Source organism: Nocardia sp. NPDC050435 (assembly GCF_040655395.1).
In the GTDB taxonomy this organism is placed as follows: Bacteria; Actinomycetota; Actinomycetes; order Mycobacteriales; family Mycobacteriaceae; genus Nocardia.
The window spans coordinates 165,960-222,065 of sequence record NZ_JBFAJW010000012.1; the positions used below are offsets into that span (position 1 = coordinate 165,960).

The following is a 56,106-nucleotide window of genomic DNA, read 5'->3' on the forward strand; positions in this document are numbered from 1 at the left end:
GGTGTGCCCGCTGTGGTGCAGGAAGACGCCCGGGGCACGGCGGTAGAGCTGTTGCAGCGCAGCGGCATTCGATCGGCGCAGCACGAAACTCGGCCCGTGCGAGTTGCTCACCGCCGCGTGCGTGGTGACCGGGTGGTGGCCGAAGACGAGGGTCGGCCGGTGCGGATCCGCGCGCAGCAGCGCGGCCAGGTGGTCCAGCTGGGCCGGGTCCAGGACGCCGCCCGCGCCGTGCGGGCGGGTGGTGTCCAGGGCGATCAGCCGTAAGCCGCCGAGCGAGTGCTCGATCAGGCGTTGCCGGGGGTGGAACACCGAACCCCACGGATCGGTGTGCGCCGCTCCGGCCTGATCGTGGTTGCCGCGGCAGACGAAGTAGTCGCGGCCCAGGCGACCCCAGGCGTCCAGGTGGTCCCTGATACCCCGCGACTGCGCGAGCGTGCCGGAGTCGGTCAGATCGCCCGCGAGAACGAGTTCGTCGGCGGCCCGGTCGGGTGCGCGCAGATCCTCGAGCAGCGCCGCCAGCATCAGGCGCGGATAATCCTCGTCGTGCCGGACTCCGCCGGGGAGTCCGGGCAGCAGCAGCCCGCTCTGCCGCTCGCCGTAGTGAATGTCGTTGGCCAGGGCGATAGTTCGGAGCAGCCGGCCCGGAGGCGGGGTGGCGGTGGTGAACACGCCCGTGGTCTCGGGGGCGTCGGCACTGCGGGTGACCAGCGTGCGGGCGGGATGAGCGCGCACACCGTCGGAGTACGCCTCGAATCGGTAGCCGCGGCCCGGTTCGAGGCCGGTGATCTCCGCATAGTGATAGGCTGAGAGCCGGGGAGCGCCGAAGCGGACCGGCAGCGGGCCGACGTGGTCGACCGGCCCGAGCCGGACCTCGGTGTCGGCGGGCACGGGTTGTGCGCGACCCGCCGCGTCCCGGCTCCGGGAGGTCCAGGTGAGAACGGCCGAACTGTCGGTGACGGTGACGACCTCCAGATCGGAGGCGATGACCGAATGCCGCTGTCGCCGAGTCGATGTCGAGCGGGGGACAGTCGATCGCACCGGTGCCCGCACGGTGAGCGCGGCCGCTCCGGCGGCGACGTTCGCCAGCCAGACGGCGCGCAGTCCTGGATTCGCCATGGTGCCCTCCACCGGCTCTGCTGCGTCCTGCCCCGAACGCTACGGCGGCTGGTTGAACGTGCCGGAGCCCGCATGTGGCCGGTCGAATCTCTCGGATCGAACTCTGCGCGACGCGGCATGCGCCGTGCCCCCGCCCGACCCGAGTTGTTCGGCTATTCGTTGCCGAAAAGGTATCCCGGGCCCGTGATCGATACGGCTCGGGTGAGACCGGACGAGAGTAGGGTCCCCAACATCTGGTGACGTTCGGGTGACACGCTCGAACCAGGTGCGTGAGCGATGGGAATCTCGAGTCGGATGAGTATGCCGCACAGCCTTTTCGGAAGCGTCGCAGGACCGGTATGACAGAGAACGCGGATGCCGCGCAAGCTCGTGTCTTCCTGACCGAGCTGGAAATCCACACCCGGAAACTGGTTCGGCGGCGCGCCGCCGCCGGCCCCCGGGAGCAGCAGGCGGTCAACGCCGAGCTGGACCACGTGCGCCGTCAGATCGCGGGCCTGCGGCACCGGTTCCCGGAACTGGGGTAGCCGGGGCCCGGATTCCGGGTCAGCGCCGCTGCTTGCGCGGCCAGGCGCCGTCACGGGGGTGCTGGGCGAGTCCGTCGGCGCGGGCCTCGGGGTCCGCCCGTGGCCGGTTGCGCCAGCTCTTGGTGGGATTCGGATCCCAGGTCATGGCGATCGCCGCGGTCGTCAGCAAGGTTGCGACGATGGCCACCACGACCAACTCGGTCAGCATGCCGTCCCACTTTCCGTCGTCCCGGCGGGGCCGGGGAGTGCTCGTGCAGCGGAAAGTTACCGTTGTGCAGTGGATTTCCGGGCGCGGCTGGAAATTTCACACCCGCGGTGCCGGGCTGTCGTGACAACGCACATCGGCGGGTTGGGGAGTGTGCCGGAAGCAGCGCGCCGGAATTGGTAACCGCCACAGGATCGGCAGAAAAGCGGGCGCGGGCAGACCCGAGTGTATTGACTCCGAATCGGAGCTGTCTCACCGAAGTTGGAGTCGACATGTCGGCACGGTCGCGGCGCACCGGCACAGTGCTGCTGGTCGCTTGGCTATTTCTCGGGTGCGTATCCGCCACCGCGCGCGCCGACCTCGAACCATCGGAATCGTCGAAAATCGTCGAGGCCCGCGACACCGCGAGCCGGCGAATAGCGGTGGGCGTGTATTCGGCCGCGATGGAACGCACCGTGCGCATGACGGTGCTGCGTGCCGCGAATCCGGAAGAACCGGCGCCGACGCTGTATCTGCTCAACGGTTCCAGCGGCGGCACGGACGGTAACTGGCTGGATCGCACCGACGCCGCGGAATTCTTCGCCGGTAAACAGGTGAATGTCGTGGTGCTGCTCGACGGTGCGGGCAGCTATTTCACCGATTGGCGCGCGGAGGATCCGGTGCTCGGCAAACAACGCTGGGCCACCTTCCTCACCGAGGAATTGCCGCCGATTCTGGACCGTGAATTCGGCGGCAGCGGCGCGAACGCGATCGCCGGCATCTCGATGGCGGGCACCTCGGTGTTCCAGCTGGCGCTGGCCGCGCCCGGCTTCTACCGCGCGATCGGCTCCTACAGCGGCTGCGTCCGCACCAGCGACCCCGCGGGCCAGGCCATCGTGCAGGCGGTGGTGTCGACGCAGCGCGGCACGGCCGCCAATATGTGGGGCCCGCCCGGCGATCCGGCGTGGCGCGAGCACGACCCGTACCTGCAGGCCGACCGGCTGCTCGGCACCGCCGTCTACGTCGCGACCGGCACCGGTCTGCCCGGCCCGAAGGAGACGCTCGTGGGCGCGCACGGCGACGCCATCCAACTGCTCTACCAGCTCATGTTCGGCGCGCCGATGGAGGCGATCGCGAATCTGTGCACGCGACAGCTGCGGGACCGGTTGCAGGCCAAGGGGATTCCCGCGACCTTCGATCTGCGGCCCACCGGCACCCACTCCTGGGGCTACTGGCAGGACGACCTGCACAAGTCCTGGCCGATGTTCGAGGAGGCCCTGCGATGACCCGTGGCGAGGCGGCCGTGGCGCTCGGCTCCTTCGGAGCCTGCCTGATCTCGGTGTTCATGCAGATGATCGACGTCACGATCGTCACCACCGCGCTGCCGGTGATCACCGGCGAACTGGGCGCGTCCCAGACCCAGCAGTTGTGGCTGGTGGCCGGCTACTCGCTGGCCTTCGCCTGCGCGCTGCTCACCGCGGCCCGGCTCGGCGCGATCCTCGGTCGTCGCCGGATGTTCCTGTGGTCGGCGGCGGCCTTCACGCTGGCCTCGCTGTGGTGCGGAACCTGCACCGGCGCGGCCGAACTGGTGGCCGCGCGGATCGTGCAGGGCGTGGCCGGGGCAGGGATGGCCGCCCAGACCATCGCGGTGATCACCGCGTCGTTCCGGCGGGATCACCAGCCGTACGCGTTCGCCGTCTACGGCGCGACGGCCGGGTTCGCGGGCATGCTCGGGCCGATCCTGGGCGGTGCGCTGGTGACGCTGAATCCGTTCGGGCTGGGCTGGCACGTCATCTTCCTGATGAATCTCCCGCTGGGCGTGCTCTCCCTCGCCCTGGCCGCGAAGTACCTGAAGTTCGGGCCCGCGCCGGAGCGACCGCCGCTGGACCTGCGTGGCTCCGCGATCGCGACGGCCGCGCTGTTCCTGCTGCTGTTCGCGCTCGCGGACAGCCAGCACGCGGGCTGGCGGCCGATCCACGGCGGCTTTGTCGTCGCCGCTCTCCTACTCGGCGGACTGTTCGTCGCCTACGAACGCGCGACCAGGCGGCGCGGCGGACTCGCGCTGGTGCGCCTGGACCTGTTCGCCGAGCGCGGCTTCGCCGTCGGCTCGCTGCTGGTGACCATCTTCTTCGGACTCTTCACGGCCTTCGTGTTCACCGTCTCGATCCTGCTGCAGGACGTGCTCCGGTTCTCGGTGCTGCGCACCGGGATCGCCATGACGCCCTTCGCCATCGGGGCGGGTATCGGCGCGCTGGTCTCGCCGATCCTGGTGAACCGCTTCGGCATTCGCGTGCTCGCCGCCGGCATCGCGTGGTTCGGTTTCTGGGTCGCCGTCGGCGTCGGGTACCTGTACGTGGGTTCGGGCGCGGTGAACCTGGCGCTGGTCACCGGGCCGGTGCTGCTGGCGGGGTTCGGGGTCGGGGTGTTCGGGATCCCGCTGCAACCGATCATGCTCGCGGGGCTCGACGATCGCGACATGGGTGAGGCGTCCGGGCTGCTGCCCACCGTCGAGCAGATCGGGAACTCGGTCGGGCTGGCGGTGCTGAGCGCGTTGTTCTTCCGTGCCCACACCCTCGGCGGCAGCATGACGATGCTGGGGGCGATCGCCCTGACGTCGGTGGCCCTCGGCGTGCTCACCTTGGCGCTGCCCGACCGTCGCGCCACCCTCGGCGCGACGCCCTGGGTCCGGGCCGCCGCGGACTGAGGCGCTATCGGCGCGCCGGCTCCGCCAATTCCTCCGGCAGCGCGGGGAATTCGTCGTCGCGCGGCTCCCGCGCCCGGGACCCGCCCCGGCCGGGTGACCACCAGTAGAGCCCGCCGAGCAGCCGCATGGTCGCGGGCACCAGCAGCATGCGCAGGATCACGGCGTCGATCACCAGCGCCGTGACCATGCCGATCGCGATGTACTGCATCATCACCAGCTCCGAGAGCGCGAACGCGCCGCACACCACCGCCAGGATGAGGGCGGCGGCGGTGATGATCCACCCGGTGCGCGCGATTCCGGTGCGCACCGCCTCGGTGTCGGTCGCGCCCGCGGCGCGCGCCTCGTGGATCCGGGCCAGCAGGAACACCTGATAGTCGGTGGACAGGCCGTAGATCACCGAAATGATCAGCACCAGCACGAGAGCCATGATCGGCTGCGGAGTGAAGCCGAGCAGTCCGGCGCCGTGGCCGTCGACGAAGATCCAGGTGAGCACGCCCAGGGTGGATCCGAGGCCGAGCAGGTTCAGCAGCCCGGCCTGCAACGGCAGCACCACCGAGCGGAACGCCAGCACCATCAGCGCCGTGGTGAGCAGGAACGCCAGCACCACGACCCAGGGCATGCGCGCGCGCAGCGCCAGCAGGCTGTCCCGCTCGATCGCCGATTGGCCGCCCACCAGCGCGATCGTGCCGTTCGGCAGCGGCATCGCCCGCAGATAGTCGATGGTGCGCTCGGCGGCGTGCGCGTCCTGCAGGACCGTCGAGGTGGTGAAGACGCCGAGCTGGGAGGGCGCGTGCAGCGGTTCTGGGAACGGCGCTTTCAGCCCCGGCGCCCGGTTCGCGGTGTCCAGCACCGCCGCCATGTCGGCGTCGGCGCGGGTGATCACCACGAGTTCGATCGGGTTGATCTGGCGCAGCGGGAAGAGTTCGTCGAAATGCTGCTGCGCGACGCGCGTCGGATGCTCGGGCGGCAGAAAGCGCTCGGAGATGCCGCCGAAGGCGACACCGCCCACCGGGGCGATCAGGACCAGCAGGATCGCCACCACCGGAACCGCGACCAGGATCGGCTTGCGCATCACCCACGCCGCCACCCGGCCCCACGGATTGTCGCGCTGATCGCTGTCCGCGCGGCGGGTGTGGAAGCGGTTGAAGCCCAGCCAGTCCACGCGCCGGCCGAGGACGGCCAGGGCGGCGGGCAACACGGTCACCGAGATCGCGGCCGCCAGCGCGACCGTCACCATGGCGCCGAGCGCGAACGAGCGCAGAAACCCGTGCGGCAGCACCAGAATCGCCCCGGCGGCGGCGACCACGATGGTCGCGGAGAAGACGACAGTGCGCCCGGCCGTCGCCACCGCGCCGCGCACCGCGTCCGGCACGTCGCGGCCCGCGGCGAGTTCCTCGCGGAACCGGCTGACGATGAACAGCCCGTAATCGATGGCCAGGCCCAGCCCGATCATCGACACCACCGGCGAGACGAAGGAATTCACCTCCAGGAAGGAGGTCAGGAAACGGACGACGCCCCAGGCCGCCAGCACGGTCAACCCGCCGACCGCCAGCGGCAGCGCCGCGGCGACCACCCCGCCGAACAGCAGGAACAGCAGCACCGCGACCGCGGGGATGGCCACCAGCTCCATGCGGCGCTGGTCCTGGGCCATGGTGTCGTTGAGCGCGAGGGCGACCGGCTGCCCGCCCGCGATCTCCAGCTCGACGCCCGGCAGCGCGAGCCGGTCGGCGATCTCGCGGTAGTTGTTCAGCACCGTGGTGTCGTCGTCGCCGCGAATGGCGATCGAGGCGAAGGCGTGATCGCGCGCCGCGGTGCCGAAGATCTCGGGCACGGCCAGGCCGGATTCGGTTTCCCAGTAGGCGCCGTTGATCTCGGCGATCTGGTCCGGGAAGCGGTGCGGCAGGCTGTCCAGATGCGCGACCACGGTGCGCGCGAAATCCTGATCGTCGACGGTGCGTCCGGCGGGCGCGTGGAACAGCAGCAGCACGTCGGCGACGTGATCGTTGCCGAAGGCGTCGTCGCGTAGTCGCGCGGCGCGCGCCGACTCCGAGCCCGGGTCGTCCCAGCCGCTGACGCTGAGGTGGTCGTGCAGGCCCAGACCGTAGAAGCCCAGCGTCAGCAGGCCGCCGACCACCACGACCAGGACGGTGAATCGCCGCCGGACGATCAGATCTATCCAGTGGCCGAACACCCCGACCATCGCAGCCTCCCGAGAGCGAATTCCGTGCCCGGCGCAGGTCGCCGGTGTTCGTAACATATGCCGCCGAATGTACTGGCGCGGGCATACTTCCGGCGTATTCGAGATGCCACAATTCGGTCGTGGCCATATTGTGAGGTGTCCCTGAAGCCGCGAACGCCCGGGTGCCGGAGGTTACTGTGACTCCGATGCCGGTCTGCCCATTCTCGGGCGCCGGAAAGCATTGGTGCTGTGCAGGATCCGGCCCGGGAGGATGTTCATGTCGGATATCGCAATTGTCGGGATCGGATGCCGTTTCGCCGGCGGGATCGACTCGCCGGATACATTCTGGGAATTCGTCCTGGATAAGCGCGACGGTGTCATCGAATGGCCTGGCGACCGGTGGGACTACCGTCGCTATTACGACCCGGAACCGCGCACGCCGGGGCGCAGTTATACCAAGCGCGGCGCATTCATGACGACGGATCCGTGGGAATTCGATCCGGATTTCTTCGGCATTTCCCCGCGTGAGGCCACCGTGCTCGATCCGCAGCAGCGGCTGCTGCTCGAGGTGACCTGGGAGGCCCTCGACGACGCGGGTATCGCCCGGCACGCGGCCGGCAACCAGGTCGGCGTCTATGTCGGCGGTTTCGTGGTCGACCAGTCGGTGATCGGCGTGGTCGGCCCCGCGCTGTTCCACACCGACATGCACACGCCCGCCAGCGCCTCCTACACCATGCTGTCGAACCGGATCGCCTACGCGCTGAACCTGATCGGGCCCGCGGTGACCGTGGACACGGCGTGCTCCTCGTCGCTGGTGGCGTTCCATCTGGCCTGTCAGGCGCTGGCCAGCGGGGATTGTTCGGTGGCGCTGGCGGGCGGTGTCAACGTGATGCTGCAGCCGGAGACGTTCGTGCTGATGTGCAAGGGCGGCTTCCTCGCCGCCGACGGGCGCTGCAAGTCCTTCGACGCCTCCGCCGACGGGTACGGCCGCGGCGAGGGCGCGGGCATGGTGGCGCTGAAGAAGCTCGACGACGCGGTGCGCGACGGCGACCGGATCTATGCCGTGGTCAAGGCCACCGGCGCCAATCAGGACGGCCGCACCACCGCGATCACGGTGCCCAACGCCGACTCCCAGGAGTCGCTGGCCCGCTCGGTGTGCACGCGCGCGGGATTGGCTCCGGAGTCGATCACCTACGTCGAGGCGCACGGCACCGGCACCCTGGTCGGTGACCCGGTCGAATTGCGCGCGCTGGGCAAGGTTTTCGGCGTCCCGGACAAGCGGACCCGATCGCTGGGCGTGGGCTCGGTGAAATCCACGCTCGGGCACACCGAGGCCGCGGCCGGGGTCGCCAGCGTGATCAAGGCGGCGCTGGCCATCCGGCACCGCACGATCCCGCCGCAGGGCTGGCTGGACAAGCCCAACCCGGACATCCCCTTCGACGAGCTGGGCCTGCACGTGCAGACCGAGACCGAACCGCTGCCCGCGGACGCGCCGCCGATGACGGTGGCGGTCAACGGTTTCGGCTACGGCGGCACCAACGCACACGCCATCCTCAGCGAATACCGGCCCGCCACCGTCGTCGAGGCCGCACCGGAGCCGCGCCACTACGGTGTGCTGCCGATCTCGGCGCGCAGCACCGGCGCGGCGCGGGCGCTGGCCGGGCGCTTCGCCGAACTGATCACCGCCGGCGCGGAGCCCGGGCGGCTGGCCGAGGCCGCGTGGACGCGCATGGCGCACCACCAGTTCCGCACCGGCATGCTGCTCGGCGACACCGACGAGCTGGTGCACGAGCTGCGGTCCTTCGCCGGCGGCGCGGGCCGCGAGGCGGTGCGCACGCTCGTGCCGCGCTCCTCCGAGCCGGTGTTCGTGTTCTCCGGGATGGGCCCGCAGTGGTGGGGCATGGCCCGCGGACTGCTCACCGCCGGAGGCGTTTTCGCGGAGACCGCGGCGGAGATCGACGCCGAGTTCCGCGCGATCGCGGGCTGGTCGATCGTCGAGGAGCTGCTGAAGCCCGAAGACGAATCGCGCGTCACCGACACCGAGGTCGCTCAGCCGGCCAACTTCCTGGTGCAGGTGGCGCTCGTGCGCGAACTCGCCCGGTACGGCATCGAGCCCGCGGCCATCCTCGGCCACAGCGTGGGCGAGGTGTCGGCGGCCTATGTCAGCGGCATGCTCACGCTGTCCGAGGCCGTGCTGGTCGCCTACCATCGGGCCCGGCTGCAAGCCACCACGGCCGGCTCGGGCGGCATGCTCGCGGTCGGCATGTCCTACGAGCAGGCCCTCGAACTCATCGGCGACGATCCCCGCGTCGATGTCGCCGCGATCAACAGCGCCACCGCGCTGACCCTGTCCGGCGAGGTCGACCGGCTCGAGGAAATCGGTGAAAAGCTCACCGATGACGGCGTTTTCGCGCGCTGGCTGCGCGTCGAGGTGCCCTATCACAGCCGCCTGATGGACCCGATCCTGGACGAGCTGCGCACGGTGCTGGCCGGGCTCGCCCCGAAAGCGCCCACCATCCCGCTGATCTCCTCGGTCACCGGCGCGGAGGTGACCGGACCGGACTGGGACGCCGACTACTGGGTGGCCAATGTGCGCGAACCGGTGCGCTTCGCCGACGCCGTCACCGCACTCATCGCCGAGCGCCGGGTCTTCCTCGAGGTGGGTCCGCACCCCGTCGTGTCCGGCAATATCCGGGAGACGCTGCTCGGCGCGGACGTCAACGGCACCACGGTGCCCACGCTGGACCGCAAGCAGCCCGACGCGGACAGCCTGCGCCGCACCCTGATCGGCCTCTACGGCGCGGGCGTGCTGGACCTCGAGCGGCTGTTCCCCGCCGACCGCCCGGCCACCCGGCACGTGCCGCTGCCGCGCTACCCGTGGCAGCGGACCCGGCTGCACGCCGCACTGCCGCTGTTCGAGCAGGCCCGGCTGGGCAGCCCCGGCAGCTACGCCATGCTCGGCGATCCGGATGTCGAGGGGCGGCCGGACTGGCTGCTGCAGGTCGGCACCGAGTTGCTGCCGTGGCTGGCCGATCACGTGGTCAACGGCATCAAGATCATGCCCGGCGCGGCGTATCTGGACGCGGCCCTGAGCGCCACGGCGAAACGGCTCGGCGTGGAACGCGTCGCGCTGGAACAGGTCCGGTTCGTCGCGCCGCTGATCATGGGCGCACCGGACGTCCCGCTGGTCGCGCTGACGGTGGAGGAGGCCAGCGGCCGCTTCCTGATCCGGTCGCGCTCGGCCACCGGCACCGCGTGGACGCTGCACGCCTCGGGTCGCATGCTCACCGGCAGTCACCGTCAGACCACGGTGCCGGTGCCCGAGATCGAGGTCGGCGTGGACGTCGATCCGAAGCTGTTCTACAGCGGACTGGCGGCGGCCGGGCTGCAATACGGCCCGTCCTTCCAGCGCGTGCTGACCGCGCGGGTCGGATCGGACACCGTGACGGCCACCGTGGACGGCAGCATCGCCGCGGACTCGGGACATTTCGCGCATCCCGCGGTGGTCGACGCCGCGATGCAGACCGCGGCGCTGCTGTTCGCCGAATCCCGGGTCGACGAGGGCACCCTGGTGCCGGTCGGCGTCGCGGCCGTGCGGATGGTCGCGCCGCTGCCCGAGCGGATCACCGTGATCGCGCGGCGCGATCCCCGTGCGCGCCTGCGGGCCGACGTGGATCTGCTCGACGACGACCACAACCTCGTGATGCGGTTGAGCGGCCTGCAGATCGGCGCGCTCACCCCGGGCCAGGATCCGTTGCGCCGCATGGCCGACTTCTTCTACACCGAGACCATGCAGGCCCGGGACCCGCTGGATCCGACGGCGCTGCCGCAGGATTCGGTGCGCACCGTGATCGTGGCGCTCGGCGGCGGCGACCGCGCGCAGGCCCTGACCGAGGCGCTGCCGGACGCCCGGCTGCACCGCGCCGGCCTGCCCGGCGACGAGGCGGAATCCGGTCTGACCGAACTGCTTTCGGCCGCCCGGGACGCGGCGGCCGACCGGCTGCACGTCGTCGTGGTGGCCGGGACCGGCGACGACGACCTGGCCGCGCTGTGGACACTGCAGCGGGTCGCGGTCGCCGTGCACGCTTTCGCCTATCCGCCGGACACCGAGCCCGGCGCGCAGCGCATGGCGGACGGGAGCTGCCATGTCACCCTGGTGACCGAGCGCGCGTTCGCGGTCCCCGACGACCCCGCGCTCGCCGACCCGGAACAGGCCGCGCTGGCGGGCGCGCACCGGGTGCTGCTCAACGAGCAGACCGCGCTGCGCTGGCGGTTGATCGACGTCGCGCCGGACACCGAGATCGCCGACCTGGTCACCGAACTGGCGGTGCCCGGGGCGTTCTGGAGCGACAACACCGACGAGGTGGCCCTGCGCGGCGGCACCCGCTGGACGCCGCTGGTGACCAAGCCGCTGCCGGATCGGCTGGCGGAGCTGGACACCGCGGCGCCGCTGACCGACGACGAGGCCAACTTCGCGCTGGAACTGCCGCGCACCCGCGTCCTGTCCGCGCTGGCCTGGCGGCAGTGCCCGCGTCCCGAGCCGGGGCCCGGGCAGCTCGAGGTCCGGATGAAGGTCATCGGCCTGAACTACAAGGACCCGCTCAAGGTGATCGGCCTGCTCGGCGAACGCGAGCTCGCCCCGACCTACTTCGGCACCGTGCCCGGCATGGAGGGCGTCGGCGAGGTGGTGCGGGTCGGGCCCGAGGTGACCGATCTCGCGCCGGGTGATCTGGTCGCGGTCGCGGCCAAGGGCATGATGCAGCGCTACGTGGTGGTGGAGCGGGCGCGCGCCATCGTGCTGCCGCCCGACGCCGACCCCGGATACTGCACCAGCACCATCGCTTTCGGCACCGCCGAGTACGCGCTCCTCGATCTGGCCCGGCTGGAACCGGGGGAGACCGTGCTGATCCACGGCGCCGCCGGCGGTGTCGGCACCGCCGCGATCCAGGTCGCCAAGGATCGCGGGGCGCGCATCATCGGCACCGCGAGCACCGATGAGCGCCGGGCGCACGTGCTGTCGCTGGGCGCCGACCACGCGCTCGACTCGCGCTCGCTGAACTTCGTCGACGATGTGCTCGCCCTGACCGGCGGCCACGGCGTCCAGGTGGTGCTGAGCAGCGCGCCGGGGGAGATCCTGCGCCAGAACTTCAACGCCCTGGCCGAATTCGGCCGCATCGTCGAGGTCGGCAAGGCCGACATCTACACCGGCGGGCTGCTGGAGCTGGCCAACTTCGACAAGAACGTGGCCTACTTCTCGATGGACCTGGACCGCCTGGTCGCGGCGGACGCGCACCGGCTGATCGCGCTGCTGCAGCGGGTCTACGAGAAGGTGCTCGCCGGGACCTACACCCCGCTGTCCTACCGGCTGTTCGAGACCGACGAGGTGGCCGTCGCCTTCGAGGAGACCATCCGCTCGACCGGACTGAACCGGATCGCGCTGCGCATGGATTCCCCGACCCCGGCCGTGCGGCCGCACCTGCCCGGCATCGAGATCGACCCGGCGGCAACCTATCTCGTCACCGGAGGGTTCGGCGGCTTCGGCATGGCCATCGGCCGCTGGCTCACCCTGCGCGGCGCACGGCGGCTGGTGCTGGTCGGGCGCGGCGGCGCGCGCACCGAGGAGGCGCGGCGGCAGCTCGAGGTGTGGGACGCGGCCGGAGTGGAGGTGATCCAGGAAAAGGCCGATGTCACCGACGCGGCCGCGATCGTCGCGATCGTGGACCGGGCGCACAGCGCCGGGCGGCCCCTGCGCGGTGTGTTCCACGCGGCCGGGTCGGTCGCCGACAATCGCCTGGACGCCATGACCTTCGAGCAGCTCGACATCGTCTACCGGCCCAAGGTGCATGGCGCGCGGGTGCTGCACGAGGCGGTCGCCGCGGCCGGGATCGACCTGGACATGTTCGTGCTGTGCTCCTCCGGTGGGTCCATGTACGGGATCTACGGCCAGTACAACTACTGCGCGGCCAATGTCGCGGTCGAGACCATGGCCCAGGAGTGGGCGCGGGCCGGCGAGCCCGCGCTGTGCGTGGGCTGGGGGCACCTCTCCGGCGCCACCGGCGGCATGGCCGCCGACGAGACCGCGGTGAAGTACCTCGACCTGGTCGGCTTCGACCCCATCGATATGGCCGACGCCACCGCGTACCTGGAACAAACACTGCGCCTGGGCATTTCGCGCGCGGGCATCATCCCGACCGACTGGGCCAAACTGACCGGCACCTTCCCGCAGCTGACCCGGACCGGCCGCACGATCGCGCTCGCGCAGGTCTCGGCCAAGGACACCTCGGAACTGGCCCGGCTGCGGGCCGAGGTGGCCGCGATCGAGGAGGGCAAGCGCGGCGCGTTCGTCGCGCGCAAGATGGCCGAGGAACTGGCCGTGGTGATGGGCGTGCCGGTGGAATCCATCGACATGACGGTGCCGGTGCCCGAACTCGGACTGGACTCGCTGATGGCGGTGGAACTCGGCGCCCGCGTCACCAAGACGCTCGGCATCGACCTGATGTCGCTGCAGATGGGCCGCTCGTTCAGCCTGGAGCAGGCCGGGCCGAAGGTGGCCGAGCTGATCCTGGCCGCGGAATCGGCCAAGGGGCAGTCGCTGCCGGATCCCGCCGCGCCGAGTACCGCGCCGCAAGCGGAAGTCGTCGCGGCTCCGGTGCCCGTCGGAGCTCCGGCGTGATCCGCGAACGCTGGAAAGAGGGTGCGCCATGGTCGATTTCGGCCTGATCGAGGAGTGGGAGCCGCCGCCGGGCCGGCTCACGAGCTGGGTGGCGGCGCCGGAATCGGCCGCGCGCGCCCGGCTCGCGCCCGTCCATCCGGCCCCGCCCTCGCATCAGCAGGAGCAGTACCTGCGGCTGGCCGACCAGCACGCCGCGGCGGAGTTCCGCTACTCCGGACTGTGCCTGGTGACCGCCGAGATCCCCACCGGTGACCTGGACCGGGCGGCGATGACCCGCGCGATCAACGCCTTCCTGCTGCGGCACGACACCTTTCGGACCTGGTTCCGGATCGGGGCGGGCGGGGTCGTGCAACGGCATCTCGTGCCCGCCGAGGACGTGGAGTTCGTGCCGGTGGACTGCGGGTGGGTCGACGACCCGCACACCGTGCGCGACCACGTGCAGAAGACCACGCCGGGGCCCTTCGACTGGGATTGCTTCAGCTTCGGGGTGATCGAGCGCGCGGACTCCAGCACGCTCTACCTCGCGGTCGATCACCTGCACACCGACGGTTTCGGCCAGTACCTGTCCGGGTTCGATCTGGCGCTGCTCTATGCCCGCGAGGTCTGGCCCGAAACGCCCGACCTGTTGCAGCCCGCGGCCAGCTATCTCGACTACTGCACCGCCGAGCGGGCCTACACCGGTCAGATGTCGCTCACCTCGCCCGGAGTGCGCAAGTGGCTGGAGCTGATTCGCGGCAACGGGGGCAGCCTGCCCGCGTTTCCGCTGGATCTGGGCAAACGCTCCGATGTGTACAACCGCAGTGCGCACCGCACGGTGACGCTGTTCGACGAGGCGGCCGCCGCCCGCTTCGAGCGGCGCTGCCGGGCCAACGGCGCGGAATTCGTGGGCGGCATCTTCGCCGCGGCCGCGCTGGCCGAACGCGAACTCGTCGGCAGCGACTACTACTTCGGGATGACGCCGGTCACGACTCGCAGCACCGCCGCCGAGCGGGCGTCGGTCGGCTGGTACGTGACGCTGCTGCCGGTGGCGTTCCCGCCGGGCCGGGCCAAGTCCTTCGACCGGGTCGTGCAACTGGCGCAGCACGCCTACGAGAACGGGCTCCGGCTGGCGGCGACCTCGTTCCAGCGGGTGGTCGAATTGCTGCCCGCCGATTCCGATCTGGATCTGAGCCCGGGCTGGGCCTGTCCGATGATCTCCTACGTCGACGCGCGCGAGCTGCTCGGCAACGAGGTCTTCGACATGGCCTCGTGCGGGCTCTACGCCAATCGTGCTGCCTCCGAACAGGTGCTGATCTGGATCAACCGGCTGGCGACCGAGACCACGCTGAGCGTCATCTATCCCGATACCCCGGTGGCGCACGGTTCGGTGCGGCGATATCTGACGCAGCTCGAAGCCGTCTTCGCCGCCGCCGCGCGGGAGGAGAACCCTTGAGCGAGAGCAGTTTCCGTGATCCGGGCATTCCCGACGGCGAGAAATCGGTCTACGTGTGCGGGCTGGTCGACCAGCCGCCGGGCTTCGATCTGGTCAGCGTGACCCACCACGACGGCGACGGGTACCGCTCCCTGGTGCAGGTCACGCCGAGCTACGGCAGCTTCGCGATCACCGTGGAGCAGCTGTTCCAGCGCGCGGGCGGGCAGCTGCGCGCGGCCACCTATCGCGCCGAAACCGTCTCCGGCGCAACGGTGGTGAGTCGCGAGGAGGCGGCGTTCCTGGGCACGACGCACCTCCAGATCGGCGGTGGGCTCGCGCCCTTCCCGACCGGCCTCGTGCCGCTCGCGGGCGTGCTGACCCTGCTGCGCGGTCTGGACCTCACCGAGGGCGCGACCGCCGAGCTGAACCTGTGGCTCGCCTTCTCCGTGCACATTCCGGTGACGGCCAAGGTCGAGCAGTGCGTCCCGGTCGGGGTCCCGGCCGGGCTGATCGAGTGCTGGCCGATCCGGCTGCGGCCCCGGCTGGCCGGGATGAACCCCATGTTCGAGAAGATCCTCGGCGGATTCCTCCCGCCCGCGGTCGTCTACATCGAAGCGGCCCCGCCGCATCGGACCGTCCGGGTCGGGTTCCCGACCGGTCCGCTGCCCGGCGATCCGCGCGCGCTGCTGGAGCTGGTGAGCTGAACGGCGGTGCCGCAGGCTATTTCACGCCGATCGGCTTGCCGAAGAACGAGGCGACGGTCTCGCCGAAGGTCTGCCCGAGCAGCGCCAGGCCCGCGGGGTTCAGTGCCATCAGGCCGGCGTCGGAGGTGCTGCACCCGTGTTCGGCCGGGACCCCGTCCAGCCGATCGCGCAGCCACAGCAGTGCGGTCGCCGTGCCCGAGACCTCGGTGCTGACGTGTTCGCCGAGGTGCTCGCGCACGTACTGCACCCGTGCGGCCGGGTTCCGGCAGTAGGTGTCCACCAGCGTGTTCACCGGCCCGACCGGGACCAGCTCGTCGGGATTGGCCTGCCAGATGAACATCGGGGCGCCGGGCACCGCCTGACCCATGCGGGTCTTGTCCAGCGTGGCGCGCACGACGGGGTTGCGCATCGGATCGCCCTCGGGCACCCGCAGCAGCCCCTTCATGTTCATGAACGGGAACAGCGCGGTGTTGTACTGCACGCACAGCCCGCCTTTGAGCACCGCCAGGCCCTGGCCCAGCGGGTCGAGATCACGGCGGAGCAGGTCGCCGAAGTCCGGATACTCGCGGCCCAGGCCCAGTACCGCGCCCATGATCATCCCGGACCACATCTGGCCGTTGCCGATGTCGAGCAGCGGGCCGAAGTCCGCGGGGACGCCGCCTTCGGCAACGCCGACGATGTTCAGTTCGGGCGCGTAGCTCGGCTGCAATTCGGCGGCGTGCCCGGTGGCGATCGCGCCGCCGGAGTAGCCGTAGAGACCGACGCGGGTCTGCTCGGCCAGCCGCATCGGCGCGAAGTCGCGGGCGGCGCGGATGCCGTCGAGGGTGATGCGCCCGGCCAGCGGTCCGGCGGCGAAGGCGCTGTCGGGGCCCTGATGATCGGGGATGACCACCGCCCAGCCCTGCTGTAGCGCGCCCTGGGCGATGACGAATTCCAGCGGGGCCACGATCTGCCCCAGGAACGTCGCCAGCGACCACTGCCGCACGGCATAGGACGGGGCGCAGTAGGCGGCGAGGGAATCCTCGGCGATCTGCATGGAGACCAGCTTGTCCGGCGCGGAACCGCGCGGCTTCAGCACGGTGGCGACGGCGGCGATCGCCTCGTCGCGAGAGTTGTTGGAGCGGTAGGAGACCTGCCAGGCGTCGACGTTGATCGGGATCAGGCCCGCGTTGGCCACCTGGACCTGGCGCGCGGCGATGATCTCGCCCGGCGCCTTCGCGGCGACCACCGCGGCGGGCGGACGGTAGAACCCGGGATCCAGCTCCGGTGGCAGCGCGACGGCCGGTGCGGCCGGCACCGTGCCCTCCGGGGTGCCGCCGGCGACCGCGGTGTTCAGGGTGGCGGCAGCCAACAGCAGAGCTACCGCGACAGCCACCGATTTCCCTGGCAGCCACCGACGTCGGACCATCTCGCACTCCATTCGGCAAGATTGAGACGTCTATGTCTCAATGCTGGAGGTGAGACTAGCCAGACCGAGACGTACTTGTAAAGGTTGTCCGAGACAGTTCGGGTCGGCGGGCCGGGAATCGCGCGTCCCGGCCCGCCGCCGCGCTACCGGCGGCCGCGCCGCCGCAGTGCGACGACCAGCAGGACACCGCCGATCACGAGCACGAGGGCCACCCCGGCGGCCAGTGCCAGCGGTGCGATGCCCGTCGATTCGCTCGCCGGAGCGGCCTGTGTCCCTTGCTCTTTCGCCGCGGGCCCGCCGTTTTCGCCGAAGGCCCCGTCCGCCGCCGCGGCGCGGTAGACCGGACCGGCCTCCGGTGCGCCGGTCACGCTGACCTCCAGCTCGATCGGCACCGGCGCGGTGCGTGCCACCTCGGGCTCAATGCCGGGGCTGAGTTTGACCGCGATGTAGAACCACCCGGGCACCGACTGCTCCCGCACCTTCACCACGTCCGCGTCGCGATTGCGATACCGGATCGGGACGGTGGCCAGGGCGGCGTCGTGCGACGGCAGCACCGTCTCGCTCCCGGTGTAGGCCGTGGTGTCGCTGTCGACCTCGGTGCGGAACGGGGTGTACAGAGTCGTCGCCACATTGGAGACATAGGCGCTGCCGCGCTTGCCCGTGTCGCCGTAGCGGACCCGATAGGCCAGGCCCTGGCCCCATTCCGCCCGCACTCGGTAGAACACGAACTCCCCGCGCTGCAACGTATCCGAGTAGAGACCCGAACCGGGCAGTGCCGTGGCGACGTTGAACGAGCCGCCGCCCACCACCGGCCGGGCGGGCCCGGGCGGCGTAGTGAAATCGACCGGCGCGGTCTGGGCCGGCGGCGGGCCGGGATCCGAAACCCCGGATTCCAGACCGACATTCATCTCCAGCGTCAGCTGTTCGGGCGCGTTCTCGCCGACATTCGACCACTCCAGCGCGAAGTAGTAGCGTCTGCCGCCGCGGCACTTGTCGGCGCCCGCACCGGTCTTCGGTTCGGCCGCCTTGGTGAACACCGTGCCCACGGTCAGGGCGACGCCGTCGGAGGAGCGGGTGGCCTGCTCGCTCTCGAACACATTGCAGTCCTGCCCGTCCGCGCCGTACACCCGCAGTGTGAGCGAGTTGTTGGCGAACAGCGCGGAGCCGTCCCGGCGCGGGAAGGACACCGTGCCGCTGAAGTAGGCGGTCGAGCCCTCCGGGATGTCGACGGCGTAGTGGCGCCTGGTCTTCTGGGACAGCACGTCCAGGTACTGACCCGCCGCGAGCGCCGGCGCGTCGCGATACTGCGCGGTGCCCTGGACGCGGGTGCCGGCCGGGGTGTAGTTCCGCAACGCCGTCGCGCTGACGCGGGGGAGGACCTGCTCGAGGGTCCTGCCGTCGGCGGCGTCGGTGTAGGTACCGCCGGTGGTCTGCGCCAGGCAGGTCAGCTGGGCGCGCGAGGGCGCGTCGACCCCGAAACCGATGGCGTGCATGACGATCTGGTGCCCCTGGGCGGTGAGCTCCTTGGCGACCTCGCACGGATCGGGCGGGGAACAGGTGTCGAGCCCGTCGGACACCAGCACGATCGAGCTGGGCCCCGCCTCGGGCAGTGCCCGCGCGGCTTTGCGCAGGGCGGCCCCGATCGGGGTGAAACCGCTGGGCACGATCCCGTCGACGGCCGTCGTCAGCGCGGCTTTGTCGAGCGGCTCGGCGCCGCGCAGTTGCGTGACATCCTGGCAGCCCGCGGTTTTCTCGGCGTCCGAGGAGCCGGTGCCCGTGCCGTAGACGGTCAGGCCGACCTTCGAGGCGTCCGGCGCCGCGCCGACGAACGTCCGTACGGCGTTCTTGGCCGCGTCCATTTTGCTGCCGCCGCCCGGATCGGCGGCCAGCATCGATCCCGAGGCGTCGAGTACCAGCATGGTGGGCGCGTACTCCGGATTGTGCTGCGCTGGTTCCTGGGCGACGGCGGGTGCGGCCCCGGGGAGCAGGCCGATCACCCCCGCCGCGGCGAGAACGACGACCTTCGCGAGACGCAACACGCTATCCACACTCCGTTCCGCCGCACCCGGACATTCGCGGCGTTCCGGACACTACTGCAACGGATGTAGCGATAGCCACTCGAAATGCGAACAGCAAAACGGGGATAGCACCCAGATGCTATCCCCGAATGCGGTGTCTCGCTCAGGCTGTGGCGTTCTCGCCGGCGCGCCGGATCTCGACGATCGGCAGGCTCAGCGCGGCCGGCGCGCTCGCGGGCACCACCGGCTGCTTCGGCGCGACCGGCGCGATGCGCTGGTAGCCCGCGGCCTGCTCGGGCCGAGTGTCTTGCTCGCCCTTGTTCGGCCAGTACGCCGCCGCGCGTTCGGCCTGCGCGGTGATGGTCAGCGACGGGTTCACGCCGAGATTGGCCGAGACGGACGCGCCGTCCACCACGCTGAGCGTCGGGTAGCCGTACACCCGGTGGTAGGCGTCGATGACACCGTGTTCGGCGTCCGCGCCGATCGCCGCGCCGCCGAGGAAGTGCGCGGTCAGCGGGATGTTGAAGATCTCGCCCCAGCTGCCGCCGGCGATGCCGCCGATCTCCGCGGCCACCTTGCGGGTGACGTCGTTGCCCGCCGGGATCCAGGTCGGATTCGGTTGGCCATGGCCCTGTTTCGAGGTCAGCTTGCGCCCGAACAGTCCGCGCTTGGTGTAAGTGGTGATCGAGTTGTCCAGATGCTGCATCACCAGCGAGATGATGGTGCGCTCGCTCCAGTTCCGGGTGGACAGGAAGCGGAACAGGTCCAGCGGCCGGCGCAGCACCAGCAGCAGGAAGCGCAGCCAGCGCGGAATGCGCCCGCCGCCGTCGACCATCAGCGTCTGCAGCAGGCCCATCGCGTTGGAGCCCTTGCCGTAGCGGACCGGTTCGATGTGGGTGTCGGGCGTCGGGTGGATCGAGGAGGTGATCGCCACGCCCTTGGTGAAATCGACGCCCGGGGTGACCTTCTTGGTCGCCGCGCCGACGATCGACTCGGAATTGGTGCGGGTCAGCACGCCCAGGCGGTCCGAGAGCTCGGGCAGCACGCCCTTGTCGCGCATGGCGAACAGCAACTGCTGGGTGCCGCGGGTGCCGGCGGCGAGCACCACGTTCTTCGCGGTGTAGGTGCGGGGCTGCTTGCGGAGCAGGGCCCCGGTGCGGCGGGTGGAGACGTCCCAGGTGCCGTCCGGCAGCGGGCGCACGCCGTCGACCGTGGTCATCGGGATGACCTGCGCGCCCGCCTTTTCCGCGAGATAGAGGTAGTTCTTCACCAGCGTGTTCTTGGCGCCGAACTTGCAGCCGACCATGCAGTCGCCGCACTCCACGCAGCCGGTGCGCTCGGGGCCGACGCCGCCGAAGTAGGGATCGGCCACCGTCTCGCCGGGTTCGCCGAAGAACACGCCGACCGGGGTCTGGACGAAGGTGTCGCCGACGCCCATGTCCTCGGCGACCTTCTTGAACACCTCGTCCGCCGGGGTCATGTGCGGGTTGCGCACCACGCCGAGCATCTTCTGTGCCTGCTCGTAGTACGGGGTGAGCTCGTCGCGCCAGTCGGTGATGTCGCGCCACTGCGCATCCTGGAAGAACGGCTCCGGCGGCACGTACAGGGTGTTCGCGTAGTTCAGCGAGCCGCCGCCCACGCCCGCGCCGCCCAGGATCAGCACATCGCGCAGCAGATGGATGCGCTGGATGCCGTAGCAGCCCAGGGCGGGGGCCCACAGGAACTTGCGCAGGTCCCAGCTGGTCTTGGGCAGCTCGTCGTCGGCGAAGCGCTGGCCGGCCTCGAGCACGCCGACCTTGTAGCCCTTCTCGACCAACCGCAGTGCGGTGACGCTGCCGCCGAATCCGGAGCCGACGATGAGTACGTCGAAATCCGTCGCCCGCTGGTCCATGTGCAGAACTCCCTCGATGCCGGTCTTCTGTGACTGTCGGTAACACTACTCTCCAGTAGTGGTGCGGCTCACGCTCGGGTTTTCCCTCAGTTGACGACGGCGGTGCGCGGCCCGTCAAGGGGTGTGGGCGGCTTGTTCCGGAGCGGTGCTCGCTATTGTTGACAACGCTCTCCGAATGGTGCACCGTGTCCGATATGCCGACGACGCCCCGCGCCCGCGCTCGCGCCCAGACCATGGAGGACATCGTCCGGATCGGACGCGACCACCTGGCCACCGACGGCGCGGCCGCGCTGTCGCTGCGCGCGGTCGCGCGCGATCTGGGCGTGGTGTCCTCGGCCGTCTACCGATACGTGCGCAGCCGCGACGAACTGCTGACGCTGCTCGTCATCGACGGCTACACCGCGCTCGGCGACGCCGTGGACGCGGCGCTGGCCGACGCGCCCGACGATCCGCGCGAACAGCTGCTCGTCCTCGCGCGCACCGTCCGCGCCTGGGCGCTGGCCGAACCCGCCCGGTACGGACTGCTTTTCGGCACCCCGGTGCCCGGCTACGACGCCCCGGTCGAGCAGACCACCGCGCCCGGCACCCGCGTCATCCTCGCCATGCAGCGGCTGTTCGCGCGCGCCCACGAGCGCGGGCAGCTCACCGCGCCCGATCCGCTTCCGGTCGTCTCCGCTCCGCTCACCGGCAGCTTCGCGGCGATCCGCGGCGAATTCGACCTGGATCTGCCGGACTGGCTGATCGTGCGCGGGGTCACCCTGTGGGCCTCGCTGTTCGGCCTGGTCAGCGGCGATGTCTTCGACATGTACGGCCCGGAGACCTTCGCCGATCGGGACGAGTTGTTCGAGCTGCAACTCGGCGCGCTGCTCGACATGCTCGGGTTCCGCACCTGAATCCGGCTGCGGTGCAGAGCTTGTGGCCGGTGCCCAATCGGGCTGTGCTGTGCCCCAAGACACTATTGCTCGGCATTGTGGCGGCCGTTACTGTTACCCGCGGGTAGGACAGCGGCGTTGTCTGGGACGCCAATACCGAGCGGGGAAGTATGCACAAGCGACGACGCTTATTCCGGACCATGGTCACCCTGGGGGTCGTCCTCGCGATGAGCGCCGGTCTGGTCTCGGCGCAGTCCGGTCACGCGACGCCGGACGGCGGCGCCCTCGGCGCGGCCTGGACCGCGACCCACGACGGCCCCCGGACCTACCCGCAGGTGCACATCGACTGGGACGTGCCCATCACGATGAGCGACGGCACGGTCCTCAAGGCCAATGTCTACCGGCCCGCCGACGCCGCCGGCGTGCCGGCCGCCGAGCGCACGCCGACCATCGTCAACCTCACCCCGTACTCGAAACTGCTGAGCAATATCGCGGATTCGGCCCAGAGCGTCCCGGTGCTCAGCGACCTGCTGGTCGAGGCGCTGAAAGGGTTCGACCTGTCGGGCTACGGCCTCGGCGGGCTCACCGAGCTGACCCGGGTGCTGCCCGCGGGCCTGGGCCGCTCCTTCGCGGTCGATCGCAAACTCGTGCAGAGCGGCTACACCCAGGTGGTGGTCGACGTGCGCGGAACCGGCTTCTCCCAGGGGATCTGGCAGGTCTTCGGGGAACGCGAACAGCAGGACGGCGTCGAGGTCGTCGACTGGGCCGCCCGCCAGCCCTGGTCCACCGGCGACGTCGGCATGAGCGGCGTCTCCTACTCCGCGATCAACCAGATGCAGACCGCGGAACGAAAGCCCGCGGCGCTGAAGGCGATCTTCCCGATCGTGCCCGGCAGCGACCTGATCCGCGACATCGCGGCCACCGGCGGCGGCGTCGGCATCGGCTTTCTGCCGATGTGGCTGCTCGGCGTCAACGGGCTCAAACTGGTTCCGGACGTGCAGTCGGTGCTGACCGGCCGCTTCGATACGAAATGGCTGGCCGACCGCGCCGCCGATCCGCTGACCTTCTTCAACTATCTGCTGGCAGCGCTGACCGTCCCCAGCATCGCCGAGGTCCCCGAGCACCTGATGGATCTGCTCACCGACGATTCGCTGTTGCGCACGGCCTGGCTCGGACATCCCGAACGGATCGAGATCCCCACGTTCGTCTACGGCGGCTGGCACGACATCTTCACCTACTCCTCGCCTCGCGCTTTCGAGGCGGTGAACGTACCCGCGGGTCAGAAGAAACTGATCATGGGCGACACCTACCACCTCACCTCCGGCAGCGGCATGGGCCTGCCGGGCGGCCCGCCGCGCCTGGACGTCCTGCAGCGCGCCTGGTTCGACAAGTGGCTCAAGGGCATCGACAACGGGATCGACAGCTACGCCGATGTCACCGTGTGGCAGCAGGGCGGCGGCTGGACCAGCACCACCGAATTCCCGCGCCCGGGCATGGATTACCGGCGCATGTACCTCGATCCGGCCGTATCGGGCACCGCCCGCAGCCTGCACGACGGCAGCCTGACCGCCGAGCCGCGGGGCGCGGCGCGCCTGACCGTCGCGCCGGGCCTGACCGGCGTCTGCTCACGCGACTCCGCTACGGGCACAGCGGGTTTGACCGCCCTGCTGGACGTGTGCGCGAAGGACGACCGGATCAACGAAACCAACGGCCTCACCTTCACCAGCGCGCCGGTCACCGAACCCACCCAGATCTCCGGCCCGATCGCGGTGCACCTGAACACGGTGCTCGACGCCACCGACGGCTACTGGGCGGTCACGGTGAACGACGTCGCGCCCGACGGCCGCTCCACGGTCTGGACCAGCGGACAGTTGCAGGCCTCGCTCCGGAAAGTCGACGACGCCAAATCGGCGCGCAGCCCGAACGGGGATTACACCGAGCCCTACCCGATCCTCACCCTGGAAGATCGGCTGCCCCTGGTGCCCGGCGAACCCACGATCATCGACCTCGGGCTCCCGGCCACCGACGGGGTGCTGCAACCCGGGCACCGGCTGCGCATCGATGTCTACGCGCTGAATTTCCCGCGCGGAATTCCGTTGCGGCCCTTGCTGAACGAGAGCGAGCTCCAGCCGCAGCACCTGGAGCTGGATCCGAACCGTCCGAGCTGGGTGAACATTCCGGTGGCCGGGAACCCCGGCTGGTAGGCCGGGAACCCCGGCTGGAAGGCCGGGGTCGCAGGCGATCGCTCGCCGGTCCGCGCGTCGGTGCGGTTCCCGGCGATGGATCGGAGCAGCCGGGTGCGTCGCCGGAGTGCGCGCGAAAGGCGTTCTCCGCGTGCGCTATCCGGCGACAGCGGTGCGCCGCTGACCGGCAATCGCACCGCCGTAGGCGACGGCGCCCACCCCGGTCAGCGCGATCGCGAGCGGAGTGTGCCGTTCGCCGCGCTCCTGTCCGTCGCGCTGATCCGCCAGCTTCGACTCGTAGGTGAAACTCTCGCCGCTGCCGCCGACGACAATGCACTTGTCGCCGGGAGACATGCGTTTGCCGTCGCACTCGGGCGTCGCTCCCGGATCCGCGTTCGCCGCGAAGAGCGAGATTCCGAGCCAGATGGCTCCCGCCACGAAGGCAAGTCCACCGACCTGCCGGATCACCCCGAGTGGGCCGTTTCCGCTCGCCATGATTCCTCCCCGGATAGGCGAGCTGAGACTAACAGCGCGGAACCGGCTGGGGCACGCGGTTTTCCGGGGACCCCGGGATCGTGACCCGGTCGACGCAGACCGCTCAGTCCGGCACGGTCACCGGGTCGGCGCAGCTGGCGACGGCGTCGACGAAAGAGCACGCCTTCGGCGCGCGCGTGGGGCGATAGGCCGGCGGGACGCCGCCGGCGCGGGTGATCGCGGTGTAGGCGGGGACGGCGTCGGTGGGCTTGCGGGTCAGGCTCGGATCGGTCAGCACGTCGACCGTGTAGAGGCCGAAACGCGGTGTGTAGGAGCCCCACTCGTAGTTGTCGGTGAGGCTCCAATAGTTGTAGCCGATCAGGTTGATGCCGTCGGCTTTCGCGCGTTGCAGCCAGTAGACGGTGTCGCGGAGCAGATCCGCACGGGTGTAGCCGTCGTCCCGGGGGTGGCCGTTCTCGGTCGGCATGCCGTTCTCCACGATGTAGAGCGGTTTGCCGGGGAAGGCACGGGCGTAGTGCTGCAGGGCGTAGTAGATGCCCTCCGGTTGCAGCGAGTTCTTCCAGAGCTCGGTGAAGCTGAAGCCGCCGACCAGGGTGTCGGGGGAGAGGCCGTAGTAGTAGTCGATACCGATGTAATCGAGTTTGTGCGCGATGCGCGAGATCATCGCGCCGCTCACCAGGTCGTCGGCGGCGGGGATGTAGGCGACGTTGCTGGTCACCATCGCGCCGGGCTGCACCTGGTGGATGTAGTCGTAGATGCTGTTGTGGGACTGGGCGAGCCGCTCGTTCATCGCGGGCACGGCCGTCGCGGCGATGCCGCCGTGACGGGTCTCGTTGATGACGTACATGGCGGGTTCGTTGAAGGTGACCCACATCGGGTCGGCGGGGGCGTACCGGTCGACGACGCGGCGCGCGTTGGCCAGCCAGTCCTCGACCATGCCGGGGTTGCCCCACCCGCCGCGGTCGACCTCCCAGCCCGGGTAGACCCAGTGGTCGATGGTCAGCATCGGGCGCATCCCGGCGGCCTTGATCGTGGCGATCACATTGTCGTAGAACCGGAAACCGTCCTCGTCCCATCGGCCCGGCTCCGGCTGGACCCGCGCCCACTCGATGCCCATCCGGTACACCTTGACGCCGAGGTCGGCGGCGAGCTGGATGTCGGAGCGGTAGCGGGTGTAGAAGTCGATCGATTCGAGGTAGGGATCCTCGGTCTTGCCGGCCGCCACGTAGCGCGACCAATTGCTGTCCGGTGCGTGCCCTTCGGCCTGATACCCCGACGCCGCTACGCCCCACAGGAAATCCGGGCCCAGGGGAGCGACCAGGTCCGGGGGAGCGGGCCGCGCCTGCACCGGTGCGGCGGTGACCAGCAGCGCGGCGGCGGAAGCGGACATGGCGGCCAGGGCTTGGCGGCGGCTGAGCGATCGCATGGGTCTCCTGCGGGATTCGGTGATCACTTGTCCGGCAGCCTAACTGGTCGAACGTCCGAAACGGGGGAGGATCGATGGGCAATTGCAGGACTCTGCCCCTAGAAGTAAAACATCCCAGTAGGTAGATATGCGCATCTAACTATATGCAGCATATAGAACCAAAAAACAAAAACCCCGCACAGACGAGAGCGGCGCTCAGCCAGGAACGCTCGCTGTCGCGACCAGATAGCCCTTGGGATCGCGCCACGCTTCGCCGGGGTGGAACTTGAACCAATCCTCGATGTCGGCGGTGAGATCGGTGAGAATGGCGGCGCGGTTCGGATGGTCGGGGGCGATGCCGTCGAAGGTGAACAGCGCCTCGGCGAAACGGATCAGCGGCTCCGGGCTGTCGATGACGAGGGCGTTGTCGCGGTGCAGCAGGTGCGCGGTGCCGAAAGCCGCGTCCAGCAGCGGCGGGAGGGTTTCGGCATGCACCGTGTACGGCGGGGCGTCGTCGCGGGTGATGCCGTAGGTCGCGGCGTGCGCGATGATCAATTCGCGGATGCGCGGGCAGGTTTCGGGGTAGTTGACCACCACGCAGACGGTGCCGCCGGGCTTGGTGACCCGGCGGAATTCGTGCAGCGCGGCCGCCGGATCGGGGACGTGGTACAGCATGTGCCGGGCGGTGAGGATGTCGAAGGTGTTGTCCTCGAACGGCATCCGGGTGGCGTCGGCGAGGATGCCGCGGACGCCGGGAATGACGTCGGCGGCTGCGACCATGGCCGCGGAGGTGTCGACGCCGATCAGCGGGCCGTGGTGACCGGCCGCGGCGAGGCCGGCCAGGAAACGCGCGTCGCCGCAGCCGATGTCGGCGAGGTATTCGCCGCCGGTGAGGTCGATCGCGGCCAGGACGTCGGCCTGCGGATCGTGTGGCTGCTCCGAGTAGCGCCGGTGGGTGTCGATCCGGACCTGCAGCGCGGTGGGATCGGAGTATTCGGCGTCGAGATGACGGAACGCGCCCGTGGGAGATTTCATCGGTGGTCCTTCGGTCCAGTGGCCGGTGTGACTCCGCGTGTTATCTGGCGCGAGCGTACCCCGGAGTGCGGCTGTGGAAACCGCTTTCGCCGGTCGCGGGTGGATCGAGAATCGGTTCGCCGAGCCCGACCCGGCGTTGCACGCGCCGCATCCACTCCGGCGCCCACCAGCAGCGGTCGCCGAGCAACTGCATGACGGCGGGGACCAGAAGCATGCGCAGCAGGGTGGCGTCGATGAACAACGCGGCGATCATGCCGAAGGCGATGTACTGCATCATGACCAGGTCGGAGAAGGCGAAGGCGCCGGTGACGACGAGCAGGATGAGCGCGGCCGCGGTGATGATGCCGCCGGTCTGTGCCGTGCCGATGCGGATGGCGTCGGTGGTGCTCGCGCCCAGCGCCCGGGCTTCGACCATGCGGGAGATGAGGAAGACCTCGTAGTCGGTGGAGAGCCCGTAGATGATCGCGATGATGAGGACGAGCACGTTGGACTGGATCGGTTGCGGCGTGAAGTTGAGGAGCCCGGCGAGGTGGCCGTCGACGAAGATCCAGGTGAGGATGCCGAGGGTGGAGCCGAGTCCGAGTGCGCTCATCAGGGCGGCCTTGATCGGCAGAATCAGGGAGCCGAAGGTCAGGAACATCAGCACGGTGGTGAGGAACAGGACGAGGGCGACCATCACCGGAATCCGGTACAGCAGTGCGTCGATGCTGTCCTTCTGCATGGCGGGCATGCCGCCGACGAGCATGGTGACATCGTCGGGGACGTCCATCCGGCGCAGGTAGTCGATGGTGGTGCCGGCTTGGTCGGAGTCGACGAGCAGGGTGCTGGTGCGGTAGACGCCGCGTTCGCGGGTGGAGGAGGAGGGGATCTTGAAGTTCTCGGTGAGCCCGGGTGCGGCGTTGGCCTGTTTGACCAGGGTGCCGATCGCGCGGGGGTTGTCGGAGACGAAGACGAGTTCGAGGGGGTCGGAACGTTTTTGGTCGAAGGCGGTGTCGATGGCTTCCTGGGCGAGCCGGGTCGGGTTGTCGGGTGGGAGGTAGCGTTCGCTGAAGCCGCCGAAGATGAGGTTGCCGACGGGCACGGTCAGGAACAGCAGCAGCAGGCACAGGGGTACGGCGAGTTTGCGGGGGTGGCGCTGGACCCAGGCGGTGGAGCGTTCCCAGCGGGTGTTCTCGGGGCTGCGGGCTTTGCGGAATCGTTCGAAGCCGAGCAGGTCGACGCGGGGGCCGAGGATGGCGAGGATGGCGGGCAGCACGGTGACGGCGGTGAGCGCGGCGAGGGAGACGGTGGCGATCGCGCCGTAGGCCATGGATTTCAGGAAGGCCTGCGGGAAGATCAGCATGCCGCCGAGGCTGACGATGATCATGGTGGCCGAGAACAGGACGGTGCGGCCGGCGGTCTGGACGGTGCGCCGCACGGCGGCCTGGGTGTCGTGTCCGGCGGCGAGTTCTTCGCGGAAGCGGCTGACGATGAACAGTCCGTAGTCGATGGCCAGGCCGAGTCCGATCATGGTGACGATCGGTTCGACGAAGGAGTTCACCTCGGTGAAGGTGGCGACGAAGCGCACCACGCCGTTGGCGCCGAGCATGGTGAGGCCGCCGACGATGAGGGGCAGGGCGGCCGCGACGACGCCGCCGAAGATGAAGAACAGCAGGATGGCGACGGCGGGCAGGGCGAGGATTTCGACGCGGTGGATGTCTTCGGCCATCTTGTCGTTGAGGGTGCCCGCGAGGGGTTGCAGCCCGGCGACCTGGACGTCGATGCCGGGAATCGTGAAGGCGTCCTTGACATTGCGGTAACTGCGCATGATGTCGGTGTCGTTGTCGCCGCGCAGGGCGATGAGAGCGATGGCCTGGGTTTTGTCGGGGGTGGCTGCGGCCGCGCCGGTGAGGGTCGCGGTGACGCCGGGCCAGTAGGCGGCGTTGATGCCGCCGATGTAGCGGGGGTGTTCGCGCGGCAGGCGATTGAGGCTGTCGGTGATGGTGCGGCTGAATTCGGGGTCGTCGACGGTGGTGCCGGCGGGTGCGGTGTAGAGGACGGCGACGTCGAATTCGTGGCTGCGTCCGAAGGCGCGGTCGGCGATGCGCGCGGCTTGCGCGGATTCGGAGCCGTTGTCGAACATGCCGCCGCCGCTGAGGTGTTCGTCGAGGTCGGCGCCGTAGGCGCCGAGGGCGAGCAGTGCGCCGGTGACGAGGGCGAGGACGAGGAATCGGAGCCGGGTGACCAGGGCGCCCCAGCGCGCGAACATCAGCGGGTTCCGGTGCGGGTGGAGGGGACTGCCGTGCTGAATCTCGCGGAGCCGTTGCGCATCCCACCAAAGGTACCGATTTCGGTGGGGGTGCGGTGTGTGGGTTTCGCCGGGGGCCGTGGCCGCGGCACGGCCCCCGGGGCGGAGTCGGGTCAGCCGCGGAACCACATGGGGCGCAACAGGGGACCGTCTTCGGGGAGTTGGATCAGGTCGCCTTCGAGGTCGAAGCCGCAGCGGGCGTAGAGGCGCGCGGAGCGTTCGGTGGAGGCTTCGAGGTAGGCGGGCAGGCCCGCGTCGGCGGCGGCTTTGGCGCGTTCGGTGACGATGGCCGCGCCGGCGCCTTTGCCGCGGTGCTGCGGCAGGGTGGCGATGACCTGCAGGTAGCGGTGTGGCTGGTCGGTGGGGTGGGTTTGCGCGAGCAGGGTGGTCAGGGCGCGCAGGCGGCGCATGGGCGGCACGGGGGCCTGTTCGTACATCGCGCGGGTTTCGGCGACGGCGCGGTCGAGGCGTTGGTGGTCGCGCACGGTCTGCCAGATCGAGACGGCCCAGATCTCGTCACCGGATTCGGCGATCCAGACTTCGTCTTCGTGCAGAGCTTGTTCGAGCATGGCGGGGGCGTGCTGGGTGCGGTAGAGCTCGGCGATGTCGGGGTGGTCGCGCACGATCCAGCGGCATACTTCCTCGTCGGCGCTGGCCTCGGCGAAGACGGGGCCGACGACGGGGAATTCGTCGAGTTCCGCGCGGCGGACTTTCAGCTGTGTATCCATCTGTGCAACCTCCCGGTGTGAACGGTGTCTTCGGAAGCCACGGTAGGGCGGTGTCGACGCGCTTACGACAATTTCGTCACACTGGATGTCGTGACGAAAAGGGAACTTCCCGGCTGTGTGGTGTGCGGTGTCGAGGTGGCCCGGCCGGCGCGGGGCCGGCGGCGGCGGTATTGCTCGCGGTCGTGTCAGGCGCGGGCGTATCGCGCGCGGCGGCAGTCGGCGGCGCCGCGGCGTACGCCGCCGCGGCGGTTGACGACGGTGGCGATCGTGCGTGCGGCGGTCGCGCTGGCCGATGCGGAGGGTTTGGAGGGGTTGTCGATGCGCCGGCTGGCGACCGAGCTGGGTGTGGCGACGGCGGGCCTGTATCGGCATTTCCCGGATCGGGATACGTTGCTCTCGGAGATGGCGGAGTTGACGATGGCCGAGATTCCGCCGCCGGCAACGACTTCGGCGGGTTGGCGGGAGGCGTTGCTGTACGAGGCGCGGGGGGAGTGGCAGTTGTATCGGCGGCATCCGTGGATGCTGCCGGTGCTCGCGCAGACGCGTCCGCCGGTGGGGCCGACGCTGCTGGATTCGCTGGAGCGGCCGTTCGCGGCGGTGCATCGGCCGGGGATGGCGCGCGAGACGGTGCTGACGGTGTGTTTGTCGGTGTCGAGCCTGGTGCAGGGGCTGGCGTTGCTGGTGACCTCGGAGGATCGTCCGCTGGGTTTGCGGTCTTCGGCCGAGCAGGTGGCGGCGCTGGTGAGTCCGGAGGATTATCCGACGCTGGTGCAGATTTTCGACGGCGGGGCCGCGGGGTTGGATCTGGATCTGGATCGGTTGATGGAGGCCAGTGTGGCGTTGCTGTGCGACGGGATCGCGGCGCGCTTTTTTCCGGCGGACTTCCAGCCTTGACTTTCCTGTCAGGAAAGTGGAGTCTTACTTTCCAGATAGGAAAGTGAGGAGGCGTCATGGACAACATCACTCCCGACCAGGCCCGCGCCGCTCTGGACGCGGCCGACCGCGCCCGTGAGCAGGTGGCCGAGGAGGTCGGACTGCCGCGCGGTTACTGGTGGGCGATGGCCGCGGGCTGGCTGGCGCTGGGCGCGATCGGCCAGTTCGGGCCGTGGTGGCTGGTCGTGGCCGCCACCATCGCCTTCGGCGCGGGGCACGCGGCCTTGGCCGCGCGCCTGCTCGACGGCCGCCGCCGCACCGGTCGGTTGCAGGTCAGCGTCGCCGTGGCCGGGCGCCGGGCGGCGCTGGTCGTGATCGGCATACTGATCGCGCTCGTCGCGCTCACCGTCGCGGCCGCGCTGGCCCTGGACGCCGACGGCGCCGTGCACGCCGGGCTGTGGGCCGCGGTGCTGGTGGCCGCGATCACCGGGTTCGGCGGTCCGGAGATCCTGCGCACGCTGCGCCGGCGGGTGCGGGCGTGAGCGTGGCGCGCTTCGACGAGCTGATTCATCCCAGCACCCGACTCGGGCTGGTCGCGACGCTGGCGGCGGCCGACTGGGCCGAATTCGCCTATCTCAAGGACAGATCGGGGTTGTCGGACTCGGCGTTGTCCAAGCAGCTCGCCACCCTCGAGGGTGCGGGCTATGTGAGCACCGAACGCCGCCTGGAGGGCAGCCGCCGCCGGGTGCGGGCCCGGTTGACCGCGCTCGGGCGCGAAGCGTTCGAGGGGCACATCGCGGCGCTGCGGGAGATCGTCGCCGGCGCGGCCGGCGGCGATCAGCCGCGACCCAGGTAGGGCATGCCGGTCGCCATCACCGTCAGGAACGGGATGTTGGTGCTCAGCGGCAGGTCGATGGTGTGCGCGACCAGGGTGGCGACGTCGGCGGCGGCCATGGTGGGTTCGGGGCGCACGCTGCCGTCGGCTTGGAGAGCGCCCGCCGCGATGCCGGCGGTGAGTTCGGTGGCCGCGTTGCCGATGTCGATCTGGCCGACCGCGATGTCGTGGTCGCGGCCTTCCAGGGCAAGGGCTTTGGTGAGGCCGGTAATGGCGTGCTTGCTGGCGGCGTAGGCGACGGTGTGCGGGCGCGGGGTGTGCGCGGAGATCGATCCGTTGTTGATGATGCGGCCGCCGCGCGGTCGCTGCGCGCGCATCAGCCGGAACGCGGCCTGGGCGCACAGGAACGATCCGGTGAGATTGGTGTCGATCACCGCCCGCCACTGCTGCACGGGCACGTCCTCGACGGGCAGGGTCGGTCCGAAGATGCCGGCGTTGTTGACCAGGACGTCGAGCCGGCCCCACCGGGCGCTGATCTGCTCGAACAGGGCGGAGACCGCGTCGGGGTCGGTGACGTCGGCCGCGATCGGGGTGACGGTGCCAGGTCCCGGTGCGGCGGTGACGGTCTCGGCGAGGGTCGCGGTGGTGCGGCCCGTGGCGACGACGTGGTGGCCGGCCGCGGTGAGGGCGACGGTGACGGCGCGACCCAGCCCGGATCCGGCGCCGGTGACTAGGACGATTTTCGAGGTGGACACCAGCCGAGGGTAGTGGGTGCGCGCGGCGACGTTTTCGGCGAGTTGCTCCGGCGTGTCGCGGTTTCGGCGGTTGGCCGTCGCTGGCAAGCTGGCAGAAATTCGCTCGCGCGATACCCCCGACTTCAGGAGAACTCGGCTATGCGTCGTTTGCGTTCGATTCGTCTGGCCGCTGCCGCGGCCACCACCGCTCTGCTGGTGCTCGGGGGCGGTCCGGCCGCCGCCGAGGCGCCCGCGCTGGACTGGCCCGCCGCGGCCCGCCAGTTGCGCGCGGTCGCCGACCCGGCCGCCGCGCAGGCCATCGACCGGTTGCTCGCCGGGCAGGCGTTGCCCGGCCGCGCGCCGGCGGCGCTGCCCGCGCAGCCGTTCCAATACCCGGCCCAGTCCGATATCGGCCGGGGTGCGGGCCCGGGTGTCTACGGGTCCGGGATCGCGCTGGACACCGACGGTTTCCGGTTCGGCTTCTTCGGCGGCCCCGGCACCATCTCGCCGAATCAGGCGGGCGCGAAACTCGAGGTGGTCTGGTACAACCTGTCCAACGGTCGCAGCGGCACCGAGGTGCTCACCGAGCACAACGACGTTCCGGTCGACACCACCATTCGCAGCCGTGTGCTCGACACCGGCCGCGGCATGATCGTCGCCGCGGTCTACGGCTCGCTGTGGCACCGCTGGTCGGTTCCGGTCAGCGACGCCCATCCCGACGGTTTCCAGTACCAGCTGGGCGTCATCTCCGTCCCGTCCTTCGGTGCGGTCTACAACTGACCTGCCACGCAGCGGCGGCCGCGCGAATTCTCGTGCGGCCGCCGCTGTTCGGTTCAGCTGACCAGGGTCAGGAACTCCTCGAGGCTGATCTTCTCGTCCTTGTTCAGGTCGGCCTTCTCCAGGATGGACAGCGCCGCCCGCTTGGCCGCCTCGGTCGAAAAACCGTACGCCTCAACGGCTTGCACGTACTCGTCGAGGGTGATGAAGCCGTCGCTGTTCACATCGACCTTCCCGAACACCGCCTTGGCCTCGGCAACGGTGAACCCACCCATAACCCACTCCTTCTTTCGCACCCGACTTCCGAGCTAGCCACCGGAGTATCGCACCTTCTCGCGGGCGCGAATCCGCAGGGCGGGGCGAGTCAGTCGAACGCCACCGCGCCGTGTACCGGGCGCCGACGGTGCTCGACCGGATCCCGCACCGGCCACTCACTCTGGCTGACGAGTAGGCAACCGCCGCAATCGAACCCGTGGATCGCGTGCCGGAATCGCGTGCCCGCGTGACAGTATTCGCTCATGACTTCCGCGCGAAGACAAACCGCGGTGCGCCGCGCGGTGCGTTCGATCGTGCTGCTCTGTTGCGCGGCGACATTGCTGTGCCTGGTGCTGCTGGGGCTGGGATACGGGGCGTTGCTGCTGTTCGTGTACCACGCCTCGCCGTACTGACCGGGTCTTCAGCCCACGGCGGCGAGGTACTCGCCGTAGAACAGCATCAGGCCGATGGCGGCGGAGATGCCGGCGATGAGCCAGAAGCGGATGGTGACCGTCGTTTCGGCCCATTTGCTGAGTTCGAAGTGGTGGTGGAACGGCGCCATCTTGAACAGGCGGTTGCCGGTGGTGCGGAACACGACGATCTGCAGCAGCACCGAGAGGATCTCGGCGAAGAACAGCGCGCCGACGACGGCCATGAGCAGTTCGGTGCGGGTGGTGATCGACAGTCCGGCCAGCAGCCCGCCTAGGGCCAGCGCGCCGGTGTCGCCCATGATGATCTTGGCGGGTGCGGCGTTCCACCACAGGAATCCGACACACGCGCCGACTCCGGCCGCGCACACCACCGCCAGATCCAGCGGGTCGCGCACGTTGTAGCAGCCCACGGCCGGGGTGGTGGCGCAGGCGTTGGTGTACTGCCAGAAGGTGATGACGACGTAGGCGCCCAGCGCGAAGCTCATCGATCCGGCGGCCAGCCCGTCCAGGCCGTCGGTGAGATTGACCGCGTTGGACCAGGCGACGACGAGAAAACAGGTCAGCAGCAGGAAGACGAGCGCGCCGAAGGTCACCATGCTGTAATCGCGCACATAGGACAGATGCTGGGCGGCGGGGGTGAGCCCGGTGCTGTCGGGGAAGCGCAGCGCGAGCACGCCGAAGACCACCGCCGCCCCGAGCTGGCCGATGTACTTGCCGGTCGCGGTCAGCCCGAGGTTGCGCTTCTTGCGCAGTTTGATCGAGTCGTCCAGGAATCCGACGACGCCGAGCGCGGTCGCGAGCCCGAGCACGAGCAGCCCCGAGGCCGAGGGCGCCTCGACGTCGTAGCGGATCCCGGCCAGATGCGACCCGAGGTAGCCGGCCCAGATCCCGGCCAGAATCGCGATCCCGCCCATGGTCGGCGTGCCGCGTTTGGCCTGATGACTACTGGGGCCGTCGACCCGGATCTCCTGGCCGATGCGCCGGGTCGTGAACAGCTTGATCAGCACCGGCGTGAGCGTGATCGACACCGCCAGCGCAATCGACGCCGCGAAAAGAATCTGCCTCATCCGCCCCCACCACCTGACCAACCGACCGATACCGCAGCCAGGCTAACCGAACGCGCCCGGCCCGGGCCGGGCGGTGGCCCCGAACAGTGCTGCCGCCGAATCGTTTCCGGGCCGCGCGAGCGGCCGCGGACTAGACTCGGTCGCGTGCCACGCCGCCACTCGGGACTGTCATGAAAGCCGTCGTCTACGACCGCTACGGCGGCCCGGAGGTGCTCTCGGTCGCGCAGGTGCCGGTGCCCGCGCCCGGGCCGAAACAGGTACTCGTGCAAGTCCACGCGACCTCGCTCAACCTCTCGGATTGGGAGACGCTGCGCGGGACGCCGCTGTATTCGCGCCTCGGTGGCCTGCGCGCTCCACGGCGGCCGATTCTGGGGTCCGATATCGCCGGGCGGGTCGAGGCGGTCGGTGCCGAGGTGACGCAATTCGCGCCCGGCGACGCGGTGTACGGGGACAATCTCATGCTCAAGGGCGGGTTCGCGGAGTACGCCGTCGCGCCGGAGTCGGCGTTGGCGCACAAGCCCGCGGAGTTGAGTTTCGCCGAGGCTTCGGCCCTGCCGCAGGCCGCGGCGATCGCGGTGCAGGGCACGGCCGGGATCGAGGCGGGGATGTCGGTGCTGATCAACGGCGCGGGCGGCGGATCGGGCATGTTCGCGATCCAGCTGGCCAAGAACGCCGGAGCGCGGGTCACCGGGGTGGACAACGCCGCCAAACTGGCGTTCATGCAGGGGCTGGGCGCCGACGCGGTCCTGGACTACCGCGTCGAGGATTTCACCCGCACCGGTCCCCACGACCGCGTCCTGGATCTCGTTGCCTACCGGTCGGTGTTCGCCTATCGCCGTGCGGTCGCGCGCGGCGGCCGCTACCGCTGCGTCGGCGGCACGACCCGCGCCTTGCTGCGCATGACCACCCTGGGCGTGCTGACGGGTCTGGTGACCGGGCGCGGGCTGGGCGTGCTCGCGGTCAAGGAGGGCCCCGCGCACTTCACGCCGCTGGCCCGCGAATGCGTGGCGGGCCGGGTCGCGATCCACATCGACCGCGAGTTCGAGCTGGAGGAGACCGCGGCCGCGCTGGCCCATGTCGGGGCGGGGCGCGCCCTGGGCAAGGTGGTGGTCCGGGTCCGCTGAGTGATCAGCGGAGGCCGTGCCGGCGGCCCGAGGGCGGGGCCGCCGGCGGGTCCGCGACTACTCCGCGTAGCGCTGATCCTTGCCGCGGGCGCTGTAGCCGAGGCTCCAGATGTAGCCGTCGGGGTCGGCGAAGGTGGCGCCGTAGCCGCCCCACGGCAGCGCGCCGGCGGGTTTGAGGACGGTGGCGCCGGCCTTCTCGGCCTCGGCGAGAACCTCGTCGACGCGGGCCTCGCTGCGCACGACGTAGGTCAGGACGACGCCGCTGAACCCTGTGCCGTCCGGGCTGGTGCCCACCTGCTGGGCCAGGCCCTCGCGGCCGTAGAAGCCGACGGGGCTGGCGCCGTCGGACTCGAAGAAGACCGAGACGCCGTAGTCGTTCTCGATCTTCCAGCCCAGGCCGTCGGTGTAGAAACGCTTGGCCCGCTCCATATCCCGGACGCTGAGCAGGATCGAGCTCACGTGGGCTTTCATGATGGTTCTCCTCTGTCGGATGTGCTGGGTGCTGCCGGAGACCGGCGGATCGGCGAGCGCGGATGTCACATCGGCGGCCGTCGACCGGTCAATGGGTATGACAGGCCCGGACGAAGGAATGTGACGGATGCACGAGCAGGACTGGTTGGGCGCACGATTCGCCGAACATCGGAGCCACTTGCACGCGGTGGCCTACCGGATGCTCGGCACCACCGCCGAGGCCGAGGATGCGGTGCAGGAGGCGTGGCTGCGCGTGGGCCGCGCCGACACCAGCGCGGTCGAGAATCTCGCCGGGTGGCTGACCACGGTCGTGGCGCGGGTCTGCCTGAACCTGCTCGAGGCGCGCCGCGCCCGGCGCGAGGACACCGCCGGCGCGCTCCCACCCGAACCCGACCGGCCCCGCCCGGCCCTGCGTCCGGTCGTGCCCGAAGACGAAGCGCTGCTGGCCGATTCGGTCGGCGTCGCGCTGCTGGTGGTGCTGGACACCCTCACCCCGGCCGAACGGCTCGCTTTCGTCCTGCACGACGTGTTCGCGGTGTCGTTCGCCGAGATCGCGGCCATCCTGGACCGCACCCCGGCCGCGACCCGGCAACTGGCAAGCCGCGCCCGGCGCCGGGTGCAGGGCGCGGCGGCGGCGTCGGAGGCGGGACGCTCGCCCAAGCGCGAGATCGTCGAGGCGTTCCTGGCCGCTTCGCGCGCCGGGGATTTCGCTGCGCTGCTCGACCTGCTCGATCCCGATGCCGTCGCCCTCGAGATCCGCGGCGCGCACGAGGTGGCGGCGTTCTTCGCGGGCCGGGCCCGGGGGGCGCGGGTGGCGTTGGTCCAGGGCGTTCCGGCGGCGGTGTGGTGGCATCGGGGCGGGCCGAAAGCGGTCATCGAGTTCACTGTGCGCGCCGGCAAGATCACTGCCCTGGCCATCGACACCGATCGGCGGCGGCTGGCCGGACTGGACATCGTCGTGCTGCCGGTCGCGGCGCGATGAGCCCTCGCCTGACCGCGTGCACGCTGGTCGTCCACGATCTGCGCGCCGCCCTCGACTTCTACTGCCGCGTCCTGGGATTCACCCTGCACGAGACACGCCCGGCGACCGCGAGCCTCGGCCCGCCCGCCCAGCCGGACCTGCGGATCCTGCTGCACGCCCCCGCCGCGGACCCGCAGATCCCCGCGCACACCCGCCACGCCCTCCGCCGCGCGTACGCCTCGGGCCTGCTCGACAGCCGCCTGGTCTTCCACACCGACTCCTGCGCAGCCACTTTCGAACGCCTGGAAGCCGCGGGCGCGGAGGTCGCGCAGGAACCGATCGCCAGACCCGGCGTCCGCGACTGCGCCTTCTTCGACCCCTCCGGCAACCTGCTGCGCTTCACCGAGCGGCTCTGGACGAGCGCGATTCCAGGGCTCGCAACCCGGGCGGCGGTAGGGTGGGGCGTCGGGGCGAACGCGGAGACGGAGGGCGAATGGCGAGTACGAAACAGCGGGTTGTCGGCGGCTCGGTTCTGCTCGCGAGCGTGGCCACGATGGTGACGCTGGCGGCGGGTCCGGCGGCGGCCGAACCGCGCGATTGCACGCTCGAGCGGTGGTGGAGTGGTGCGGCCGCGCACTGCGGCGGAGAAGGCACCTACATTCTGGAAGTCGACTGTTTCGGGGTGAGCGTGTCCGGCGGGCAGCCGATGGGGCCGTACTACAAGTCGGTCACCGGCCACACCGACCCGGCCAGGGATCCGATCTTCACCCACCCGCGACGCGACTGCATGAACCCGCTCACCCTCGGCCAGATCGGCATCGCGACCGGCGCGCGTATCACCGAGGTGCCGACCCGCCCGGCACCGTCCAACGCCTACGAATAGCAGTTCCCCGCAACGCGTTTCAACCGACCGTGCTGCGCTGTTCTGATCCCCTGCCGCGCCGTGAACGCCGAGTTCAGGGCAGCGCGGGCGTCCGGCCGCGCACCTCGGCCATGTGGTCGGCCGGTGTCCACGCATCGCGCCACTGCGGCACCTCGAGTCCGGTCTCGGCGACGCCCAGATCGTCACGGGCCGCGATGCTGAAGTCCTTGCGCAGGCGGTATGCCTCGCGGATGATCAGCAGCCAATCCGCCTCGCCCGCGAGGTCGCCATCACCACCCGCTAAGCGTGCCCAACAGCTGGGAGAGCCTGGACGCTGGTCAGCCGAGAACGAGGAAAAGGATTGCGGCCAAGGGGATTCCGAGGCCGGAGATGAGGGCGCCGTAGGCCAGGTCGCGGCTGTTGCGGTCGGTTGCGGGGATGCGGGTGAGGGCGAACAGTGCCAGGGGGACGGCGAGGAAGAAGGCGCCGAGGAGGCCGAGGCCCCAGGCGACGGCGGCGGCGATGTTGGTCTTGGGTGCCGGTGGGTTGCCGTCGCCGCCGGTGGTGATCTCGCGGGTCAGCTGGTCGAGCATGTGTCTGGTCCTCCTGGTCGCCGCCCATGTGAAACCACCATGACTCCCCGGCGGCGTGCCCTGGCGAAACCTTATACCGAACAACGGGTTTCGGCCGCATTCGGTGGAACGTCAGTCGCGCTGCTGGTCGCGTTTGATCTTGCGCCACCCGCCCGCGCGGTTGTTGGCGATGATCTCTCGGAACATGGCGATCAGCGCGGGAGCGTTGATGGTCTCGCCTTCGCGGAAGGCGACGGTGCGGGCGGTCTTGTTGTCGTGGCCGGCGGTGATGATGCCGTGCGGGTCGGCCACGATCGCCCCGTCGTAGAGGAAGACGTTGACGTGGGTCTTCGCGGCCAGCAGGGCGCAGATGTTGCCCTCGAGCACGAAGTAGGGGCGCACGGTGCGCTTGATGGTTTCCTCGACCTCGGGGTCGGCCTCGTGGACGAGGTCGCGGACTTGCCGGCAGATGGCCTGCTGCCACTCGGGCAGGGCGTCGATATAGGCGTCGACGCGGGGATCGGCGACATAGCTCATCGGTGGTCCTTCGGGGTGCGGTGGGCTCCACGACGAGCGTGTCACACGCCGGGGCGCCAGGGACGCAGGCGCGGCTGATCAGTGGGTTCCGGCGAACGCCACGCTCGTCCCGACCCCGATGATCAGCACGCCGCCCGTGCTGCCGATCGCCTCGAGGCGGCGTGGGGAGCGCGCGAACCAGGAGCGCGCCGTCGCCGCCAGCAGCGCCCACGTGCCGTCCGAGAGCGTCTGGATGATCAGGAACAGCACGCCCAGCACCAGCAGTTGCAGCGGCACCGCGCCGGCCTCGGGCGCGGCGAACTGTGGCAGCACCGCGCCGAAGAACACGATCGTCTTCGGATTGGTCGCCCCGACCACGAAACCCTGCCGCAGCACCCGCCGGTCACCGACCTGCGGGATCTCGGCCCGCAGCGCCGCCCCGAGCTGCTTGCGATGCCGAATCGTGCTGACGCCCAGATAGATCAGATACCCCGCGCCGATCACCTTCACGATCGTGAACAGCAGCGCCGAGGCCATCAGCACCGCGCCCAGGCCCAGCGCGACCGCCGTCAACGGCACCAGCGATCCGGCCACGGTGCCCAGCACCGACAGCACCGCCGAGCGCCGCCCCATGGTCAGCGCGCGCCCGATGGCGAAGAGCACGTTCGGGCCCGGAATGATGATGATGACGAACGCGGCGACCGCGAAGGCGGCCACGTGGGACGCGGGGACCATCGAGGCAGCATAATCCGTTGGTGCGCGCCGGATCCCGAGAATCCGGCGGTCCGCGCCGAATACCGCGGGCACGGCGTGGAGCCACCGGGCAGCGCGCTATGGCGGGCCGCACCGAGCGGCGTCGTGTCCGGGCTATCTTTTCGGCTAGCGCGCTCCGGCGATCGCCGGAGCGATCACCGCCTCGGCGAGACGGCGATGCGACTCCAGCCGCGCGGCGCGATCGAAGGTACTGGTGTGCACCAGGATTTCCTCGGCGCCCGTGCGCGCGACCAGCCGTTCCAGTTCCGGCAGCACCGTGTCCTCGGTGCCGTGGATGTGCCCGCGCAGCGACTCCTCGAACAGCCCGCGCTGCCGGTCGGTCATGGGCTCGCGGGCGATCTGGGCGGGGGAGACCAGCGGCGGGAATTCGCCGCGGGTGCGGGAGTAGGCCGCCGACCACGCTTCGGGCAGCAGCAGCCGGTGCGCTTGTTCCCGGCTGTCGGCCAGGACGACGGAGGCCGAGACGATCACATACGGTTCCTCGCGTCCGGGCGCGGGCCGGAAGTCTGTGCGGTACTGCTCGATCGCGGCGACCATGGCGTCCTCGCCGCCGGCGGCCACGATCACCAGCGGCAGGCCGAAACGGGCCGCGCGTTCGGCGCCGGAGCCCACGGCCAGCAGGAACGCGGGCACGGTCAAACCCTCGGCGGGCCAGGCGTGCACGCCCGCGCGGCCGACGCTGAGATAGTCGAGCAGTTCGGTGAGCTGGGCGTCGAAGTCGCCGGCGTCCTGCTTGCCGTGCCCGAGGGCGCGGCGCACGCCGTCGGTGAACCCGACCGAGCGCCCGAGCCCCATATCGATGCGGCCGGGGAACAGCGATTCCAGCGTGCCGAACTGCTCGGCGACCACCAGCGGCTGATGATTGGGCAGCATCACCCCGCCGGTCCCGATCCGGATCCGATCGGTGACCGCGGCGATCGCCGCGGCCAGCACCGTCGGCGCGGAACCGGCGACCCCGGGCACGCTGTGATGCTCGGACACCCAGAAGCGGTGGTATCCCCAGCGCTCGGCGAGCCGGGCGAACTCCACGGTCTCGCGCAGCGCCTCGGGATGCGACTGCCCCTGACGCACCCGGGAGCGATCCAGGATCGAGAAGCGGGTCTGCGTCAACGGTGTGCTCATACCCATGCCAACGTGCTCGGCGCGGGTTGATTCCTGGCGTGGCGGCTGCGGCGAGCTCTCAGCTGGTCGGGGCGGCCGCTGCGAACACCGGCGCGACCGCGCGACGATGACGCAGCCGGCCGCGAACACCCAGCGCCAACGGGACCAGGACGGTGAGGAAACCGGATACCGGCTCGAAGACGAGACCGAACACGGTGAGCCCGGCGAGTGCGGCCAGGATCGGCGCGGGCAGGTAACCGCGGGCGCGCTCCACCTCGAGCGCGGCCAGGCCGAACCCGACAGCGGCGACGCCGAACGCGGTGAACCAGAAGGCGAGTTCGCCCTGTTCGGTGCCGTTCACCCAGACCACGACACCGAGGGCGGTGTGGACCGAACCGATAAAGGTGAGCAACGCGCCGGCCAGCGGGAACCTAGTTTTTGAATCCATATTCATAAACTGTGCCCTAAGCTGACCCGCGTGGCAAGACCCCGGCAGTTCACCGACGACCAGATCCTCGACGCCGCCCGCGACCTGCTCGCCGACCCGGCGACCATCCGCCCGGGCATCGCCGCGATCGGTCGCGCCGCGGGCGTGCACACCGGGTCGATCTACGTGCGCTTCGCCTCCCGCGAGGAATTGCTAGCCCGGCTGTGGCTGCGTTCGATCCGCCGCTTCCATGCCGGGTTCAACGCCGCGCTCGCGGGGCCCGATCCGCTGCTGGCCGCGGCGATCTTCCTGACCCGCTACTGCCGCGACCATCCCACCGAAGCCCGCGCGATGAAGATGTTCCGTCGCGAGGACCTGCTCGAGGTGGGTCCCGAGGACCTGCGCGCCGACATCGCCACGGTCAACGACGTGATGAACCAGACGCTGCGCGCCGCCGTCGCCACCGAATTCGGTGTGGCCGACGAGCGGCACATGGCGATCGCGACCGCCGCGGTCAAAGCCATTCCCTACGGCATGGTCCGCGAGTTCATCGCCGTCGCCGCACCCATTCCGGACTGGGTCGACGAGGTCGTCACCACCGCGACCGCCGCGGTGGTGACCGAACTGCGCGCGCAACGGTAAGCGGCTCAGACCGGTTGCGGCGCGCGCCAGGCGTCGGCGTGTTCGGCCGCGTAGGCGGCCAGCGAACGCGCCGGGTGCCCGGTGAGACGTTCGACGGTGTCGGTGACCGGCGCGTTGACGCCCGCGCGGATCAGCTCGAACAGTCCGAGCTGCCAGGTGATCGCGGCCTCGTCCGCGCCGGCCGCGCGCAGGTGGCCCGCGAACTCCTGCGGGCTCAGCGCGTGGTAGCCCAGCTCCCGGCCCGCGGCTTCGCCGAGGATTCGCAAAGCCGCTGTGTGGCTGAGGGATTCGGGGCCGGTGAGGACATAGGTCGCCCCGGCGTGCCCCTCGGCGGTCAGCGCCAGCGCCGCCACCTCGGCGATGTCGCGGGTGTCGACGAAGGCCAGGGCGGCCTGGGCCGCGGGCAGGGCGAGGGTTGCGCTCGCGCTCAGTTGCGGGGCGAACCCTTCGCCGAAGTTCTGCTGGAACCAGTTGGGCCGCAGGATCGTCCACTGTTTGCCCGAGGCGCGCACATCGGCCTCCCAGCCGGCCATCGGCACCGTCTCGGGCAGTGACCCCGAGCCCAGCACCGAGAGCAGCACCACCCGCCGGACCTCGGGCGCGGCGGCGAGGAGTTCGCGCACCAGGACCGCGGCGTCCGGTTCGGCGTAGGGGCCGACGATGTAGAGGCCCGCCACGTCGCGCAGCGCCTGCTGCCAGGTGCCGCGGTCGGCCCAATCGAATCGGACCGGCTGCACGCCCGGGCGGGCCGGGGCGGGATTGCGGCTGGCCGCACGGACTTTCGCGCCGCGCGCCAGCAGCGCGTCGACCACCGGTCGTCCGGTCTTGCCGGTCGCGCCGAGTACCAGAACAGTCATTGTCGTTCTCCTTGCCGGTTGTGTTCGTTGCTACTGCGATAAATCTATGGCCCGTAATCCGGACTACCAATGCTTGATTCGCTGGAGATGATGTCCAAGCGTCCGGGCATCTGGATCGCTGGGCATATAGTCGATCCCGTGGATGTCCTGTCTGATTCGCTGGCCGCGATGCGCACCGGCCAGCCGCGCTCGGCGCGCACCGAGGCCCGCGCCCCGTGGGGCCTGCGCTTCCGCGCGGTGACCGGCACGACCTTTCATGTCGTGACCCAGGGCACCTGCTGGTTGCTGTCCGGCCGCGATACCGCCCCGCTCGCGCTGGGGCCCGGCGATGTGGTCTTCCTGCGGACCGGCAGCGCGCACGCGCTCGCCGACCACCCCGCGACGCCGCAGGTCGACTTCGTCCCCGAACGCCTCGACCCGTCCGCCACCATCGGTCAGGTGCGCCTGGACGGCCCCGGCGCGCAGGCGGTATTGCTGTGCGGGGCATACGAACTCGACCGCACCCGCGCGCATCCGCTGATGAACGAACTGCCCGAGGTGGTGCACCTGCCCGCACGCGCGGGCAAGCACACCGAGCTGCGCAATCTCGTCGATCTGCTCGCCACCGAGCTGGACACCGAGCGCCCGGGCAGCGATGGCATCGTGCCCGCGCTGATCGACGCCATGCTGCTCTACATCCTGCGCGCCTGGCTCGACGAGCGCTCCGCCGACGCCGCCACCGAGACGGGATGGGCGCTGGCACTGCGTGATCCGGCCATCGGGCGGGCCCTGCAAAGCATCCACGCCCGCCCCGCCGACCCCTGGACCGTCCAGGAACTCGCCACCCACGCGGGCCTGTCGCGATCGGTGTTCGCCCAGCGCTTCACCGATCTGGTCGGCGAACCCCCGCTGACCTACCTGGGCTGGTGGCGCATGACCACCGCGGGCCGCCTGCTCCGCGAAACCGACGCCCCGCTCAGCGCCATCGCCCGGCGCGTCGGCTACACCTCCGAATTCGCCTTCGCCAAGGCCTTCAAACGCGAATACGGTACGCCCCCGGGCCGATTCCGCCGTCCCGCGTAACGAGGGTCCGCGGCGGGCGGCTGTCGGCGCAGCGCCAGGACGACGAGGGCGGCGAGAGCGCAGGCCAGAACGACCGGCGGCAGGAAGGCACCGGCCTGGTCGGCGGCGCGCGCCAGCGGGTTGGCCAGGCCGAGCCGGTCCAGGCCCCAGCCGAGCGCGGCGGCGATCACCAGCACCCCCGCCCCGGCGCGCAGACCCGGCTGGGCGCGGGTGCCGGCCAGCACCAGCAGCGGCGGAAGGGCCAGGGCGACCAGCAGCAGCTGAACCGCCTCGATACCGAGATTGAAACCGAGGACGCTGAGCGCGAGCTGCCCGGTGGACAGGTTCAGCTCGGCGAGGGTGAAGGAGAACGCCATGCCGTGCACGAGCCCGAAGCTCCCGGCGACCACGGCCTCGCGGCCCGGGAACAGCGGGCGCACGGCATGCGCGCCGCCGATGAGAATGGTTGCGGCGATGAGGGTTTCGACCGGCGCGGCGGGCAGTTGCAGGCGAGTCAGGGCGCTGACCACGAGTGCGACCGAATGCCCGGCGGTGAACGCGAGGGTGACCGCGAACAGGTGGCGCACGGCGCGCCGCCGGCGCGTGTCGGGCCGCCAGCGGCCCGATTCGGCGATCAGCACGGCCGGCAGCAGCAGCGTGAACAGGAACAGCAGATGGTCGGTGCCCTCGAGAATGTGATGGCCGCCGAGCACGACCATTGCGGTGAAGCCGCGCCAGACGCCCGCGTCGGCGAGATCCACCGCCAGCGGCGCCACGGTCAGGGCGGCGTCGGCGCGCAGGACGCCGATCTGGCGGGCCGCGTGGCTGGTGCCGACCTGCCCGGCCGCCCAATCCTGCCGGACCGAGACCACCGCGATATGGGTGCCGATCGCGTGCAGGACCGCGTCGTAGCCGAGGGTGAACCGGCGCACCTCGGCCCCGGGCGGTGGCGTCAGTACCGCGTGCGCGCGGATTTCCCTGGTGGAGCCGAGCACCGCGGGATCGGCGTATTCCGTACGTACGTCACCGATCTCGACGGTCCAGGGCACGCCGTCGGGCGTCACCGGTCGCAGGTGATTGCGCAGATAGCTCGCCACCCCGGCGGCGTCCGCGGCCGATAGGCTCGGCCGCAGGTCGACCTCGATCCCGCTGGCCTCGGCCAGATTGATCGCCGGAATCGACAACTCGGCCCCGATCGACGCCTCGCCCACCTCGAGCTGGATCGTCGTGCCCGGCATCGGATGCGGTTGTGCGGCAGCGGGATCGGTGCACAGCGCGAACAACGCGCAGCCCAGGACCAGCAGCGCCCGGTGTAGCGTTCGTGTCACGCGTCCAGGATGGGCGTCCAGCGAGCACTCTCGAATCGGTCGAACGACCTATCTTCGCCGCTCTCACCCCACGGTCCGACTTCCATGTCATACCAGGGGGTTACAGCCGACGATAATTCCGCCGATAGCGTCGAGATCGTCTCCGACTCAGCTTCAGGAAGATCTATGACGACACCTGCCGTGATTCCCGAGTCCGTTCCCCGGCCGCCGCGGCGCGGCGCCGACGGCGATTACGCCCGTCTGCTACGCCGGATCTCCGCGGCGGGGCTGATGGAGCGCCGTCCCGGCTACTACGTGGTCCGGCTCGGGCTGGTCGGGGCCGCGTTCGTCGCGGGCTGGGCCGCGTTCGTCGTCGTCGGCGACTCCTGGTGGACGCTGCTGGTCGCGGCGTTCCTAGCCGTCGCCTTCGCTCAGGTCGCGCTCGTCATGCACGATGTCGCGCATCGGCAGGTCTTCCGGTTGCGCCGCCCCACCGAACTGGCCGGGCGGGTGGTGGGCAACGCCGGTATCGGCCTGGGTTACGGCTGGTGGCAGGACAAGCACACCCGCCACCACGCCAACCCGAACCACGAGGACCTCGATCCCGATGTCGCGCCCGACATCCTGGTCTGGTCGCAGCGTCAGGCCCGGGCCAGCCGCGGCCTGGCCCGGCTGATCGGGCGGGCGCAGGCGTACCTGTTCTTTCCGCTGCTGCTGCTGGAGGGGCTGAATCTGCACGTGGCCGGGGTGCGGGCGCTGCGCAACCGGTCGGTCAAGCATCGCGCGCTCGAGGGCGCGCTGCTGTTCGCCCACTTCGCCGCCTATCTGGCCGCGCTGTTCGTGGTGCTCTCGCCGGACAAGGCGCTGGTGTTCCTGGCCGTGCACCAGGGCCTGTTCGGGCTGTACATGGGGTGCATCTTCGCGCCCAACCACAAGGGCATGCCGACCCTGACCGGCGACGAACGCCCCGACTATCTGCGCCGCCAGGTCCTGACCTCGCGCAATGTTCGCGGCGGTGTGCTGACCGATCTGGCGCTGGGCGGGCTGAACTATCAGATCGAGCACCACCTGTTTCCGAGCATGCCGACCCCGAATCTGCGTCGCGCGCAGGTGATCGTGCGCGACTACTGCGCCGAGATCGGCGTGCCCTATCACGAAACCGGTTTGCTCGCCTCCTACCGGGAGGCGCTGCGCCACCTACACCACGTCGGCGTCCCCCTGCGCTCCGCCGACGGGCACCGCGACCGGTGAGCCGGGCTCGCGGCGCGGAACGGTGGCCACCGCGAGCACGCACAGGATCGCCACCGCGAAGCAGGCCAGCGTGTACCAGAGGTTGCCGAGCGGATCACCGTTGGCGGTGACGCCGTGTTCGGCGGCGAAGAAGTCCGGCAGCGCCGAAATCCACAGCAGCGCCATCACCGCCAGATACACCACGCTGTAGATCTGGACGAAGCGGTTGCGGTACGGCGGCTCGGCGGGCGGATCCTGGCGCAGGGACCGCCACTGCCGGGTGAGCACCACGACCGCGACCACACTGACCACGACCAGCTCGGCGGCATAGAGGAACCCGCGCACCGGGGTGCTGCCGGCGCCGAGCACGGTCGCGGGAATCGGCAGGATCGCGGTGCCCAGCGAGGCCAGCACGCCGATGACCACGGTCCGCCAGAGCAGTTGCGGCCCGGTGAAATGCTGCCCGGCCGCGACGTGGCGCCCGACGAACCATTGCACGCACAGCGCCAGCGACATCGGCCACAGCGCCGCGAACACCACCACGCTGGGCAGGGGCACCGCGTCGAACATGGGCTGGTTCATCGGGTTGTCGACCGACCACTCCCACCAGCGCAGCTGCGGGCCCAGATGATCGAAGATCTCGTAGAACCCGTGGTGGACGAAACCGACGCAGGCCGCGCCGACCAGCACGCCGTAGCGCCCGAATACGCCCAGCATGCGCACGATCTCATAGGCCAGCGTCGCCATGAACGGATAGATCGCGACGATGTAGAGCGGTAGCCGCCCCCACAGGAAATCGACGGTGAACACGTTGTGGACGAACATCGTGTCGACGTGTTCGGCGATGCCGAACTCCTGCGGGAAATACAGCGGCGGTTCGATGATGAACAGGTAGGCGGTGGCGCCGAACCACAGCACCAGGTTGGTCGGATCGCCGTGGCGGCGCAGCCGCACGATCGCGTAGATCAGCGCGAGCACCGCGCCCACCACGACGGTCAGCTCGAGCACCGGCAACGTCCAGTTCTCCAGCGCGAACGGATTGCGAAACTCGACCAGCCCGCCCGCTTCGGCGCACGAAAAGCCCAGGGCCTGCGACAGTTCCGCGAAGGTGGGTCCACATCCGGCAGCCATCACCGCACCTCCCGCGTCGCGGCGGTGTACCAGTGCGAGACGTCGTAGCCCTCGTCGAAGCGCCGGAACCAGACATCGGCCAGCGCGGGCAGCTGCTCGTGATCGGGATTGTGCTTGGGCATCTGGCTGCGGATGATGCCCGCCAGCGCGACCAGTTGCTCACGCAGCGGCAGATCGTCGAAGGCGCGCGGCATCGGGCCGTTGTCCTGGGCGCGCAGCCACGGCAGCAGCCGGCGCAGCTGCTGTTTACGGCGGTAGGTGGCGTGCATGGCCATCGCGTCGACCTGCCGATCGGCCAGCGGCACATGCTCGTTGAAGCCCTCGTTGGCGATCCGGATGACGCGCAGCACGTGGGCGAAGATCGAGGGCGCCTGCCGCATCCGGTAGAGGTCGCTGCCGACCACGTGATCGAAGATGATCAGCGCCGAACTGCGGTGCTCGACCTCTTCGACGAAATGCCAGATGAACAGCGAGGCGACGCGATCGTCGCCCGGCTGGAACAGGGTGGCGTCGTTGTCGAGCATCAGCTTGAACACCGGGGTGAAGGTGGCCTCGAGATCGGCGGTGTAGGCCAGCCGGTAGGCCAGCGAGGTCTGGGTGGTGAGGCGGTCGAATTCCGCGATCACCTGGTTGTAGGTGTCCTGCAGTCCGGGGTAGGCCCGGATCAGTCCGTTGACGTGCTGGCGGTGGGCGGTGGAGTGCTGGCCCTCCTGGCGCACGAACGCGTCGGCTTCCGCGGCGACCTCGGGGTCGCTGATCTTCGGCATGGCCTCGCGGATCATGTTGACGATCATCTTCTCGAAGCCGATCGCCAGCAGCGAGACCGCGTTGGCCATGGCCGAGAAGGCCGGATTCTGTTCGTTCCACAGGAACGGCACGTCGTAGTCGGCGAACGCGAAGCGCATCTTTCGGACTTGCAGGTCGGTCATACCGGACACCATACACACGCGTGTATGAATGTATGATACGAATCGAAATCACTGACCGGAACTGCGAAAACACCGCGTACGGAACCTCTGGTACCGTCTGGCCGGTGGCAGGCAGGCGCGGGTGGGGCGGCAATCCACCGAACAGCGACCAGGAGGCGGTCGACCGAATCGTCGGCACCGCCATCGAATTGACGAGCCGCACCGGCTCGGCGGTCGGCATCTCCGACATCGCCGAGGCGCTCGGGGTCATCCGGCAGACGGTCTACCGCTATTTCCCCAGCACCGACGCGCTGATGCGCGCCGTCGCGCTCGCCTCGGTCGCGGAATTCCTGGATCGGCTCACCGAGCACGTCGCCGGCATCCACGATCCCGCCGACGCCATGACCGAGGGCGTGGTGTTCACCCTGGCCGAGGTCAGCCGCACGCCGCATCTGGGCTGGCTGGTCTCGAGCGCCTACGCCCACGTCGATCCCGGCAGCCTGGTCTCGCAAGAGGCGCAGAACTTCGGTATGCAGATGATCCGGCGCTTCGATGTCGACTGGGAGAGTTACGGATACGACGAGGCGTCGCTGCGCGAGCTCGTGGAGTTCTGCCTGCGCACCCAGCAGTCGTTCTTCGCCGCGCCGGGCAATCCGCGGCGCAGCGACGACGAGCTGCGGCGTTACCTGCGCCGCTGGATGGGGTCGGCGATCCTGGCCCAGGCGAACTAGCTAGCGGAAGTCGGGGTAGTCCTGCACCCAGTGGAAACCGCGGCTGCGCAACGGGAAACTGTTCGGGTCCAGCTCCTCGAGGGTGATCACCACCGGGCGATCGCGCAGCGTGCCGTGTAACAGCAAGCGGCCCTTGCCGGTTCGCTCGCTGGTCAGCGTCGCCAGCACGGTTCCCTGCGGGGTGGCGAGCTCGAGTCGCCCGCCGGCGGCGAAGCTGGCGCGCGCGGGGACCAGTTCGCCGTTCATCCGCTGATAGGTGGCGCTGGCGGGGGCGTCGAAAACGAGTCGCTGCCAGCGATTCTCGTCGGTGGTCAGGGGCGGCAGCGGCTGCCCGTCGAGGCTGAATTCGCGCACCTGCCAGATGCCGTAGAGCTCGGACTTCGGGCGAGCGGCGCCGGCCTGCTCGTGCCAGACGATCCAGCGGTCGATGCCGCCGCCCAGGGCGATCCAGAGGCCGAGGGCCACCTGTATCCAGACCGCGGCCCGGTTGCGGCGTCGGTCGGCGAACAGTGCGGGAATCGTTGCCGCCCAAGCACGTTGGCGCAGGAAAACATCGAGCAGGCCGCGCAGGTGCGGGGCGAGCACTAGGGTGCCGAGCGCGAGCAGATGCAGGGCGAGCAGCTTCTCGGGAATATCGAAGGTCAGGTTCGTCAGCAGCACCTGGGCCATGCAGGTCATGCTCGCCAGCGCGCCCAGCACCGCCGTCCGGGGCACGAACAGCAAGAGCCCGGCCGCGACTTCGGCCGCGCCGAGGGCCATTTCGTAGGGATAGGAGCTGCCGATCTGCAACCACAGCACCGAGGCCGGGCTGAATTCGCCGTAGGGCTGCAGGAGTTGGGCCAGGGCGGGCGCGGGCATTTGGGTGGGGATCAGTTTGGCGAAACCGAAACTCAGCATCTGCCCGCCCAGCAGGACCCGGGCGAACAGCAGCACCCACGCCGGCAGGCGCGGATGTGCCCGCCGATCCACGGCGCTCCACACGGCGGTGGCCACGGCCGCGGCGACCAGCATGCAGAACGCCAGCACCCACGCCGCCGCCTGATCACCCGCCCCGGAGTCCAGGCGCAGGACGGCGTCGACGCCGAAGACCGTGCGCCCGACCCAGCCGGTGATCGGGTCGGTCAGCGCGGCGGTCCACAGCCCGGGGCGGAACACCCGCCCCAGCGGGCCCAGCAGCGGAAACAGCACCCAGGCGATCAGCAGGGCGTAGAGGGCGAAGTAGAGCAGGCAGAACCGGAACGCGATCTGCGCCAGTGTGATTCGGCCGGTGCCGGCCTCGGGCCGGGTCACTGGCGCATCCTCGGATCCGCGCTGGGATCGGCGTACCGGGCCGGGCAGCCCTGCTCGGCGGCCTCGGGACGGAGCTCGTAATGCCAGGGTTCGTTGTCATAGATCTGGCACAACCCGTAGGCGGCGCCGTGTCGCGACAGCCACGCCGTGGCCGCGCTCGGCCCGAGGTCCACGGCCTCGCCCGAGACGTGCGCGGAGGTGGCCGGGGTGGCGACCCAGCGGGCCGCGGCCTGCTCCGAGCCGTACTTCCAGACCGCCTCGCGCAGCAGTTGCCGCTGATATTCCGGCGTGCGCCAGCCGCTGTTGACGACGAACGCGATGCCCTCGGCGGCGGCGTCGGTGGCGGCGCGGCGCAAAGCGGCCAGCAGGTCCGGGTCGAGGTTGGCCACCGACTCGGCGTCGTCGTCGAAGATCGTCGTGCCGGTGGGCGTGGGGCCGAAGGCGGAGGCGGACAGGGCCGTCAGGGAGTGATAGGCCGCGACGCCGGCGAGCGGTGCGCCGAGGATCAGCAGCGCGGCCAGCAGGCGGGCCGGGTGTCGGTGATTCATACGGTGCAGTCAATGCGAACCGGCGTTGCCTGCTCGTATGCGATTTTTGATACAGCGGCGATAGCCGGGCCCCGCGGCTCGGTGCGCGCGGAGCCCGGCCCGGATCAGCCGCCGAGTGTGCCGGCCAGGAACGGCCAGGACCGCTTCAGGTCGTCCTCCCAGTAGCCCCAGGAATGGGTGCCGACCGGTCGATCGTCGAAGGTGACCGGAATGTTCAGCTCGGTGAGCCGGTCGACGAGATTGACCGTGCAGTACCGGATCGCGGCCTCGATCGGGCCGCCGAACGCGATCTGGACCGGCAGCGGGATCCGGCCGTCCTGCACGCGCGGGTCGGCCGGGGTGTCGTGCGGTGCGCCGGGGACGCCGTTACCGGTGCTGAGGTAGAGGGCGGTGCCGCGCAACCGATCGGCGTGCACGAGCGGATCGTTCTCGCGCCAGCGCGGGCCGCTGCGCGGGCCCCACATGTTCTCCACGCTCTGCCCGCCGCCCCAGTTCTCCACGGTGATGCGCACGAACTCCTGGCCGACCGGGTCGGAGGTCTGCGCGCAGCCGCTGTAGGAGGCCACGCTCTTCCAGAAACCCGGTTTGGCGATGGCCAGGTTCAGCACCGAGGTGCCGCTCATGGAAACCCCGACCAGCGCGCGATTCTGGTTCGACCCCAGGAAGGCCTCGATCACCGGCGGCAGCTCCTCGTTGAGGAAGGTCTGCCACTTGTTGAAACCGAGCACGGCGTCGGTGCGGTCCCAGTCGGTGTAGTAGGAGTTGCTGCCGCCGATCGGCGTCACCACGTTGACGTCCTTGCCGCGCAGGAAATCCGCGACATCGGTCTGGGCGTCCCAGCCGCTGCGGTTCGGGCCGCCGCCGGACCCGTTGAGCAGATACATGATCGGCCGGGGTGTGCTGCGATCGGCGGCGCGCAGCACCTGCAGCTCGATCGGGCGGTTCATGGCGGGGGAGAACACCATGACGGTCTGCTGGCGATCGCCGGTGTCCTGCACCGAGACCACGTGCGCCGCACCGGGTTCCGCGACGGCGGGACCACCCGTGGTGAGCAGGCCCGCGGCGGTCAGGGCGGCGGCCAGTACAGCGCGGGAGATGGCGGTCCGGATCGGTCGTTGCGCTATCACGTATCCCTCTCGTGTTCCGTTCGGCGGCACTGGGGCCGCGATTCGGTGTCCAGGAGAGGGTTCGTGCCGCGTGGCGCGGGGGTTTGGTCGGGGCGAGGAACAGCGGCCAGGCGGCGGATCATCCGCCGAACGGGTGGGTGGCGGCTTCGGTGGGGAGTGGTTGCTGCAGATCGGCGCGCAGGCCGTCGAGGCAGATGTGGAGCAGGCGCTGCCACAGGTGCGGGCGGGATCGGTCGGTGCACTGGACGGCGTGGCCCAGTGAGACCAGCAGCAGCAGTAGATCGTCGGTGCTCACGCCGGGGCGCAGTGCGTCTTCGGCGCGGGCTCGCAGTTGGTCGATGACCAGGCGGAGGCGGCCGAGGCCGTCGGGGTCGGGCACCGGCACGGCGAGTGCGAAGTGTTCCATGATCGCGCGGTGGTGTGCGTAGCCGGTCAGCGCCTGCTGGTAGAAGTCGGTCAGTGCCGCCCAGGGATCCTCGGCCTCGGCGGCCGCCGTGCGCGCGGACTCGGCCCAGTTCGTGAAGTCCTTGCGCAACACCGTCTGTACGAGCTCTTCCTTGGTCGGGAAGTGCCGGTACAGGGTGCCCATGCCGACCTGGCTGCGGCGGGCGATCTCGCGGACATCGACCGCGGTGCCCTGCTCGGCCAGTACCGCCGAGGCGGCCTCGATGATCGCCTCGCGGTTGCGGATGGCGTCGGCTCGGGGTGCGCGGGTGCGGCTCTCGGTCATGCCGGACAGCATATCTTCTAAGCGGAGCAGCTGCTCCGCTCTGTGTTAGCGTGGAGGAGCAACTGCTCCGGATAGTGAAGAGAGACAACATGTCCGATCCGTCCACGGCCGCCACACACCACGCCGACGCCCCTGACATCACCGACTGGAACGCTGGGATCATCGCCGAGGTCCGGGCCAACGCCGGATACGCGCGCTGGAGCACCGCGGCCGAATTCGCCGCAGGCCGCCCGGTCCCGCCCCGTATCCCCGGTCTCTACGACGAGCACCCGGGCATGCCGCTGATCCTGGTGCACCACACCGGAGCCAAGTCCGGACGTGCGCGGATCAGCCCGCTGTTCTATCAACCGGTCGGCGACGATTGGGCTGTCTTCGCCACGCACGGTGGCAGTCCGCGCGATCCGGCGTGGTACCGCAACCTCACGGCGAATCCGCGGATCACCGTCGAGACCGGCGCCGAAACAGTGCCTGCCCTGGCCCGGGTCACCGAAGGTGCTGAGCGCGAACGGATCTGGGCGAAGCAAGTCGCGGTGGTTCCGAAATTCGCGGAGTTCCAAGCGGCCGCGGGCCGGCAGATCCCGGTCGTCGTGCTGGAGCGAGTCACCGGGGATTAGGTCGGCGACTGAGTAGTGCGGGCCCGAAAGCTAGGGGGCGCAGGTTCCGGCAGGATGGTGGGGTGCGGGATCCGGGAATCAATCGGCCGACGCGCTGCCTGATCGCGGTGGGGGTGCTGGCTGTCGCGACTGTCGGCGCTGCGTGCGTTGCGCCCTCGACTCGGGATCGGTGCACCGAGCCGCCCGCTGTCGAGGTCGTGCGCGACGCCGCCGGCGCGAGTGTCGATGCGGTGATGATCGGCGCTCACCATACGTGCGACGGCGCGATCGTGGAGGGACTGCGTCTGGCGCCTCGCTATTGGCCGCCGAGCAGCCCGGCGCTTCGCGGGGGTGGCCCGCTCGAGGTGACCGTATCGTCGGACTTGGACCGTTTGGACGGAAGGTATTTCGCCAAATCCGGGCCGAGCGCCGGTGACGGAGTGGACGCGCGTTTCCAGGCGCTCGGCGACGGCCGGTTCGGTGTCGAAGCGCCTGCGATTCCGGGCTGCTGGCTTCTGCGCATGAATGTCGGTGTCGGCTGGGCGGTGCTGGTCGCGGTCGGCGACTCCGCGGCACCGTGTCCGCCGCCGGACGCCGATTTCGCCTGAGCGCGCTACGAGGTGTCGGCCGAGGGCTCCGAACTGTAAATGAGCTCACCGGCGTCGCCCGAGCACCGTTCGCGCCGCCGCGGCACAGCAGAATGTGCACGGTGAGTGTGGATACGGAGATTCTGGACTGGGTCGGGCAGCATCGCTCACCCGCGGTGACGGCGGCTGCGCGCGGGGCGATGGATCTCGGGATGAGTGACGCGGTGGTGCTCGGGGTCGCGCTGGCCGGGCTGGTGGTCGTGGCCGTGCGCCGGTGGTGGTGGCAGGCGATCGCGCTCGGGGCGGCGGTGCTGGGGGCGCAGGCGGTGGCCCGGGCGTTGAAGGAGCTGATTCAGCGGCCACGCCCGGCCGGGGAGCTGACGATCGTTCAGGTGGGGGCGTTTTCGATGCCCTCGACGGTGGCGGCGATGACCGCGGCGGGCGCGGTGGTCGGGTATCTGGTGGTGTCCTGGCCCGGCGCGTATCGAGGGTGGGTGCTCGGTGCGATCGTCGCCGTCCTGATCGGGATCGGTGCTGCGATGGTCTATCTGGGGGCGCACTGGCCGACGGATCTGCTGGTCGGGTGGGCGGTCGGCGCGGTGGTCGGGGTGGTGGTGCTGTGGGTGGTGCGCGGTGTCGCGCGGCGCTTGCCGGTGCGGCGCGGCGGGGCGCGACCTGCGTGAGGTCGGCACGGCGCCTCCACATTTTCTCCACGGGTGCCCGATTAGATCGGATGCGGTAGGAATGGCTGCGGCTACCGGTCTCCGGAGGTCGCCTCGACTGATGGAGAACGCATGTCCGAGACCCCGGCCGACGAGAGCCCGGATTCGGTGCGCCCCAAACGGAAACGGCCGCCGGTGCAGTCGATCCGGCGGCTATCGGTGCGGGTGCCGGAGAGTGCGGGTGGGGCGAATGGGGTTGCGGGGCAGGATGACTCCGAGGCCGCATCGGTGAGTCCGGCTGTGAACGGGAGCGGTGAATCGGTGCCGGTCGCCGTTGGATCGAAAGTGGGAGGGGAGTCGGCCGGGAACCCGGTGCGCGCCTCGGCGGTCGCGGAGACAACGGCGGACAGCCCGACCGCTCGGGTCGCGGCTCGAACGACAGGGCAAGGTTCTCGGCGGTATCCGACGACCAAACCCCCGCTGCCGGCTCCGTCGCTGGCGATGCGAATTCCGTTGCCCTCGGGTGCGTTCGCGGCGTCAGCGGGCGCGGGTGTCGCGGCGGCCGTGTCGATTCCGCTGGATCGTCCCGGTATCGGCTGGCTGATCGCCGGAGTCGCCATCGCGGGTGCGATCTACACGGTCGATCGGCGGGCACGGACGTCGAGCACGGCGGGCGAATCGTCCGGTGCGCCCGAGACAGTGGCTCCGCTGCGACGCTGGGGCGCCCTCTGGTGGACGGTGCTGGCGCTGGGCCTGTTGGCGGTCGGCGCGGTGCGGGCCGCGGGGTGGCTGTTCGTGCTGTGCCTGCTGGGCGCGGGGCTGGCGATGTCGCTGGCGGTGCAGCCGCGCTCGCGCCGCGGGCTGGGGTTCGACATGTTCGCGGTGCCGGTGCGGGCGGCGATGGCGGTGCCGTGGCTGTATCACGGGGTGCGGCGCTTGCAGGGCAGCCGGGCCTCGGCCTCGCAGCGCCTGGGCTGGTCGGTGCTGGCCACGGTCGCGCTGCTGCTGGTGTTCGTGCCGTTGCTGGCCGGTGCGGACGCGGTGTTCGCGCGGCTGATCGCCGGGGCCACCCCGGCCATGGACGGCGGGTCGATGGTGCGGTGGGTGTTCCTGTTCACCGTGGCG

The 56,106-nt window shown here is 70.2% G+C and carries 53 protein-coding genes (2 of these 53 running past the window's edge); 25 read left to right on the forward strand and 28 right to left on the reverse strand.

Going from position 1 to position 56,106, the window contains the following annotated elements:
• Positions 1-1,116: the 5' portion of a metallophosphoesterase gene (locus AB0I43_RS32400; protein ID WP_356976468.1), read on the reverse strand. Its footprint begins 294 nt before the window's first position; only the first 1,116 of its 1,410 coding nucleotides appear in the window; its start codon is at positions 1,114-1,116; the stop codon falls past the left edge of the window.
• Positions 1,117-1,454: 338 nt separating this feature from the next.
• Here AB0I43_RS32400 and AB0I43_RS32405 point away from each other — a divergent pair, with 338 nt between their 5' ends.
• Complete coding sequence (locus AB0I43_RS32405; protein ID WP_356976470.1) at positions 1,455-1,640, forward strand: hypothetical protein; 186 nt, start codon at positions 1,455-1,457, stop codon at positions 1,638-1,640.
• A 19-nt stretch (positions 1,641-1,659) separates the two neighbouring features.
• On the opposite strand, the gene AB0I43_RS32410 is transcribed toward AB0I43_RS32405, so the two are convergent.
• On the reverse strand, positions 1,660-1,848 hold the full coding sequence (locus AB0I43_RS32410; protein WP_356976472.1) for a hypothetical protein: 189 nt from the start codon (positions 1,846-1,848) through the stop codon (positions 1,660-1,662).
• A 269-nt stretch (positions 1,849-2,117) separates the two neighbouring features.
• Here AB0I43_RS32410 and AB0I43_RS32415 point away from each other — a divergent pair, with 269 nt between their 5' ends.
• Both AB0I43_RS32415 and AB0I43_RS32420 read left to right on the forward strand, forming a co-directional pair.
• Entirely contained in the window at positions 2,118-3,110 is a 993-nt protein-coding gene (locus tag AB0I43_RS32415) for an alpha/beta hydrolase family protein (RefSeq protein WP_356976473.1), read from the forward strand.
• Positions 3,107-4,528, forward strand: a complete 1,422-nt coding sequence (locus AB0I43_RS32420) for an MFS transporter (RefSeq protein ID WP_356976475.1) — start codon at positions 3,107-3,109, stop codon at positions 4,526-4,528. Before AB0I43_RS32415 ends, AB0I43_RS32420 begins: the two co-directional genes overlap by 4 nt.
• 4 nt (positions 4,529-4,532) lie before the next feature.
• Here AB0I43_RS32420 and AB0I43_RS32425 read toward each other — a convergent pair whose 3' ends face one another.
• Positions 4,533-6,728 (reverse strand): MMPL family transporter, encoded by a 2,196-nt coding sequence (locus tag AB0I43_RS32425; RefSeq protein WP_356976476.1) that lies wholly within the window; start codon positions 6,726-6,728, stop codon positions 4,533-4,535.
• Positions 6,729-6,984: 256 nt separating this feature from the next.
• Between AB0I43_RS32425 and AB0I43_RS32430 the strand changes: the two genes are divergently transcribed.
• From AB0I43_RS32430 to AB0I43_RS32440, 3 genes are read left to right on the forward strand one after another with little or no spacing between them, the layout of a single operon-like run.
• Complete coding sequence (locus AB0I43_RS32430; protein WP_357433184.1) at positions 6,985-13,380, forward strand: SDR family NAD(P)-dependent oxidoreductase; 6,396 nt, start codon at positions 6,985-6,987, stop codon at positions 13,378-13,380.
• Between the two features lie 28 nt (positions 13,381-13,408).
• Positions 13,409-14,812: a condensation domain-containing protein gene (locus tag AB0I43_RS32435; protein ID WP_356976480.1), complete on the forward strand. Its 1,404-nt coding sequence runs from the start codon at positions 13,409-13,411 to the stop codon at positions 14,810-14,812.
• Positions 14,809-15,495: a hypothetical protein gene (locus AB0I43_RS32440; protein WP_356976482.1), complete on the forward strand. Its 687-nt coding sequence runs from the start codon at positions 14,809-14,811 to the stop codon at positions 15,493-15,495. The genes AB0I43_RS32435 and AB0I43_RS32440 overlap by 4 nt, the downstream gene beginning before the upstream one ends.
• Before the next feature lie 16 nt (positions 15,496-15,511).
• Here AB0I43_RS32440 and AB0I43_RS32445 read toward each other — a convergent pair whose 3' ends face one another.
• From AB0I43_RS32445 to AB0I43_RS32455, 3 genes are all read right to left on the reverse strand, one after another.
• Positions 15,512-16,831 carry a lipase family protein gene (locus AB0I43_RS32445; protein ID WP_356976620.1) on the reverse strand — a complete coding sequence of 440 codons (1,320 nt, stop codon included), beginning with the start codon at positions 16,829-16,831 and terminating at the stop codon, positions 15,512-15,514.
• Between the two features lie 215 nt (positions 16,832-17,046).
• Positions 17,047-18,942, reverse strand: a complete 1,896-nt coding sequence (locus AB0I43_RS32450) for a VWA domain-containing protein (RefSeq protein WP_357433186.1) — start codon at positions 18,940-18,942, stop codon at positions 17,047-17,049.
• A 142-nt stretch (positions 18,943-19,084) separates the two neighbouring features.
• Positions 19,085-20,812 carry a GMC family oxidoreductase gene (locus AB0I43_RS32455; RefSeq protein ID WP_357433188.1) on the reverse strand — a complete coding sequence of 576 codons (1,728 nt, stop codon included), beginning with the start codon at positions 20,810-20,812 and terminating at the stop codon, positions 19,085-19,087.
• Between the two features lie 194 nt (positions 20,813-21,006).
• On the opposite strand from AB0I43_RS32455, the gene AB0I43_RS32460 reads away from it, so the two are divergent.
• Both AB0I43_RS32460 and AB0I43_RS32465 read left to right on the forward strand, forming a co-directional pair.
• On the forward strand, positions 21,007-21,705 hold the full coding sequence (locus AB0I43_RS32460; RefSeq protein ID WP_357433189.1) for a WHG domain-containing protein: 699 nt from the start codon (positions 21,007-21,009) through the stop codon (positions 21,703-21,705).
• 206 nt (positions 21,706-21,911) lie between these two features.
• Positions 21,912-23,888 (forward strand): CocE/NonD family hydrolase, encoded by a 1,977-nt coding sequence (locus AB0I43_RS32465; RefSeq protein ID WP_357433258.1) that lies wholly within the window; start codon positions 21,912-21,914, stop codon positions 23,886-23,888.
• Between the two features lie 135 nt (positions 23,889-24,023).
• Here the strand turns inward: AB0I43_RS32465 and AB0I43_RS32470 are convergent, their stop codons facing one another.
• From AB0I43_RS32470 to AB0I43_RS32490, 5 genes are all read right to left on the reverse strand, one after another.
• Entirely contained in the window at positions 24,024-24,362 is a 339-nt protein-coding gene (locus tag AB0I43_RS32470; RefSeq protein WP_357433191.1) for a hypothetical protein, read from the reverse strand.
• A gap of 103 nt (positions 24,363-24,465) precedes the next feature.
• Positions 24,466-25,788 (reverse strand): family 1 glycosylhydrolase, encoded by a 1,323-nt coding sequence (locus AB0I43_RS32475; RefSeq protein WP_357433193.1) that lies wholly within the window; start codon positions 25,786-25,788, stop codon positions 24,466-24,468.
• 195 nt (positions 25,789-25,983) lie between these two features.
• On the reverse strand, positions 25,984-26,802 hold the full coding sequence (locus AB0I43_RS32480; RefSeq protein ID WP_356976493.1) for a class I SAM-dependent methyltransferase: 819 nt from the start codon (positions 26,800-26,802) through the stop codon (positions 25,984-25,986).
• 40 nt (positions 26,803-26,842) lie between these two features.
• Positions 26,843-29,050, reverse strand: a complete 2,208-nt coding sequence (locus AB0I43_RS32485) for an MMPL family transporter (RefSeq protein ID WP_357433195.1) — start codon at positions 29,048-29,050, stop codon at positions 26,843-26,845.
• A 152-nt stretch (positions 29,051-29,202) separates the two neighbouring features.
• On the reverse strand, positions 29,203-29,817 hold the full coding sequence (locus tag AB0I43_RS32490; RefSeq protein ID WP_356976497.1) for a GNAT family N-acetyltransferase: 615 nt from the start codon (positions 29,815-29,817) through the stop codon (positions 29,203-29,205).
• Positions 29,818-30,075: 258 nt separating this feature from the next.
• Here AB0I43_RS32490 and AB0I43_RS32495 point away from each other — a divergent pair, with 258 nt between their 5' ends.
• From AB0I43_RS32495 to AB0I43_RS32505, 3 genes are read left to right on the forward strand one after another with little or no spacing between them, the layout of a single operon-like run.
• Entirely contained in the window at positions 30,076-30,711 is a 636-nt protein-coding gene (locus AB0I43_RS32495; protein WP_357433196.1) for a TetR/AcrR family transcriptional regulator, read from the forward strand.
• Between the two features lie 56 nt (positions 30,712-30,767).
• Positions 30,768-31,232 (forward strand): hypothetical protein, encoded by a 465-nt coding sequence (locus AB0I43_RS32500; protein ID WP_357433198.1) that lies wholly within the window; start codon positions 30,768-30,770, stop codon positions 31,230-31,232.
• Positions 31,229-31,546, forward strand: coding sequence for a transcriptional regulator (locus AB0I43_RS32505; protein WP_356976503.1), 318 nt, complete (start codon positions 31,229-31,231; stop codon positions 31,544-31,546). Before AB0I43_RS32500 ends, AB0I43_RS32505 begins: the two co-directional genes overlap by 4 nt.
• Here AB0I43_RS32505 and AB0I43_RS32510 read toward each other — a convergent pair.
• On the reverse strand, positions 31,528-32,283 hold the full coding sequence (locus AB0I43_RS32510; protein WP_356976624.1) for an SDR family oxidoreductase: 756 nt from the start codon (positions 32,281-32,283) through the stop codon (positions 31,528-31,530). The genes AB0I43_RS32505 and AB0I43_RS32510 overlap by 19 nt on opposite strands.
• Positions 32,284-32,418: 135 nt before the next feature.
• Between AB0I43_RS32510 and AB0I43_RS32515 the strand changes: the two genes are divergently transcribed.
• Positions 32,419-33,039 carry a hypothetical protein gene (locus AB0I43_RS32515; RefSeq protein WP_357433200.1) on the forward strand — a complete coding sequence of 207 codons (621 nt, stop codon included), beginning with the start codon at positions 32,419-32,421 and terminating at the stop codon, positions 33,037-33,039.
• Positions 33,040-33,092: 53 nt separating this feature from the next.
• Here AB0I43_RS32515 and AB0I43_RS32520 read toward each other — a convergent pair whose 3' ends face one another.
• Entirely contained in the window at positions 33,093-33,311 is a 219-nt protein-coding gene (locus AB0I43_RS32520; RefSeq protein ID WP_356976507.1) for an EF-hand domain-containing protein, read from the reverse strand.
• Positions 33,312-33,554: 243 nt separating this feature from the next.
• On the opposite strand from AB0I43_RS32520, the gene AB0I43_RS32525 reads away from it, so the two are divergent.
• Positions 33,555-33,704, forward strand: coding sequence for a hypothetical protein (locus AB0I43_RS32525; protein WP_357433202.1), 150 nt, complete (start codon positions 33,555-33,557; stop codon positions 33,702-33,704).
• An 8-nt stretch (positions 33,705-33,712) separates the two neighbouring features.
• Here AB0I43_RS32525 and mraY read toward each other — a convergent pair whose 3' ends face one another.
• Positions 33,713-34,789, reverse strand: a complete 1,077-nt coding sequence (gene mraY, locus AB0I43_RS32530) for a phospho-N-acetylmuramoyl-pentapeptide-transferase (protein WP_357433204.1) — start codon at positions 34,787-34,789, stop codon at positions 33,713-33,715.
• Between the two features lie 170 nt (positions 34,790-34,959).
• Between mraY and AB0I43_RS32535 the strand changes: the two genes are divergently transcribed.
• Positions 34,960-35,913 carry an NAD(P)-dependent alcohol dehydrogenase gene (locus tag AB0I43_RS32535; protein ID WP_357433206.1) on the forward strand — a complete coding sequence of 318 codons (954 nt, stop codon included), beginning with the start codon at positions 34,960-34,962 and terminating at the stop codon, positions 35,911-35,913.
• A 57-nt stretch (positions 35,914-35,970) separates the two neighbouring features.
• On the opposite strand, the gene AB0I43_RS32540 is transcribed toward AB0I43_RS32535, so the two are convergent.
• Positions 35,971-36,384, reverse strand: coding sequence for a VOC family protein (locus AB0I43_RS32540; protein ID WP_357433208.1), 414 nt, complete (start codon positions 36,382-36,384; stop codon positions 35,971-35,973).
• Positions 36,385-36,511: 127 nt separating this feature from the next.
• Between AB0I43_RS32540 and AB0I43_RS32545 the strand changes: the two genes are divergently transcribed.
• From AB0I43_RS32545 to AB0I43_RS32555, 3 genes are read left to right on the forward strand one after another with little or no spacing between them, the layout of a single operon-like run.
• Positions 36,512-37,366, forward strand: a complete 855-nt coding sequence (locus AB0I43_RS32545; protein ID WP_357433210.1) for a sigma-70 family RNA polymerase sigma factor — start codon at positions 36,512-36,514, stop codon at positions 37,364-37,366.
• Positions 37,363-37,905 (forward strand): VOC family protein, encoded by a 543-nt coding sequence (locus AB0I43_RS32550; protein WP_357433212.1) that lies wholly within the window; start codon positions 37,363-37,365, stop codon positions 37,903-37,905. Before AB0I43_RS32545 ends, AB0I43_RS32550 begins: the two co-directional genes overlap by 4 nt.
• Positions 37,890-38,228 (forward strand): hypothetical protein, encoded by a 339-nt coding sequence (locus AB0I43_RS32555; RefSeq protein WP_357433213.1) that lies wholly within the window; start codon positions 37,890-37,892, stop codon positions 38,226-38,228. The genes AB0I43_RS32550 and AB0I43_RS32555 overlap by 16 nt, the downstream gene beginning before the upstream one ends.
• 317 nt (positions 38,229-38,545) lie before the next feature.
• On the opposite strand, the gene AB0I43_RS32560 is transcribed toward AB0I43_RS32555, so the two are convergent.
• The 5 genes from AB0I43_RS32560 to AB0I43_RS32580 all read right to left on the reverse strand — a co-directional run bounded on the left by AB0I43_RS32560 (position 38,546) and on the right by AB0I43_RS32580 (position 41,618).
• Positions 38,546-38,800, reverse strand: a complete 255-nt coding sequence (locus tag AB0I43_RS32560) for a hypothetical protein (protein WP_357433215.1) — start codon at positions 38,798-38,800, stop codon at positions 38,546-38,548.
• Positions 38,801-38,911: 111 nt separating this feature from the next.
• Positions 38,912-39,316, reverse strand: a complete 405-nt coding sequence (locus AB0I43_RS32565; RefSeq protein ID WP_357433217.1) for a DUF1801 domain-containing protein — start codon at positions 39,314-39,316, stop codon at positions 38,912-38,914.
• 78 nt (positions 39,317-39,394) lie between these two features.
• On the reverse strand, positions 39,395-40,030 hold the full coding sequence (locus AB0I43_RS32570) for a LysE family translocator (RefSeq protein ID WP_357433219.1): 636 nt from the start codon (positions 40,028-40,030) through the stop codon (positions 39,395-39,397).
• A gap of 144 nt (positions 40,031-40,174) precedes the next feature.
• Entirely contained in the window at positions 40,175-41,191 is a 1,017-nt protein-coding gene (locus tag AB0I43_RS32575; RefSeq protein ID WP_357433221.1) for an LLM class flavin-dependent oxidoreductase, read from the reverse strand.
• A gap of 58 nt (positions 41,192-41,249) precedes the next feature.
• Positions 41,250-41,618, reverse strand: a complete 369-nt coding sequence (locus tag AB0I43_RS32580; RefSeq protein ID WP_356976528.1) for a DUF6463 family protein — start codon at positions 41,616-41,618, stop codon at positions 41,250-41,252.
• A gap of 30 nt (positions 41,619-41,648) precedes the next feature.
• Here AB0I43_RS32580 and AB0I43_RS32585 point away from each other — a divergent pair, with 30 nt between their 5' ends.
• The gene (locus AB0I43_RS32585; protein ID WP_356976529.1) at positions 41,649-42,239 is read left to right on the forward strand and encodes a TetR/AcrR family transcriptional regulator; all 591 of its coding nucleotides are present in this window, start codon (positions 41,649-41,651) and stop codon (positions 42,237-42,239) included.
• A gap of 5 nt (positions 42,240-42,244) precedes the next feature.
• Here the strand turns inward: AB0I43_RS32585 and AB0I43_RS32590 are convergent, their stop codons facing one another.
• On the reverse strand, positions 42,245-43,096 hold the full coding sequence (locus tag AB0I43_RS32590) for an NAD(P)H-binding protein (protein WP_356976531.1): 852 nt from the start codon (positions 43,094-43,096) through the stop codon (positions 42,245-42,247).
• A 138-nt stretch (positions 43,097-43,234) separates the two neighbouring features.
• Between AB0I43_RS32590 and AB0I43_RS32595 the strand changes: the two genes are divergently transcribed.
• A complete protein-coding gene (locus tag AB0I43_RS32595; RefSeq protein ID WP_356976533.1) occupies positions 43,235-44,158 on the forward strand; it encodes an AraC family transcriptional regulator in 924 nt (307 codons plus the stop codon).
• On the opposite strand, the gene AB0I43_RS32600 is transcribed toward AB0I43_RS32595, so the two are convergent.
• Positions 44,077-45,465 carry a HupE/UreJ family protein gene (locus AB0I43_RS32600; RefSeq protein ID WP_356976535.1) on the reverse strand — a complete coding sequence of 463 codons (1,389 nt, stop codon included), beginning with the start codon at positions 45,463-45,465 and terminating at the stop codon, positions 44,077-44,079. The genes AB0I43_RS32595 and AB0I43_RS32600 overlap by 82 nt on opposite strands.
• Before the next feature lie 165 nt (positions 45,466-45,630).
• Between AB0I43_RS32600 and AB0I43_RS32605 the strand changes: the two genes are divergently transcribed.
• On the forward strand, positions 45,631-46,695 hold the full coding sequence (locus AB0I43_RS32605) for an acyl-CoA desaturase (RefSeq protein WP_356976536.1): 1,065 nt from the start codon (positions 45,631-45,633) through the stop codon (positions 46,693-46,695).
• Here the strand turns inward: AB0I43_RS32605 and AB0I43_RS32610 are convergent.
• Both AB0I43_RS32610 and AB0I43_RS32615 read right to left on the reverse strand, forming a co-directional pair.
• Positions 46,642-47,805, reverse strand: coding sequence for a hypothetical protein (locus AB0I43_RS32610; protein ID WP_356976537.1), 1,164 nt, complete (start codon positions 47,803-47,805; stop codon positions 46,642-46,644). The genes AB0I43_RS32605 and AB0I43_RS32610 overlap by 54 nt on opposite strands.
• Positions 47,805-48,734, reverse strand: a complete 930-nt coding sequence (locus AB0I43_RS32615) for a metal-dependent hydrolase (protein ID WP_356976539.1) — start codon at positions 48,732-48,734, stop codon at positions 47,805-47,807. Before AB0I43_RS32615 ends, AB0I43_RS32610 begins: the two co-directional genes overlap by 1 nt.
• Positions 48,735-48,838: 104 nt before the next feature.
• On the opposite strand from AB0I43_RS32615, the gene AB0I43_RS32620 reads away from it, so the two are divergent.
• Complete coding sequence (locus tag AB0I43_RS32620) at positions 48,839-49,444, forward strand: TetR/AcrR family transcriptional regulator (RefSeq protein WP_356976541.1); 606 nt, start codon at positions 48,839-48,841, stop codon at positions 49,442-49,444.
• Here AB0I43_RS32620 and AB0I43_RS32625 read toward each other — a convergent pair whose 3' ends face one another.
• The 4 genes from AB0I43_RS32625 to AB0I43_RS32640 all read right to left on the reverse strand — a co-directional run bounded on the left by AB0I43_RS32625 (position 49,445) and on the right by AB0I43_RS32640 (position 53,139).
• Complete coding sequence (locus tag AB0I43_RS32625; protein WP_356976543.1) at positions 49,445-50,734, reverse strand: DoxX family protein; 1,290 nt, start codon at positions 50,732-50,734, stop codon at positions 49,445-49,447.
• On the reverse strand, positions 50,731-51,282 hold the full coding sequence (locus AB0I43_RS32630) for a M15 family metallopeptidase (protein WP_356976545.1): 552 nt from the start codon (positions 51,280-51,282) through the stop codon (positions 50,731-50,733). Before AB0I43_RS32630 ends, AB0I43_RS32625 begins: the two co-directional genes overlap by 4 nt.
• 104 nt (positions 51,283-51,386) lie before the next feature.
• Positions 51,387-52,409, reverse strand: a complete 1,023-nt coding sequence (locus AB0I43_RS32635) for an alpha/beta hydrolase family protein (protein ID WP_356976547.1) — start codon at positions 52,407-52,409, stop codon at positions 51,387-51,389.
• 118 nt (positions 52,410-52,527) lie between these two features.
• Positions 52,528-53,139: a helix-turn-helix domain-containing protein gene (locus AB0I43_RS32640; RefSeq protein WP_356976549.1), complete on the reverse strand. Its 612-nt coding sequence runs from the start codon at positions 53,137-53,139 to the stop codon at positions 52,528-52,530.
• Positions 53,140-53,228: 89 nt separating this feature from the next.
• Between AB0I43_RS32640 and AB0I43_RS32645 the strand changes: the two genes are divergently transcribed.
• The 4 genes from AB0I43_RS32645 to AB0I43_RS32660 form a co-directional block, all read left to right on the forward strand.
• Entirely contained in the window at positions 53,229-53,753 is a 525-nt protein-coding gene (locus tag AB0I43_RS32645) for a nitroreductase/quinone reductase family protein (protein WP_356976550.1), read from the forward strand.
• A gap of 62 nt (positions 53,754-53,815) precedes the next feature.
• On the forward strand, positions 53,816-54,340 hold the full coding sequence (locus tag AB0I43_RS32650; RefSeq protein WP_356976552.1) for a hypothetical protein: 525 nt from the start codon (positions 53,816-53,818) through the stop codon (positions 54,338-54,340).
• 101 nt (positions 54,341-54,441) lie between these two features.
• Entirely contained in the window at positions 54,442-55,002 is a 561-nt protein-coding gene (locus tag AB0I43_RS32655) for a phosphatase PAP2 family protein (protein ID WP_356976554.1), read from the forward strand.
• 480 nt (positions 55,003-55,482) lie between these two features.
• A protein-coding gene (locus AB0I43_RS32660; RefSeq protein ID WP_357433223.1) for a DUF4173 domain-containing protein crosses the window boundary here: on the forward strand, positions 55,483-56,106 show its 5' end (the start). The gene runs 840 nt beyond the window's last position; only the first 624 of its 1,464 coding nucleotides appear in the window; the start codon lies at positions 55,483-55,485; its stop codon lies beyond the right edge, outside the window.

Bases quoted from the DNA above. Each gene is read 5' to 3' on its own strand.
- AB0I43_RS32405 (WP_356976470.1), top strand. From the start codon at position 1,455: ATGACAGAGAACGCGGATGCCGCGCAAGCTCGTGTCTTCCTGACCGAG.
- AB0I43_RS32410 (WP_356976472.1), bottom strand. From the start codon at position 1,848: ATGCTGACCGAGTTGGTCGTGGTGGCCATCGTCGCAACCTTGCTGACG.
- AB0I43_RS32415 (WP_356976473.1), top strand. From the start codon at position 2,118: ATGTCGGCACGGTCGCGGCGCACCGGCACAGTGCTGCTGGTCGCTTGG.
- AB0I43_RS32420 (WP_356976475.1), top strand. From the start codon at position 3,107: ATGACCCGTGGCGAGGCGGCCGTGGCGCTCGGCTCCTTCGGAGCCTGC.
- AB0I43_RS32425 (WP_356976476.1), bottom strand. From the start codon at position 6,728: ATGGTCGGGGTGTTCGGCCACTGGATAGATCTGATCGTCCGGCGGCGA.
- AB0I43_RS32430 (WP_357433184.1), top strand. From the start codon at position 6,985: ATGTCGGATATCGCAATTGTCGGGATCGGATGCCGTTTCGCCGGCGGG.
- AB0I43_RS32435 (WP_356976480.1), top strand. From the start codon at position 13,409: ATGGTCGATTTCGGCCTGATCGAGGAGTGGGAGCCGCCGCCGGGCCGG.
- AB0I43_RS32455 (WP_357433188.1), bottom strand. From the start codon at position 20,812: ATGGACCAGCGGGCGACGGATTTCGACGTACTCATCGTCGGCTCCGGA.
- AB0I43_RS32460 (WP_357433189.1), top strand. From the start codon at position 21,007: ATGCCGACGACGCCCCGCGCCCGCGCTCGCGCCCAGACCATGGAGGAC.
- AB0I43_RS32465 (WP_357433258.1), top strand. From the start codon at position 21,912: ATGAGCGCCGGTCTGGTCTCGGCGCAGTCCGGTCACGCGACGCCGGAC.
- AB0I43_RS32470 (WP_357433191.1), bottom strand. From the start codon at position 24,362: ATGGCGAGCGGAAACGGCCCACTCGGGGTGATCCGGCAGGTCGGTGGA.
- AB0I43_RS32475 (WP_357433193.1), bottom strand. From the start codon at position 25,788: ATGCGATCGCTCAGCCGCCGCCAAGCCCTGGCCGCCATGTCCGCTTCC.
- AB0I43_RS32480 (WP_356976493.1), bottom strand. From the start codon at position 26,802: ATGAAATCTCCCACGGGCGCGTTCCGTCATCTCGACGCCGAATACTCC.
- AB0I43_RS32485 (WP_357433195.1), bottom strand. From the start codon at position 29,050: ATGTTCGCGCGCTGGGGCGCCCTGGTCACCCGGCTCCGATTCCTCGTC.
- AB0I43_RS32490 (WP_356976497.1), bottom strand. From the start codon at position 29,817: ATGGATACACAGCTGAAAGTCCGCCGCGCGGAACTCGACGAATTCCCC.
- AB0I43_RS32500 (WP_357433198.1), top strand. From the start codon at position 30,768: ATGGACAACATCACTCCCGACCAGGCCCGCGCCGCTCTGGACGCGGCC.
- AB0I43_RS32515 (WP_357433200.1), top strand. From the start codon at position 32,419: ATGCGTCGTTTGCGTTCGATTCGTCTGGCCGCTGCCGCGGCCACCACC.
- AB0I43_RS32520 (WP_356976507.1), bottom strand. From the start codon at position 33,311: ATGGGTGGGTTCACCGTTGCCGAGGCCAAGGCGGTGTTCGGGAAGGTC.
- AB0I43_RS32525 (WP_357433202.1), top strand. From the start codon at position 33,555: ATGACTTCCGCGCGAAGACAAACCGCGGTGCGCCGCGCGGTGCGTTCG.
- mraY (WP_357433204.1), bottom strand. From the start codon at position 34,789: ATGAGGCAGATTCTTTTCGCGGCGTCGATTGCGCTGGCGGTGTCGATC.
- AB0I43_RS32535 (WP_357433206.1), top strand. From the start codon at position 34,960: ATGAAAGCCGTCGTCTACGACCGCTACGGCGGCCCGGAGGTGCTCTCG.
- AB0I43_RS32540 (WP_357433208.1), bottom strand. From the start codon at position 36,384: ATGAAAGCCCACGTGAGCTCGATCCTGCTCAGCGTCCGGGATATGGAG.
- AB0I43_RS32545 (WP_357433210.1), top strand. From the start codon at position 36,512: ATGCACGAGCAGGACTGGTTGGGCGCACGATTCGCCGAACATCGGAGC.
- AB0I43_RS32550 (WP_357433212.1), top strand. From the start codon at position 37,363: ATGAGCCCTCGCCTGACCGCGTGCACGCTGGTCGTCCACGATCTGCGC.
- AB0I43_RS32560 (WP_357433215.1), bottom strand. From the start codon at position 38,800: ATGCTCGACCAGCTGACCCGCGAGATCACCACCGGCGGCGACGGCAAC.
- AB0I43_RS32565 (WP_357433217.1), bottom strand. From the start codon at position 39,316: ATGAGCTATGTCGCCGATCCCCGCGTCGACGCCTATATCGACGCCCTG.
- AB0I43_RS32570 (WP_357433219.1), bottom strand. From the start codon at position 40,030: ATGGTCCCCGCGTCCCACGTGGCCGCCTTCGCGGTCGCCGCGTTCGTC.
- AB0I43_RS32575 (WP_357433221.1), bottom strand. From the start codon at position 41,191: ATGAGCACACCGTTGACGCAGACCCGCTTCTCGATCCTGGATCGCTCC.
- AB0I43_RS32580 (WP_356976528.1), bottom strand. From the start codon at position 41,618: ATGGATTCAAAAACTAGGTTCCCGCTGGCCGGCGCGTTGCTCACCTTT.
- AB0I43_RS32590 (WP_356976531.1), bottom strand. From the start codon at position 43,096: ATGACTGTTCTGGTACTCGGCGCGACCGGCAAGACCGGACGACCGGTG.
- AB0I43_RS32605 (WP_356976536.1), top strand. From the start codon at position 45,631: ATGACGACACCTGCCGTGATTCCCGAGTCCGTTCCCCGGCCGCCGCGG.
- AB0I43_RS32610 (WP_356976537.1), bottom strand. From the start codon at position 47,805: ATGGCTGCCGGATGTGGACCCACCTTCGCGGAACTGTCGCAGGCCCTG.
- AB0I43_RS32615 (WP_356976539.1), bottom strand. From the start codon at position 48,734: ATGACCGACCTGCAAGTCCGAAAGATGCGCTTCGCGTTCGCCGACTAC.
- AB0I43_RS32630 (WP_356976545.1), bottom strand. From the start codon at position 51,282: ATGAATCACCGACACCCGGCCCGCCTGCTGGCCGCGCTGCTGATCCTC.
- AB0I43_RS32640 (WP_356976549.1), bottom strand. From the start codon at position 53,139: ATGACCGAGAGCCGCACCCGCGCACCCCGAGCCGACGCCATCCGCAAC.
- AB0I43_RS32645 (WP_356976550.1), top strand. From the start codon at position 53,229: ATGTCCGATCCGTCCACGGCCGCCACACACCACGCCGACGCCCCTGAC.